Here is a 56,627-nt window from a genome sequence, read left to right as displayed (position 1 = left end):
GCAGTTGCAGCGCCGGGCCGAACTGGGCCATGAAGTGACGCATGCCGGCGTCGCCTCCGGCCAGGGTGTAGGTGAGGAAGGTGCCCATGAACGACCAGCGCAGGCCGGCGCCAAAGCGGATCGCGTCGTCGATTTCCCCGGTGGTCGCCACCCCGTCATTGACCAGGTGCAAGGCTTCGCGCCACAGGGCTTCGAGCAGGCGGTCGGCAATGAAGCCCGGCACTTCCTTGCGCACATGCAGTGGCCGCATCCCCAAGGATTCATAGACCTGTATCGCCGCCTGTATCGCCTCGGGTGCGGTGTGCTGGCCGCCCACCACTTCCACCAGCGGCAGCAGGTACACGGGGTTGAACGGGTGGCCCACCACGCAGCGTTGCGGGTGGGTCGAGCCTTCGTAGAATTCGCTGGGCAGCAGGCCCGAGGTGCTGGAGCCGATCAGGGCGTCGGGCTTGGCCGCGGCGCTGATCTTGCGGTGCAGTTCCAGCTTGAGCTCCAGGCGCTCGGGAGCGCTTTCCTGGATGAAGTCGGCGTCTTTCACACACTCTTCGATGGTGCTGACAAAGCGCAGGCGCTGTGGCGAGGCGCCGGGGGCCAGGCCCTGTTGTTCCAGGGCGCCCCAGGCGTTGGCGACCCGCTGGCGCAGGGCAGCTTCAGCGCCCGGCGCCGGGTCCCAGGCCACCACGTCCAGGCCGTGGGCCAGGGCGCGGGCCACCCAGCCACTGCCGATCACGCCGCTGCCCAGAGCGGCGAAGGTTTTGATGTTGGTGATAAAAGTCATCGCGTCTTCCTGAAAAAAGAGTCTGTAGGCGCTGGCTTGCCAGCGAAGCGCTTGGCGGCTTTGCGCGCACCTGCGTCGGCAAGCTGGCTGCTATGGGGTCTGATGTGACGGCCTCTTCGCGAGCAAGCTCGCTCCTACACAGAGAGGTGGATTGGGGTCAGCCGCGTTGCTTGAGGCCCATTTTCTGGCGGCCCTCGGCCGGGGTCAGGACCCGGGCCCCGAGGCGGCTGAGGATCTCCGTGGCCCGCTCCACCAGTTGGCCGTTGGTGGCGAGCACGCCGCGATCCAGCCACAGGTTGTCTTCCAGGCCGACCCGCACGTTGCCCCCAAGCAGCACCGCTTGCGCGGCCATGGGCATCTGCATGCGCCCGATACCGAAGCCGGCCCAGACCGCATCCGCCGGCAGGTTGTCGACCATGGCCTTCATGGTGGTGGTGTCCGCCGGGGCGCCCCAGGGAATGCCCAGGCACAGTTGGAACAGCGGGTTGTCCAGCAGGCCTTCCTTGATCATCTGCTTGGCGAACCACAGGTGCCCGGTGTCGAAGATCTCCAGCTCGGCTTTCACCCCCAGCTCCTGGATGCGCCTGGCACCGGCCCGCAGTTGGGCCGGGGTGGACACGTAGATGGTGTCGCCATCGCCGAAGTTGAGGGTGCCGCAGTCCAGGGTGCAGATCTCCGGCAGCAGTTCCTCGACATGGGCCAGGCGGGTCAGCGGCCCGACCAGATCGGTGTTGGGCCCGAACTCCATGGGATGCTCGCCGGCGCCGATCTCCAGGTCGCCGCCCATGCCGGCGGTGAGGTTGACGATGATGTCGACGTCGGCCTCGCGAATGCGCTCCATGACTTCGCGGTACAGCGCGACATCACGGCTGAACTTGCCGCTCGCAGGGTCCCGGACGTGGCAGTGGACCACCGTGGCGCCGGCCTTGGCGGCTTCGACCGCGGCGGCGGCTATCTGCTTCGGGGTGACCGGCACATGGGGGCTCTTGGCGGTCGTGTCGCCAGCACCGGTGAGTGCGCAGGTGATGATGACGTCGTGGTTCATGGTGCGGTTCCTTACAGGCGTGTTTGCTGGGGGCATGAGGTGGCCATGCGCAGCCCGGTGCGGGCTGCGGGGCGGTAGTGGCGGTTGCTTACTTGCTGGTCAGTTGCAGGTGTTCGGCGGCCGGCTTGCCATCGAAGGTGGTCACCCCTTCCAGCCAGCGCTGCTGGTCCTGCGGGTGGTCCTTGAGCCACTGCCGGGCGGACTCCAGGGCGTCCTTGTGCTCCAGCAGCGGCTGCATCATCCGGCTCTCGTCCTCGGCGCTGAAGGTCAGGTTGGTCAGCAGCCGGTGCACGTTCGGGCACTGCTCGGCATAGTTCGGCGCGGTGACGGTCCAGACCGTGGCCTGGCCCTCGTTCGGGCCCAGGGCGTCCTGGCTGCCACTGAGGTAGGTCATCTTGAAGTTGACGTTCATCGGGTGCGGCGCCCAGCCGAAGAACACGATGGCTTCATTGCGTTTCACCGCCCGGGCCACCGCCGACAACATGCCGGCCTCGCTGGACTCCACCAGCTGGAACTTGCCCAGGCCGAACTGGTTCTTGGCGATCATGTCCTTGATCTGGGTATTGGCTCCCGAGCCGGGCTCGATGCCGTAGATCTTGCCCCCCAGCTCCTTCTGGAACCTGGCGATGTCGGCGAAGGTCTTCAGGCCCTTGTCGGCCAGGTAGGAGGGGACGGCCAGGGTAGCGCGGGCGTCCTTGAGGCTGGGCTCGGCCAGGACCTTGACCTGGTTGGCGTCGACGAACGGGGTGATGGTCTGGGTCATCAGCGGGTTCCAGTAGCCGAGGAACAGGTCCAGGCGCTGGTCGCGGATGCCGGCGAAGATGATCTGCTGCGAGGCGCTGGTCTGCTTGGTCTTGTAGCCGAGGCCGTCGAGCAGGACCTGGGTCATGGCGCTGGTGGCGATCACGTCGGTCCAGTTGACCACGCCCAGGCGTACGTTCTGGCAACTGGGGGCGTCGGCGGCCATGGCTCCCGACGTCAGAAAAACGCTACCACTAAGCGCAAGCACACAGCGGCTGATCAGTCGTTTCATGTGGGTTCCCTCGGCAGGTTGTTATTGTCGATCCCGGCGTCTTGGTGCGTCGGTGAGCTCAAGGTACGCAGGCGTCGCCGGCGGTAAACGCACAGCGGCGACCGACTCTTGCACTGCAGCGACCTGGCCTCTTGTGGCAGGGGGGCATTTGGCGTATCACAGGGCCCACGCTGGCCGTCACCGGAGTGCGTTGCATGTCCCAGGACTTCTACTTCCTGCTGATGCCGGGGTTCTCCGCCATCGGTTTCATTTCCGCCATCGAGCCACTGCGGGTGGCCAACCGTTTTCGTGGCGAGCTGTATCGCTGGCATGTGCTCAGCGCCGACGGCGGCGCGGTGCTGGCCAGCAACGGCATGTCGGTCAATGTTGACGCGGCCCTGGAGCCGCTGAAGAAGGGCGCAACCTTGTGGGTGGTGGCCGGCTTCGAGCCGTTGAAGTGCCTGAGTCCCGCCCTGGAACACTGGTTGCGACGCCTGGACCTGGAGGGCGTGACCCTCGGCGGTATCGACACCGGCAGCGTGATTCTCGCGGAATCCGGGCTGCTGGAGGGGCACCGGGTGACCCTGCACTGGGAAGCCATCGAGGCCTTCAAGGAGTCTTATCCACAGTTGAGCGTGACCCAGGAGTTGTTCGAGATCGATCGTCGGCGCATCACCTGTGCCGGTGGCACCGCGTCCATCGACATGATGCTCGACCTGATCGCCCAGGCCCACGGCCCGCGACTGGCGATCCAGGTCAGCGAACAGTTCGTGCTCGGGCGCATCCGCCCGCGCAAGGATCACCAGCGCATGGAAGTCGCCAGCCGCTACGGCATCAGCAACAAGAAACTGGTGCAGGTGATCGGCGAGATGGAGCAGCACAGCGAGCCGCCCCTGAGCACCCTGGCCCTGGCGGAATCGATCAAGGTCACCCGGCGTCAGCTGGAGCGGCTGTTCCGCCTGCACTTGAACGACACCCCGAGCAACTTCTATCTGGGCCTGCGCCTGGAGAAGGCCCGGCAACTGCTGCGCCAGACCGACATGAGCGTGCTGGAGGTGAGCATCGCCTGCGGGTTTGAGTCGCCGTCCTACTTCACCCGCAGTTACCGCGCGCGTTTTGTGCACTGTCCCCGTGAAGACCGACGCCTGCTGGGGAGCGGCCAGGAGTCGGTTTGACAGGGGTTTATAGTCAATTATACTCGCGGCTATAAATTATAGCCCTGGAAATAATTGAGTATAAAACCATGTCGAAAAACACCGGTTTCGTGTTTCGTCGTCCTGCTCTGGCGCTCAATATTGCCGATGGCCTGGTGGGTTCGGGGATTCAGGATTACAGCTCGGGGCTGTTCCTGGCGGCGCCGCGGCGCACCGGGAAAAGTACCTTCCTGCGCGAGGACCTGCTGCCCGAATGCCAGAGCCGTGGCTGGCTGGCGGTTTATGTCGACCTCTGGGCCAATCGCGAAAAAGACCCCGCCGAGCTGATCGCCGCGGCCATTGCCGGGGCGCTGGTGCCTTTCGAGAAAGGCATTCGCAAACTGGCCAAGTCCCTCGGGGTGGAGAAGCTCAGCTTTCTGCGCACCCTGTCCTGGGATTTCAGCAAGTCCCAGTTGCCCGAAGGCGCGACCCTGACCCAGGCCCTGGAATTGCTCCACAGCGCCGCGGGCAAGACGGTGGTCCTGATAATCGACGAGGCCCAGCATGCCTTGAGCTCGGAGGCCGGGTTGAATGCCATGTTCGCGCTCAAGGCGGCCCGGGATCAGCTCAATCAGGGGCGGGACATGGATACCAGCGGCCTGCGCCTGGTGTTCACCGGGTCCAATCGCGACAAGCTGGCCCATCTGGTGCTCAACCGTAACCAGCCGTTCTTTGGTTCGAGCATCACCCCGTTCCCGCTGTTGGGACGGGATTTCACCAAGGCCTACACCGCCCATCTGAACGCTCATCTGGCGCCCACCAACCAGTTCAATGCCGATGATCTGGACCAGGCCTTCGAATGGGTTGGCCGGCGTCCGGAAATGCTCCGCAGCATCATTGGCCAGGTGGCCCTGGAGCTGGGGGAGGCGAGCCAGCTCAACGAGTTGTTGCGCAGCAGCGCCGAGATTCTCCGCGCCGGTGTCTGGAGCGAATTCGAAAGCGCCTGGAACGGTCTGACCCTGTCCCAGCGGGCGGTGCTGGAAGTGATGGTGGAGCGCTCGCGCAACAACCTGCCGTTCGCGCCCTTTACCGACGACACCCTGGCGGCGGTGGCCAAGGCGTTGCAGGCCATGGGCAGCGATACGCAACCGGGCACCCAGACGGTGCAAGCCTGTATCGATGCCCTGCGGGAAAAGGAGTTGGTGTGGAAGTCCAGCCGGGGCGCCTATGCCCTGGAAGACAATTCATTCGCCGACTGGCTGCAGCATTATCGGCGCCAAATGTAGCCGCTGCCGCAGGCTGCGAACGGCCCGCAGGGACGCGAGGATCTCAGGCGCGCTGGATGTTTGGCGTTAGACCGCTAAGCAGGGCCTCAGGATCATTTCTTCAGCAAGGCGGCGCAGGCGGTCTTGTAGGCTTCGTGCTGGTATTTGTTGAGGCTCGCCCCCAGCTCGAAGCTGTGCTTCTTGTGCTGGGCGTTGATGGTTTGCGGCGACAGCAGGGTCACTTCGCAATTATCCAGCAACTGAAACACGCCTTCGATCTTGAAGGTGGTAGGGCCGCCGGCAAATTCGCCTTTCTTGCTGCGTTTCTTGATGGCGATGCGGGTAATCCCGTGTTCGCGGACAAAGGCGTCGATCCGGGCGGCGAAGTCGCGAACGTTGCCCGCATCATCGTCGTCTTCCAGGGCGATCTTCTTGATGGCCAGCGCCTGGTGGTGCGGTGCGCCGTCTTGCAGGGAGGCGAGGGCGAAGATGGCTTCGCTGCCCTTGATCTCGATACCGCAGATGCTCATGAGTAACCCTTTCAATCGTTGAGTGGGGAGCAGCTTACAGCTCCAGCTGGTCGGCGCGTATACCGAAGACGGCGGCAATTTTTTCCCGGGTGCTCTTGCGGGGTCGGGCCACGCTCTCTTGTTGGGCGAAGGCCGGCTGAGAGATCCCCAGCCGCTTGGCAACCTCATCCTGGGTCAGGTGCAGGTGCTCGCGCCAGGCCCGGATCGGCGTGGCGCCATCGACCATGCGACTGACCACGCCATGGGGGATCAGATCAGGCTCATTCTGCTGCGCAACGTACTGCGCGTAGGGAATCACCACGAACGCAGGCTTGCCGTCCGGGCCGTGGATGATCTGGATGTCAGTAGGTGCGTTCATCACGTTTTTTGACCTCTTGAACACTGACGATATGGATAACCCCGTCCCAATCAAACAGCACGCGGTACTGGCCAACCCGCAGGCGATAGGCATAGGTGTGGCCGGACAGGGCTTTGACGTTGCCACTGGCGGGCATGTCGGCCAGCAGGGCGATCGCATCACGAACCTGGACCTGATGCTCGTGGTGCAGTCGCATCAACTGCTTGACCGCTTTTCGACTCCAGAGGATTTCGTTCATGGCGGACTATATAAGCATTTTATAAGGATTGCGAATCCTTGCTTATATTTACTGCCCGGCCAAGCTCAGAACCTTGTCCCTTTGTTGCCCGCGCCAGCGTTACCAGGTCGTGGACTGTCCGCGCCGATCCACTTCGTACACCTTGTGCCGCAGCAGGCGTTCCTTGAGCCAGCGTTCGGCCTTGCCCATCACCCGTTGCCGAGCCCAGAGCAGGTCCACGCCCACCAGCCAGTCGGTGTAGGGATAGGCCCCCAGTTGCAGCTCCACCAGCTCGCCCTTGGCCAGTTCACGCTGGATCAGTTGCCGGGGCAGGGTGGCCCAGCCCAGGCCGGCGCGGACCATTTCCAGCAGCGCCAGGTAGTTTTCCGCCTGCCACAGTTGGCTGCAGCGCAGGTACTCGCTGCTGGGCAGCTTGTCGGCGTGGGCGCTAAAGGCCAGGCGTCGATGCCCATGCAGGTCGTCGAAGGTCACGTTGTCCAGCCGGGCCAGGGGATGATCCGGGTGGCAGACGTGCAACATGATCAGCTTGCCCATCTGCTGGAACTCCAGCTCCTGGGGATAGCCCGGTTGCGAAAAGGCGATCCCCAGCACCGCATCGCCACGGGCCACCAGCTCACTGGCATCTCCGGACAGCGGATGACGGATCAGCAGGTCGACATAGGGGAAGGCCTGCTCGAACTCGCGCAAGACCGGCATCAGCGGGCCGTAAGGGGTTTCGATCACGATGGACAACTGCGGTTCCAGCGCCTCCGACAGGCAGTCGGCATTGGCCTGCAGGGTCAGGCAGCGCTCCAGTACCGCCTCGGCCTGCAGCAGCATCTTCTTTCCGCTGGCGGTCAGCACCGGGCTGCGGCTGCTACGGTCGAACAGCTCCACCCCCAGGTCGGCCTCCAGGTTGGCAATGGCCACGCTGACCGTGGACTGGGTCTTGCCCAGCTTGCGGGCAGCGGCCGAGAACGAGCCGGTTTGTGCGGCCTGAACGAACATCTGCAGTTGTTCCAGTGAAAAGCGCATCGCGTCTCCCGACCCCAGGACAGGCTTGTCCAATCCATCGTTAAAAACGATGGCTGCTCATTTGTTGCATCGTATTCAAGCACAGATCATGGGCGCCGACGTTCGTACATCCTGCCGGGGCATTGCCCCCGGATGCCTGCCAGAACAACAACAAGAGCTGCACTTTCAGGAGATCTGCGACATGAACATTCCCCGGGTTCACCCAGTGGACGAGGTCCTGCCCGTTCGCCAGTTGTTCACCTTCGGCCTGCAGCATGTGCTGGTGATGTATGCCGGTGCGGTGGCGGTGCCGTTGATTCTAGGCAATGCCCTGGGCTTGACTGCGGCCCAGGTGGTTTTACTGATCAACGCCAACCTGCTGACGTCCGGCGTTGCCACCCTGATCCAGACCCTGGGCTTCTGGCGCTTCGGCGCACGCTTGCCGTTGATCCAGGGCTGCTCCTTCATTGCCCTGGCGCCAATGATCATGATCGGCAAGCAGTTCGGCCTGGCCGAGGTGTTCGGCGCGGTAATCGCCGCCGGGGTCCTGACCATTGCCATGGCTCCGCTGTTCAGCCGTCTGCTGAGGTTCTTTCCACCGGTGGTGATCGGCAGTCTGATCACCATCATCGGCATTTCCCTGATGCCGGCGGCGGCCGTCTGGCTGGGGGGCGGCAACCCCGCCGCCGAGGATTTCGGCGCACCGGCCAACCTGTTGCTGGGGCTGGCCACCGTGGCGGTGACCCTGGTGATCTACGGCAAGTTCTCCGGCTTTATCGGCAACCTCAGTGTGCTGATCGGGCTGCTGGTGGGCAGCCTGATCGCTGCGGCCTGCGGCATGACCCACTTTGCCCAGGTGGGCGAAGCGGCCTGGTTCGAGCTGAGCCCGCCCATGGCCTTCGGGGTTCCGCAATTCTCCCTGATGCCGATCCTGATCATGACCCTGGCGATGCTGGTGATCATGGCCGAGACCACCGGCAACTGTCTGGCCATTGGCAAACTCACCGGCAAGCCGACCACCCAGCGCACCCTGGGGGACGCCTTTCGCGCCGACGGCCTGTCCACCCTGCTCGGCGGCCTGTTCAACAGCTTCCCCTACAACGCCTTTACCCAGAACACCGGACTGATCGCGCTCTCCAAGATCAAGAGCCGCTTCGTGGTGGCGGCAGCCGGCGCGATCATGGTGCTCATGGGGCTGTTTCCCAAGCTCGGGGCGCTGGTGGCTGCGGTGCCGACCCCGGTACTGGGGGGCTGCGCCATCGTCATGTTCGGCATGACCACCGTGGCCGGCATCCAGGAGCTGTCACGGGTGAGGTTCGAGGGCACTGGCAACGGCATCATCGTCGCCGTGTCGGTCAGTGTCGGCGTGCTACCGATGTCCTTTCCGGCGTTGTTCGCCCAGGCCCACGGCCCCCTCAAGCTGCTGCTGGAAAGCGGCATCTTCCTCGGCGCCCTCACCGCCATCGTGCTCAACCTGCTGCTCAATCCCCGCATGTCTGCGGCCCAAGAACTGGCCGCCCAGGCCGGGCTTGGTGACTGAAGACGGCTATCAGGCCCGCTTTTTTCCGGCGGGCCCCTGTCCATGAAAAGGAGGTCAAGATGACCCAGATTCTTTCCCCAATCCCTGTCGGCGTCAGCCAGCTGGACCTGCAACTGCTGCGCCAGAGCATTGAGCTGGCCGAAGAGGCCAAGGCCCGCGGTCGCCACCCGTTCGCCGCCCTGGTGGCGGACCGCAACGGCAAGATCATTGCCAGTGCCGGCAACAACTCCATGCCCCCCGAAGGCGACCCGACCCAGCACGCCGAACTCGCCGCTGCCGCCAAGGCCGCAAGGCTCCTGGGCCCCGAGGAGCTGGCCCAGTGCACCCTGTACACCAGCGCCGAGCCCTGCTGCATGTGCGCCGGGGCCATCTACTGGACCGGTATTGGCCGGGTGGTCTACGCCTTGTCCGAGCATGCCTTGCTGGCACTGACCGGCGATCACCCGGAAAACCCGACCTTTTCCCTGCCATGCCGTGAAGTCTTTGCCCGGGGGCAGCGGCAGATCCCGGTGCTGGGGCCGATGCTGGAACACGAAGCGGCCCAGGCTCATGTGGGGTTCTGGAAATGAACGGCGGAGTGTCCATCCATGTGGTGGATGTCGCCAGCGGCAAGGTGGCCGCAGGCATGCAGGTTCGGGTACGCCGCCTGGGCGAGGAGTGGCTCTGCGAAGGGCAGATTGCCGACAACGGCCTGCTGGCCCCGCTGAGCGAGCTGGCGGCCCGCTTCGACCGGGGCGTCTACGAGGTGGAGCTGGACGTGGCGGCGTTCTATCGAGCCCAGGGCCAGGCGTCACCGCAAGTGCCGTTTCTCGATGTGCTGGTGTATCGCTTCGGACTGGATGATCCGCGCCAGCACTACCATTTGCCGTTCAAGCTGACGGCCTGGGGTGTCTCGTGCTTTCGCGGCGGCGCCTGACTCCGTGACCTGCGTAGGAGCGAGCTTGCTCGCGAAGCTTTTCCCGCCGCGACATGGGGCGGGGTCGGGCATGTTTCGCGGGCAAGCCCGCTCCTACCGGTGACGGGTCATTCCTGGGCGATGGACTCGATGAACTCCGAGCGCTCGTCGCTCATCCGCGCCAGGCAATCATTGGTGGCGATGGTGTAGGCCTTGGTTCCGGGCTTGGCCGGGAAGGATTCCACCGCGCAGTCGGCATCGCGCTGCTTCTGCCACAGCTGCTGGGCGTTCTTGACCTTGGCGCTGATGTCGGCCAGTTGCGCCTTGTCGTTGCCGTACAGGGTGCCCAGGCGTTCCAGCAGGCTTTGCACGTTGTCGCTCAGCAACTGCTCGGCGGTGGTGCGGTTGTAGGTCGCGCATTCCAGGGTCTGCACGTCGTTTTCCACGCCGTCGCAGGGCGTGCTGTCGGCCTCTTCGGCCGCCTGTACGCCGGTGGCTATCAATATCAAGGCCAGGAAGATCGGTTTCATTGCAGCACTGCCCCTCATCCAGTGAAGCTTTCGTTGAAGCGGCGAATTCTGGCGCAAGCCCCAGGCAAAGAACAGAGGGCGCCATGCCCCCACATCCGGCCCTTTGTCGGGTCTTGACGCTTTCGGCAATTCCCCTGTCGTTTTTGCACCGGGGCGCCCCGGCCCTCAAGCATATGCTGACCCCAAAGCGCCGGCAGACGATTCGGCGCAGGAATCGCCAATAAGGGGACAGCCTGATGAGCCCAGCCGAATTACACGCCGACAGCATCGTTATCGACGGGCTGATCATTGCCAAGTGGAACCGCGAGCTGTTCGAGGACATGCGCAAGGGCGGCCTGACCGCAGCCAACTGCACGGTGTCGGTTTGGGAAGGGTTTCAGGCCACGGTCAACAACATTGCCGCCAGCCAGAAACTGATTCGCGAAAACAGCGACCTGGTGATGCCGGTGCGCACCACCGCGGACATCCGCAAGGCCAAGGAAGTGGGCAAGACCGGCATCCTCTTCGGCTTCCAGAATGCCCACGCTTTCGAAGACCAGATCGGCTACGTCGAGGTGTTCAAGCAGCTGGGCGTGGGCATTGTGCAGATGTGCTACAACACCCAGAACCTGGTGGGCACCGGCTGCTACGAGCGTGATGGCGGGCTCTCGGGGTTCGGCCGCGAGATCGTCGCCGAGATGAACCGCGTCGGGGTCATGTGCGACCTGTCCCACGTCGGCTCCAAGACCAGCGAGGAAGTGATCCTCGAATCCAAGAAACCGGTCTGCTACTCCCACTGCCTGCCGTCCGGGCTCAAGGAGCACCCGCGCAACAAGTCCGACGCCGAGTTGAAATTTATCGCCGACCACGGCGGCTTCGTCGGCGTGACCATGTTCGCGCCGTTCCTGGCCAAGGGCATCGATTCGACCATCGACGATTACGCCGAAGCCATCGAATACACCATGAACATTGTCGGTGAGGATTCCATCGGCATCGGCACCGACTTCACCCAGGGCCACGGCCAGGACTTCTTCGAATACCTGACCCACGACAAGGGCTACGCCCGGCGCCTGACCAACTTCGGCAAGATCATCAACCCCCTGGGCATCCGCACCGTGGGCGAGTTCCCCAACCTCACCGAGACCCTGCTCAAGCGCGGCCACAGCGAGCGCGTGGTGCGCAAGATCATGGGCGAGAACTGGGTCAGCGTCCTGAAGGACGTCTGGGGCGAATAAGGCCACCCCCCACAGCACATTCCTGTAGCCGCTGCCGCAGGCTGCGATCGGCTCCGAAGGAGACGCGCTCTTGCGGCCCTCGGAAGGCTCTTGGAGCCTTTTCGCAGCCTGCGGCAGCGGCTACAGACGTACTTATCCACAGAATTCCGGAGTTTTGAAACATGGCCAAAATCGCCCCGCAACTGCCTATCGAAGTCGACAGCGAAACCGGTGTCTGGACCTCCGACGCCCTGCCGATGCTCTACGTGCCACGGCATTTCTTCGTCAACAACCACATGGGCATCGAGGAAGTGTTGGGCGCCGATGCCTACGCCGAGATCCTCTACAAGGCCGGCTACAAGTCCGCCTGGCACTGGTGCGAAAAAGAAGCCGAATGCCACGGCCTGGAAGGCGTCGCGGTGTTCGAGCACTACATGAAGCGTCTGTCCCAGCGCGGCTGGGGCCTGTTCAAGATCCAGGACATCGACCTGGATAAAGGCACCGCCAGCGTCAAGCTCGAACACTCGGCGTTCGTCTACGTGTACGGCAAGGTCGGGCGCAAGGTCGACTACATGTTCACCGGCTGGTTCGCCGGTGCCATGGACCAGATCCTGGAAGCCCGTGGCAGCAAGATCCGCACCGTGGCAGAGCAGGTTTACGGTGGTTCCGAAGAAGGCCACGACGATGGCCTGTTCGTCGTCAAACCGTTGTAAGCGGAGTTAAGAAAAATGGCTTTCGAAGCGATGTTCCAGCCGATCCAGATCGGCAAACTGACCATCCGCAACCGTGTGCTGAGCACCGCCCACGCTGAGGTCTATGCCACCGACGGCGGCATGACGACTGAACGGTATGTGAAGTACTACGAAGAAAAGGCCAAGGGCGGCATCGGCCTGGCCATCTGCGGTGGTTCCTCGGTGGTGGCCATCGACAGCCCCCAGGAATGGTGGAGCTCGGTGAACCTGTCCACCGACCGCATCATCCCGCACTTCCAGAACCTGGCCGACGCCATGCACAAGCATGGCGCCAAGATCATGATCCAGATTACCCACATGGGCCGGCGCTCGCGTTGGGACGGCTTCAACTGGCCGACCCTGATGTCGCCGTCCGGGGTGCGTGAGCCGGTGCACCGCGCCACTTGCAAGACCATCGAGCCGGAAGAGATCTGGCGGGTGATCGGCAACTACGCCCAGGCTGCGCGTCGGGCCAAGGCCGGCGGCCTGGACGGCGTCGAGCTGTCGGCGGTGCACCAGCACATGATCGACCAGTTCTGGAGCCCGCGGGTCAACAAGCGCACCGACGAATGGGGCGGCACCTTCGAGAAACGCATGCGCTTCGGCCTGGAAGTACTCAAGGCGGTGCGCGCTGAAGTGGGCGACGACTTCTGTGTCGGCATGCGCCTGTGCGGCGACGAATTCCACCCGGACGGCCTGTCCCACGAGGACATGAAGCAGATCGCCAAGTATTACGACGACACCGGCATGCTGGACTTCATCGGCGTGGTCGGCTCGGGCTGCGACACCCACAACACCCTGGCCAACGTGATCCCCAACATGAGCTTCCCGCCGGAGCCGTTCCTGCACCTGGCGGCGGGCATCAAGGAAGTGGTCAAGGTCCCGGTGCTGCACGCACAGAACATCAAGGACCCGAACCAGGCCACGCGGATTCTCGAAGGCGGTTATGTCGACATGGTTGGCATGACCCGCGCCCACATGGCCGACCCGCACCTGATCGCCAAGATCAAGATGGGCCAGATCGACCAGATCAAGCAGTGCGTCGGCGCCAACTATTGCATCGACCGCCAGTACCAGGGCCTGGACGTGCTGTGCATCCAGAACGCTGCCACCTCCCGTGAATACATGGGCGTGCCGCACATCATCGAGAAGACCACCGGCATCAAGCGCAAGGTGGTGGTGGTCGGCGCCGGCCCTGCCGGTATGGAAGCCGCTCGCGTGGCGGCCGAACGTGGCCACGACGTGACCCTGTTCGAGAAAAAAGACGCCATTGGCGGGCAGATCACCACCGCCTCCAAGGCCCCGCAACGGGATCAGATCGCCGGCATTACCCGCTGGTATCAGCTGGAACTGGCGCGCTTGAAAGTCGACCTGCGCCTGGGCACCGCGGCGGACACCGCGACCATCCTCGACCTGCGCCCCGACGTGGTGGTGCTGGCCGTGGGCGGCCATCCGTTCATCGAGCAGAACGAGCACTGGGGCGCCGCCGAAGGGTTGGTGGTCAGCAGCTGGGACATCCTCGACGGCAAGGTGGCGCCGGGCAAGAACGTGCTGGTGTACGACACCATCTGCGAGTTCACCGGCATGTCGGTCACCGACTTCATCGCCGACAAGGGCTCGCAAGTGGAGATCGTCACCGACGACATCAAACCGGGCATCGCCGTGGGCGGCACCTCGTTCCCTACCTACTACCGCAGCCTGTACCCCAAGGAAGTGATCATGACCGGGGACCTGACCCTGGAGAAGGTCTACCGCGAGGGCGACAAGCTGGTGGCGGTGCTGGAGAACGAATACACCGGCGCCCGCGAAGAGCGGGTGGTGGACCAGGTGGTGGTGGAAAACGGCGTGCGTCCTGACGAAGAGCTCTACTACGGGCTCAAGGAAGGTTCGCGCAACAAGGGCCAGATGGACGTCGAGGCGCTGTTCGCGATCAAGCCGCAGCCGTGCCTGAGCGAGACGGGGGAGGGCTACCTGTTGTTCCGCATCGGCGACTGCGTATCCCAGCGCAACACCCATGCTGCGATCTACGACGCACTGCGCCTGTGCAAGGATTTCTAAGCCACCTGTAGCCGCTGCCGCAGGCTGCGATAAGGCCCGAAGGGCCTTCCGAGGCCCTCAAGAGCATCTGTCCTGTGACGCAGTGCCGCCCGGGCGCAGCCTGCGGCAGCGGCTACAACGACCGACCCGGTCTTTGGGAGCTCCACCATGTTGAACACCCTTCTTCCCATTCTGTTGTTCGCCGCCGTCGGCCTCGCGGTCCTCGGCGCGCTGCGGCGCGTGGCCATGTGGCGCCAGGGGCGAGCCTCCAAGGTCGATCTGATCGGCGGGCTACTGGCCATGCCCAAGCGCTACATGGTGGATCTGCACCATGTGGTGGCCCGGGACAAATACATGGCCAACACCCACGTGGCCACGGCGGGCGGCTTTGTCCTGGCGGCGGTGCTGGCGATCCTGGTGCATGGTTTTGGTCTGCATAACCGCATCCTCGGCTACGCCTTGCTGCTGGCCACCACGCTGATGTTCGTCGGCGCGCTGTTCGTCGCCAAGCGTCGGCGCAACCCACCGGCACGCCTGTCCAAGGGCCCGTGGATGCGCCTGCCGAAAAGCCTGCTGGCGTTCTCGGTGAGTTTCTTTGTGGTGACCTTGCCGGTGGCGGGCATCCTTCCCGAACACTTCGGTGGCTGGCTGCTGGCGACGATTTTGGCGGTCGGTGTGCTGTGGGGCGTGTCCGAGCTGTTCTTCGGCATGACCTGGGGCGGGCCGATGAAGCACGCCTTCGCTGGCGCCTTGCACCTGGCCTGGCACCGTCGCGCCGAGCGCTTTGGTGGTGGCCGTTCCACGGGCCTTAAGCCCCTGGACCTGGAAGACCCAAGCGCGCCTTTGGGGGTGGAAAAGCCCAAGGATTTCACCTGGAACCAGCTGCTGGGCTTCGACGCCTGCGTGCAGTGCGGCAAGTGCGAGGCGGCGTGCCCGGCCTTCGCCGCCGGCCAGCCGCTGAACCCGAAGAAGCTGATTCAGGACATGGTGGTCGGCCTGGCTGGTGGCACCGACGCGCAGTTCGCTGGTAGCCCTTACCCAGGAAAGCCCATCGGCGAACATGGCGGCCATCCGCACCAGCCCATCGTCAACGGCCTGGTGGACGCCGAGACCCTGTGGTCCTGCACCACCTGCCGGGCCTGCGTCGAGGAATGCCCGATGATGATCGAGCATGTTGATGCCATCGTCGACATGCGCCGCCACCTGACCCTGGAGAAGGGCGCGACGCCGAACAAGGGCGCCGAGGTCCTGGAAAACCTCATCGCCACCGACAACCCCGGCGGCTTCAACCCGGGCGGGCGGATGAACTGGGCGGCGGACCTGAACCTGTCCCTGCTTAGCGACAAGCAGAGTACCGATGTGCTGTTCTGGGTCGGCGACGGCGCCTTCGACATGCGCAACCAGCGCACCCTGCGCGCCTTCGTCAAAGTGCTGAAAGCGGCCAAGGTGGACTTCGCCGTGCTCGGCCTGGAAGAGCGCGACAGCGGCGACGTGGCCCGACGCCTGGGCGACGAGGCAACCTTCCAGCTGTTGGCCAAGCGCAATATCCAGACCCTGGCCAAGTACCGCTTCAAGCGCATCGTCACCTGCGATCCCCACAGTTTCCATGTGCTGAAAAACGAGTACGGCGCCTTCAACGGCCACTATCTGGTGCAGCACCACAGCACTTACCTGGCCGAACTGATCGGCGCCGGTGCGCTGAACCTGGGCCAGCACAAAGGCAGCAGCGTGACCTATCACGATCCTTGCTACCTGGGCCGCTACAACGGCGAGTACCAAGCCCCTCGGGACGTACTGCGGGCCCTGGGCATCGAGATCAAGGAAATGCAGCGCTCGGGCTTCCGTTCCCGTTGCTGCGGCGGTGGCGGCGGGGCGCCGATCACCGACATTCCGGGCAAGCAACGGATTCCCGACATGCGCATGGAAGACATCCGCGAGACTGGCGCCGAGCTGGTGGCCGTGGGTTGTCCACAGTGCACGGCCATGCTCGAAGGGGTGGTGGAGCCGCGGCCGATGATCAAGGACATCGCCGAACTGGTGGCCGATGCCTTGCTCGAAGACGCCGCCCCGGGCAAAGCGCCGGCGTCGGTGAAACCTGAACCTGCGGAGGTGCACTGATGAGCGACATTATCCGCCGCGATCCCCGGGCCGAATGGATTGCTCGCAACCGCTTGCACCCGCTGCACGCGGCCATGCAGCCGGCGCAACACAGCTGGATGGGACCCAATGGCCTGATCCGCAAGAATCCCCATGGCATCGGTTTTATCGGCCCCAACGGCCTCAAGCGCATCGACCGCAGTGGCGCCCAGCAGGGCGGCAGCGCCAAGCGCACGGCCGCGGCCGAGGTGCAGTTGCCGCTGCATCAAGTGGCGCAGCCGGCGTTCTACATCAGCGTGGTGCCGGACATGGTCGGCGGCCGCCTGAGCAGCCACGACCGCGACTTGCTGGGGCTGGCCCGCCAGTTGGCAGGCCAGGACGGCGCAGTGCTGGCGGTGGTGTTTGGTGAGCACAAGGAATCGGCCTTTGCCACGGCCGGCGTCGACCGCCTGCTGGTGCTGCAAGGCAGCGAGTTTGACGGTTATGCACCGGAACAACGGGTGCAGGGCCTGCGGGCTGTGGATAACCAGTTCGGCCCGCGTCACTGGCTGCTGCCCGACAGCCGCAGCGGTGGTGGCGAACTGGGCCGGCGTTTGGCCGCGGCCCTGGGCGAACGCCCGGCGACCCGGGTCTGGCAGGTCAAGGACGGGCAGTGCATCGGCCGTGCCGGTGCCGGGCTGCAGGACCTGGCGCGGCCAGCGCCACGCTTGATCCTGGCCGCCGCCGAATGCGCCGAGCCGGTCAGCGAAACCCGCCACGAAGCCTTGCCGGTGGAGTTATCCACAACGGTGGCCCGCAGTCTGGCGCGGATCGAGGATCTGGGCGCGGTGGCGGTGGACCCGGCGGCGATTCCCATGGCCGAGGCCGAATTCATCTTTTCCGGGGGCAACGGGGTCAAGGACTGGCCACTGTTTCACCAGACCGCCGCGGCCCTGGGTGCCACCGAAGGCGCCTCGCGGGTGGCGGTGGACGACGGCTTCATGGCCCGGGATCGGCAAGTGGGGGCCAGCGGCATCTGGGTCACCGCGCGGGTCTACGTGGCGGTGGGGATTTCCGGGGCGATCCAGCACCTGCAGGGCATCGGCGCCTGCGACAAGGTGGTGGCCATCAACCTCGACCCGGGCTGCGACATGATCAAACGCGCCGACTTGTCGGTGATTGGCGACAGCGCGGAAATTCTCAAGGCCTTGATCGCGGCGGTAGCGGCTTACCGCAACGATGCCAAGCGCGATGCGGCTTAAGGGGACGTTATGAACAGCACTGTGATCAGCCTGGTATCGATAGGCGCTCACCCGACCTCCGGCCGTCCACGGCGTGCCGAGCAAGACGCCCGTGCGGTGGAACTGGGCCTGCAACTGGCGGGGGACAAACTGCAGGTGCTGCATGCCGGCGACGTCGCCGAACCGGCCCTGCGTGCTTACCTGGGCATGGGCCTGGAACAGCTGCACGTGCTGGAACAGCCAGCGGGCGCTGATGCCCTGCCGATCCTGACCCAGTACCTGCGCGACGCGGGCGCTCAGATGGTACTCACCGGCAGCCAGGCAGAAACCGGCGAAGGCTCCGGCATGCTGCCGTTTTTGCTGGCGGAAAACCTCGGCTGGCCGCTGGTGGTGGGGCTGGCGCAAGTCGAATCCCTGGCCGATGGCGTGGCCCATGTCCTGCAAGCCTTGCCCCGTGGCCAGCGGCGGCGGCTCAAGGTGCGCCTGCCGTTTCTCGCCACTGTGGATAACGCCGCGCCGAAACCGCGTCAGAGCGCCTATGGCCCGGCGCGCCGTGGTCTGTTGCAGGCCGATCAGGTCGTGGTGGTGGAAGACGAGTTACTCACAGCCTTCAGCCTGCAACCGGCCAAACCGCGGCCCAAGCGCCTGAAAGTGATCAAGGCCAAGAGCGGCGCGGATCGCATGAAGGCCGCCACCGCCAAGGCCAGCGGCGGCACCGGCCAAGTGCTCAAGGGCGTGAGCCCCGAGGCCGGCGCCGAGGCCATTCTCAAGTTGCTCATCGAAGAAGGCGTGGTCCGCTGAGCTCAGGCTTATGCACAGCCCTCGGGCCGTGCACTCACCTCTGGGCACCGCCATTCGCTGGCAAGCCAGCTCCGACAAGAGTAGCGATGGGTTACTCACAATCCCTGTGTGCGTACCTGTGGATAAGGTGTTCGCGCCTTGCTCAAGCCCTTGTGGAACAAGCCCTGTAGCCGTCTGTTCGAATTTTGATCAGTCTAAGCTGGCGATTCTCATGGCTTTTTTTCCAGGGCAGGGAAGTAGCCGAAGAGACTTTTGCACAGCACTTGCCCCCAAAGTCTGTTGGCGCTTCTGTGGATAAGATGTTCGCTTAGCGCTGCAGGCCCCGTAGAACCTGAGCTTGAATGGTTTGATCAAAAAACATCCAAATACGCTGTTCAGGCTCGATTATTCGGGTAAAGCCTCGATATTTCGCGGCCTCCAGGGGTTTTCCACAGTTGCTGATGCTTCTGACCCCAGTTGCCCCCAAAGTCTGTTGGCCGTTCTGTGGATAAGGTGTTCGCCTTCCTCTACAGGCCTCTGAATACGTGCCTTTCAGAGCTTTGTTCAATAATTGATCAATTGCCGGCAAAACCGCTGTTTTCCCATAAGTCACGGATTTTCTTGGCATTGCCTGCTGAAATATCCCCAACCCTCGCTCATTTGCCCACAGTTGCTGTGGGCCAAGGTGTGGATAACATGTTCGCGGAAGGCTGCACCCCCTGTAATCCATAGCGTGTACGGCAATAGATCAAATTTCGTACAGTTCTAATGGCTTTCTTGACAGTGATAGGTGGCCTGTCTTCACTGATGCCACAAGGACTTAGCGGCAACTTATCCACATCCGGCTCAGGGAGTGCAGGCAATGGATTGTCGTTTATCGCAGGTTTATCCGACCGGGGCCCCCCTCCCTAGACGTACCCGTCGCCGTGCCGCCAACCAGCGCGCACGTCTGTAGCCCTGCCCTTCGTTTTGTCCCTTCACTGCTTGTGTTTCAGGCGCCAAGGCCTGCCTGTTCGGCTGCCTGCGCGCTGACGGATGCACCCATTAGAGGCGACCACAGAGTTGCCCCATCAGCCTGAGAGGAACCCCGCCATGACTCGGATCGCGACCCCCATCAGCGAGATCCAGGAACACTACGACGTTGTTGTCATCGGTTCCGGCTACGGAGGTGGCATCGCCGCTTCCCGATTGTCCCGGGCCGGTCGGCGTGTCTGCCTGCTGGAGCGAGGGCGGGAGATCCAGCCGGGCGAGTACCCCAACACCCTGGCCACCGCCACCGAAGAGCTGCAGGTGCATGACCCCGACGGCCACATCGGCTCACGCACCGGGCTCTTCGATCTGCACGTCAACGCCCAGCAGAACGTGGTGGTCGGTTGCGGCCTGGGAGGCACGTCGCTGATCAATGCCAACGTCGCCCTGGAGCCCGAACCCGGGGTCTTCGACGACCCGCGCTGGCCCCGGGCGGTGCGCGAGCATCGCGATACCCTGCTCAAGGAGGGATATGCCCGGGCCCGGGAGATGCTCAAGCCCAATCCCTATCCCGACTCGGCGCCGACCTTGCCCAAGCTCCAGGCCAACCAGAAGTCCGCGGAGTTTCTCAAGCAGGGTGCGCACTTCTACAAGCCGCCGATCAACGTGACCTTCGCCAAGCTGCCCAACAACCTCAACCATGTCGGAGTCGAGCAACTGCCGTGCAACCACTGTGGCGACTGTGTCTCGGGCTGTAACAACAAGGCCAAGAACACCACCTTGATGAATTACCTGCCGGACGCCAGCAATCATGGCGCCGAGATTTTCTGCCAGGCCGAAGTGCGCTACCTGGAGCGGGAGGGCGATGGCTGGATCGTGCATTTCCAATACCTGGACAGCGGTCGCGAGAAGTTCTCGGCGCCGACCCTGTTCGTCAAGGCCGACATCGTGGTGCTCAGTGCCGGCACCCTGGGTTCCACGGAAATTCTCCTGCGCTCCAGGGCCAAGGGCCTGTCCACCTCGGACCAGCTGGGTGAGCACATGAGCGGTAACGGCGACATCCTCGGGTTCGGCCATAACTGTGAGCAGACCATCAACGGCATCGGCTTCGGCACCCATTCGGCCAGTGAGCTCAAACCCGTGGGGCCGTGCATCACCTCCATCATCGACATGCGCACCGAAGGCGACTGGCGCAGCCGCATGGTCATCGAGGAGGGGTCGATTCCCGGTGCCCTGGGCCGGGCCATGGTGCCCAGCATGGCGCTGTTTGCCGCGACCCTGGGCAAGGCCACCGACAACAGCCTCAGCGCTCAGTTGGGCTACAAGGAGCGCGAGGCCGAAAGCTTTCTGCGGGGGCCTTATTACGGTGCGCTGCACAACATGCAGACCTACCTGATCATGAGCCATGACGATGGCCGCGGCCGCATGCTGCTGGACGCCAAGGATCAACTGCGCATCGACTGGCCGGGCGTTGGCCAGCAGCCCAACGTGATTCTTGGCAACGAGCGCCTGTACCAGAGCACCAAGGCGCTGGGCGGAGTCTGGGTGGAGAACCCGATCTGGACCAAGCTGCTCAAGCACAGCATCGTTTCGGTGCACCCGCTGGGCGGCTGCGTCATGGGCGAAGACGCCGCTCAGGGGGTGGTCAACCACAAGGGCCAGGTGTTTTGCGGCGCCAGCGGCACTGAGGTCTATCCCGGGCTGTATGTGGCGGACGGCGCGGTGATTCCCACCTCGCTGGCGGTCAATCCGTTGTTGACCATTTCGGCGGTCAGCGAGCGCAACATGCGCCTGCTGGCTGAGGATCGCGGCTGGAAGATTGACTACAGCCTGCCCTCGGCCCCGAGCAAGGCGGTGCCGGCGCCGACCCTGGGCGTGCAGTTCACCGAGACCATGAAGGGTTATTTTTCCACGGCCTTCACCCAGCCCCAGGGCACCGATCTGGCGCTCTATCAGGAGGCGGCCAAGCGCGGCGAGGCGCAGAACTCTCCCATCGAGTTCACCCTGACCATCACGGCCAACGACCTCAACCGGATGATCAAGGAGCCCGAGCACGCTGCCACCCTGGTGGGCACCCTGGAGGCTCCGGCGCTGTCGGCTCAGCCCCTGGTGGCCAGCCACGGGGTGTTCAACCTGTTCGAGGAGTTCCAGCAGCAGGTGGGCGTGCGCCACATGAACTACGACATGCGCCTGACCGCCGAGGACGGCAACCAGTACTACTTCAGTGCGTTCAAGACCGTGCCCGAGGATCACGGCGTGCTGAACATCTGGCCTGACACCAGCACCCTGTACGTGACCCTGTACCGCGGCCAGGACAAGAGCGGCCCGGTGCTGGGCTCTGGGGTGATGCACATCCTGCCGGCGGACTTCGCCAGGCAGATGACCACCATGAAGGTGCTCAATGCGCGCAACGAGCGTGAGCGCATCGAGGCCCTGGCGCGCTTCGGCAAGTTCTTCGCCGGGATTCTCTGGGAGAGCTACGGCGGCGTTTTCGCCGGAGACATCTACTTCAACCCCGACGCGCCGCCGCGGAACAAGCGGCCCCTGGATGCACCGGTGCCCACGGTGCAGTTCTTCGAGACCGAAGACCGGGTGCAGCTGCGCCTGACCCGCTACCAGGCCGGCAGCAAAGGCCCGGTGATGCTGGTGCACGGGCTTGGCGTGGGCTCCAACATCTTCTCCACCGACACCATCCAGACCAACCTGCTGGAGTACCTGTGCAAGCACGACTATGACGTCTGGCTCCTGGATTTCCGGGTCAGCATCCTGTTGCCGGCGAGCAAGCGGGAATGCAATGGCGACCAGATCGCGGCCTATGATTTCAAGGCCGCCATCGGCCAGATCAAGCAGGCGACCGGGGCCCGTGACGTGCAATGCGTGGTGCATTGCTACGGCGCCACGACCTTCTTCATGTCGCTGCTGGCGGGCCTGCAGGACGTGCGCTCGGTGGTCTGCTCGCAGATTGCCGCCGATACCGTGGTGGCCACCGCCACCGGGATCAAGGCCGGATTGCACCTGCCGGGCATGCTCGACGCCATCGGCATCAAGTCCCTGACGGCCTACGCCGACAGCAAGGAAAGCCTGTTCAACCGCCTCTACGACACGGCGCTCAACGGCTACGCGCGGATCGAGGCCCAGGGTTACTGCACCAATCCGGTGTGCCACCGCATCACCTTCATGTACGCCTCGCTGTACCGCCACGACACCCTCAACCAGACCCTGCACGACAACCTGCACGAGCTGTTCGGCGCCTCCAACATCGAGACCTTCGAGCATCTGGCACTGATCTGTCGCAAGGGGCACCTGGTGGACTTCAAGGGGCGTGACGTCTACATGCCGCATTTCGATCGGCTGAAGTTGCCCATCTGCTTTATCAGCGGCGCCGACAACCAGTGCTACCTGCCGCTAAGCACGCAGAAGACCTATGAACGCCTGTGCCAACTCCATGGCCCCGAGTTGTTCAGCCGCCACGTGGTGCCGGGTTACGGACACATCGACTGCATCTTCGGCAAGAACGCGGTGGTCGATGTGTACCCGCTGATGCTGGCGCACCTGGAAAAGACCGCCCGGGGCTGACCCAGGCCAGCCCGCGGCAAGATCGCCGCGGGCCCGCTCCAGATCAGGCAACAGGCACCGCAGCAAGCGCGCTTGGAGGCCAAGTGCAGGCTGCGGCGGCCGCTACACATGGATGCAGGGAAGGTTGATATGAACGCTTATATCCGCTGGTTCCAACGCTTCATCTGGCTGGGCATCGCCATGAACATGGTGTTCGCCCTGCCGGCGCTGTTTGCCCCGGCGCTGCTGACCGCGGTGGTCGGCTTGCCGCCGGTGCTGTCGGACCCCTGGCTGGAAAACACCGGCATGCTGCTGGTGGGCATCAGCCTGTTCTACATGCCTTCGGGCTGTAACGCGCCGCGCTTCGTGGTGCATTCCTGGCTGTGCGTGCTGTCGCGGCTGATCGCCGTGGCGTTCTGGATCTACCTGATCAATACCAGCAACCAGGCCCAGGTGTTCGTGCCCATGCTGATGGGCGACCTCAGCATGTTCCTGATCCTCGGCATCCTGCTGTACCTGGGCAGTGCCCCGGCCAACCGGCCCTGGGCCCTGCTCTGTGCCGGGCTGCACGACTGGCGCCAGTACTGGGCCGCCTGCTGGAAGCGCCACAGCTTTCGCGTGGGCAGCCTGGTCCTGCTGCTGGTCCTGGGGGTGGTCGGTTATGCCACGTGGGTCAACATGATTCGCGAAGTGCCCCAGCCGCCGGAAGCCTCGGACGAGGATCACTTCAAGTACGCCGCCATCGGCCTGGGGATCGAAGCGCGGATTCCTTACTACCTGTTTGCCGTGCTGCCGCAACTGTGCCCGGAAAAACTCCCGCGCCCCGGCGGTTACGAGGTCTTCGGCTTCCTCTACGAGAACGGCCGGGACCTGCCGGTGGGCATGGCCAAGCGGCAGCTCGGCTACCCCACGGTGGAGCCCAACTGCGCCCTGTGCCACACCGGTGCCTACCGGGCCAGCGCCAGCGATGTGTCCCAGGTGGTGCCCACCGCACCGGCCAACCTGATGCAGCTCCAGGCCTTCCAGTGGTTCGCCTACGATTGCGCCAGCGATCCGAAATTCACCGTGGATGCGCTGATGAACGCGATCAACGCCAAGTTCCAGCTGGGCTTTGTCGAACGCCTGTACAACCGCTACCTGATCATGCCCATGGCCAAGAGCGCGCTGCTCAAGCAGAAGCAGGCCTATGCCTGGCAGAAGTTGCGGCCGCAGCAAGGGCCAGGGCGCACCGACACCTTCAACCCGACCAAGATGGTGGTGTTCGGCTTCCCCGACGACTCCACCATCGGCACCGTGGACCTGCCGCAGATCTGGAACCAGAAGCCGCGGGAATCGATGTACCTGCACTGGGACGGCAACAACAACCAGATCCGCGAGCGCAACTACGCGGCGGCGATGGCGGTGGGCGCGACCCCGGAATCGGTGCTGCCTGAGAGCTTCAACCGGGTCACCAACTGGCTGCTGGGGCACAAACCGCCGGCCTGGCCGTTCGCCCTCGATCAGGCCAAGGTGGCCCAGGGCAAGCCGCTGTGGGAGGCCAACTGTGCCGGGTGCCATGACTTCGGCAAGGCCGACACCGGCCAGGTCACGACCAATATCCAGACGCTAGGCACCGATCCCCACCGCCTGGACTCCTTCACCACCGGCCTGGTGCAAGCCTTCCATGGGTTCAAGAAGCCGCCTTTCGACTTCGGTGCCTATCGCAAGACCCAGAGCTACAGCAACACCCCCACCGACGGTGTCTGGCTGCGGGCGCCTTATCTGCACAACGGCTCGGTGCCGAGCCTCTGGGACCTGTTGCAGGCTCCGGAATTGCGGCCCCAGGTGTTCTACACCGGCTCGGATGTGTATGACCCGCAGAAGGTCGGTTTCATCACCAGTGGCGCGGCGGTGCAGGGGCCGGGCTCCTTCAAGTACGACACCCACCTGGAGGGCAACAGCAACAGCGGCCATCTGTACGGCACGCAGCTTTCCGCAGAGCAGAAGTGGCAGTTGATCGAATACATGAAGACCCTGTGACGCCCGTTCGGCGTTTGGGCAAAGGGACCATCAAGAGGGATGCCGGCATGTCATTTGTGAGCAATCTGGAACATGAATACGAACAGGTCAAAGCCCGGGTCGACGGGCTGCTGGCCAGGCTCGAGCTGGCCTGGAAAAAACTCCGTAGCGAGCTTGAACCGAAGGAGCTGCAGGCGATCGTGCAACTGCTGCAGCGCGCCCATGACCAGGCGCAGTACGCCCTGATTCACGGCGACTTGCCCCCCGGTCAGGCGCCGGTGCCCTGGGAGCTGGCCCACGGCCTGTCGGTCCTGCACCTGGGGAACGCCAAGCCCTTGCCGCAAACGGTGGCCGAGCTGCAGACCCAGGTGATGAAGGACGGCACCCTGCTGGGTTGTCGCCAATGGGAGCTGCTGGACCTGCGCTGGAGCGAGGCCTTGCTCAACTGGATCGAGAACCTGCGCAAGCACGCGACCTTCGGCACCACCCCGGCGCTGATCGAGATGGCCGACAACGTGCTGCTGGACATGGCCGGGGATTGGGGCACCGGTTACTTCCAGCCCAATTCGGCGGCGCAGCGCGTGGCGGACCTGATCAAGCAGGACCAGCCGGATTTCACCGTCCACCTGGGAGATGTGTATTACGCCGGTACCGGCAGCGAAGAGAACGCCGACCTTGCCGACTGGCCCATGGGCCGCCAGGCGTCATTCAGCCTCAACTCCAACCATGAAATGTACAGCGGTGCCCATGGCTACTTTGCCGAGATCGCCGCGCTGTTTCCCAAGCAGCAAGGCACCAGCTACTTCGCCCTGTTCAACAGCCACTGGCTGATCGTCGGCCTGGACAGCGCCTATGCCGCCGATGAAATGAACCTGTACATGGACGGCAACCTCAATCCACCGCAGCAGCAATGGCTCAAGGACCTGGTGGCCAGCAAGGGGCAGGGGCGCAAGATCATGGTCCTCAGTCATCACCAGGGGCTGGATATCAGTGGTCAGCAGCAGACCGCGCTGTACAAACAGGTGGTCGCGGCCCTGGGCCGGGTGCCGGACTACTGGTACTGGGGGCACCTGCACAACGGCATCTGCTATGCGCCCAAGGACGGTATGTACGGGCGCTGCATCGGCCACGGGGCGATTCCCTATGGCGTCACCCGCGAATTGAAAGGCAACCCTCAGGTGCTGTGGTCGGAAACCCTGTCGGCGGGTGATCCGAACTACCCGCTGCGGGTGCGCAATGGCTATGTGAGAGTGAAGTTGAGCGGCTCGCAGATCAGCGAAGACTTCATTGGCGAGACCGGCGCGGTCAGTTGGTCACAGCCCTGAAGGCCCTGAAGGCCCTGTAGCCGCTGCCGAGCCTGCGAGGCTGCGACAAGGTCCGCAGGACCTTGCTTGACGGTTTTCCGCCGGACCTCAAGCGCTCTCAAACTCGCCGCGTCGCAATGCCGCCCAAGCCGTTCGCAGCCTGCGGCAGCGGCTACATAATCCTGTAGCCGCTGCCGAACTCCTGCGGTATCAGCCAGTGACCGGCACGCCCTTGAGATAAGGCGCCGGTTCTGCGCCGAGGTTGCTCAGCATGCGCTCGCTGTACCAGTCGACGAAGTTGACCACGCCGAATTCATAGGTCTTGGAGTACGGACCCGGCTGGTAGGCGGTGGAGTTGATGCCACGCTGGTTTTCTTCCGCCAGGCGCCGGTCCTGGGCGTTGGTGGCGTCCCACACCTGGCGCATGCGCTCGACGTCGTAGTCCACGCCTTCCACCGCGTCCTTGTGCACGATCCACTTGGTGGTGACGATGGTTTCCTGAGCGCTGATGGGCCACACGGTGAACACGATGATGTGGTCGCCCATGCAGTGGTTCCATGAGTGCGGCAGGTGCAGGATGCGCATCGAGCCCAGGTCCGGGTTCTTGATCCGTCCCATCAGCTTGGCGCAGCCCTGCTTGCCGTCCAGGGTCATGGACACGGTGCCCTTGAGCAGGGGCATGCGCACGATGCGATTGCGCAGGCCGAAGCTGGCGTGAGCGTAGGGGATCTTCTCGGCTTCCCAGGCGGCGGCGGAAGCGGCCACATGGTCCTTGAACGCCTGGTCGGCCCGCGGGTCGGTGACGTCGTCCCATTCCAGCAGGGTTTTCAGCAACTCGGGGTGCGAGCCGACGCAGTGGTAGCACTCGCGGTTGTTCTCCAGTACCAGCTTCCAGTTGGCCTTTTCGTGCAAGGTGGTCTGCACCGCCACCTTGGTGTTCTCCATGTCGTAGGGCTCCATGTAATGGGCCAGCGTGGAGAGGAAGTCGTCGATGGCCGGCGGATTCTCGGCCAGGGAAATGAAGATGTAGCCGCCGGCGGTTTTCACGTTCACCGGTTTCAGGCCGTATTGCTTCATGTCGAAGTCGGCGCCCATCTCGGTGCCGGCGAACAGCAGGCGGCCGTCCAGTTCGTAGGTCCACTGGTGGTAGTGGCAGACCAGCTTGGCCACCTTGCCCTTGTCGCTGGTGCACAGCCGCGAGCCGCGATGGCGGCAGACGTTGTGGAAGGCGTGGACCACACCGTCGGCGCCGCGGATGACAATGATCGGGTTCTTGCCGATCTGCAGGGTGATGTAGTTGCCCTTGGTGGGGATCTCGCAGGTCATGCCGGCGATCAGCCATTCCTTCTGGAAAATCTCCTGCATGTCGATATCGAACAGCCTGTCGTCGCAGTAGAAAGGCTGCGGCAGGGAGAAGGTCCGCTCGCGCTCCTGCAGCATCTGTGCAGTGGCCTTGCGTGCAGGTTCCAGTGGATCGCCCAAGCTCAGGGTTGCGGTGACGTCCATCGTTCAAGTCCTCATGGCCGTTCGGTGCGGCCGGCGAATTAAATAGTGGCTACGGTGGGTGCTACGCAAGTCACGAAAAATCGGTTGTCGTGTTTGAGGCGAGTGTGGGTCCGCGGGCGCCTTGAACCTTATCCATGGGCGACATGGCCCAATCTGTTCCCGACGGGGGAGCCCCTGTAACTGGGGGCTGGTCGCGATAAGCATGTGAATGTCGCAGATAGGTAAATGGGCGCGAGAAGCCTTACGCAGAATCGCTGACAAGACGCCGACAGTCGGCCGTGGAGAACAGCATGTCCAACACCTTCCTCAACCCGGTAACCACCCAGACCTGGGCCAATGGCCGTCACATCGTCCGTTGCGTCAAAGTCATCCAGGAAACCTGGGATGTGCGGACCTTCTGCTTCATGGCCGACCAGCCGATCATGTTCTTCTTCAAACCGGGGCAGTTCGTCACCCTGGAACTGGAGATCGAAGGCCAGCCGGTGATGCGTTCCTACACCATCTCCAGCTCGCCATCGGTGCCCTACAGCTTCTCGGTGACCATCAAGCGCGTGCCGGGCGGCAAGGTCTCCAACTGGTTGCACGACACTTTGCATGAAGGCCAGGAACTGGCGGTGCACGGGCCGGTGGGGCTGTTCAACGCCATCGATTTCCCCAGCCCGAAAGTGCTTTACCTCAGCGGCGGCGTCGGCATCACCCCGGTGATGTCCATGGCGCGCTGGTTCTACGACACCAACGGCAACGTCGACATGGTGTTCATCCACAGCGCCCGCTCACCCAAGGACATCATTTACCACCGCGAGCTGGAACACATGGCGTCGCGGATCGACAACTTCAGCCTGCACCTGATCTGCGAGAAACACGGCCTGGGCGAGCCCTGGGCCGGCTATCGCGGCTACCTGAACCACAAGATGCTGGAACTGATGGCCCCGGACTTCCTGGAGCGGGAAGTGTTCTGCTGCGGGCCGACGCCCTACATGAATGCCGTCAAGCGCCTGCTGGAAGCTGCCGGCTTCGACATGGCGCGCTACCACGAGGAATCCTTCGGCGCGACCCCGCCCGAAGCCCGGGCCGACGCGGTGGAGCATGCCGAGCAAGCCGCCGAAGCGCCGGAAGTGGATGTCGCCGACCTGCATCAGGTGGAGTTCACCGCCTCCGGCAAGAGCATCCGCGTGGCCCCGGGGGAAACCGTGCACGCGGCCGCAGCCAAGCTCGGCCTGATGATCCCCAAGGCCTGCGGCATGGGCATCTGCGGCACCTGCAAGGTACTCAAGCTGGGCGGCGAAGTGGTGATGGAACACAACGGCGGAATCACCGAGGAAGACGAAGCCGAAGGCTACATCCTGTCCTGCTGCAGCGTGCCCAAGGGCGACGTGCGGGTTGAGTTCTGATTTGGAGTGGGGGCAAGGGAACTGGCTCTCATTCCGATACAGGTTCTCCTCACCCGCCTACCTAATCGGGTCCTGCGTGGTAAACCGCCCCATCGCCGGATCGTAGTACCTGAAGGTGTCGTAGTACAGCCCGCTTTCCCGGTCGTGATACTGCCCCTGAAAGCGCAGATTCTGTTCCACCGTATTCGGTGATAACGCCTCCAATCCGCCCCAGGCTTTGTAGTACGCGCGCCACACCACGTGCCCTTCGGCATCGGTCATTTCCTGCGGTGTGCCGATCTGGTCGGTGTGGAAGTAGTAGAGCCTGGCTTCTCGCTCTTGCAGTCCGGGATCAGTGTCGATTCGGGCCAATGGTGCGTAACTGTCCGGCTCATAAACATAGGTGCTGTGGCGCTGCGGTTGTTGTTCTTGCAGCAGGCGCAGGCTTTGCCAGAGGAAGGTCGTTTCTTGGGTCTGGCCATCTTGCGTGACCTGTTTACCGATCCGGCGCCCTAGGGGCGTCGTTGTGGTAGCGGGCCTCGCTGTACAGGGGTGCGCTATGCTAGGTCTGGGCTTGGATCAAGCGGTTTTCGTAGTATAAAAATCCCTCAAGGCACAAAGCTTAAAACCTCTTTTGAATATTTCTTCCAGTCAGGAATACGGGAGGATTTAAAATATTGCTCAAGTTCCTTTACACCCCGTTTAGCTACTATTAACTCCACAAGGTTAATTAAGAGAAAACCTTTTGAATACCCATGCGACTTGACAAGTGCGCTGGGCTCAAACCCTTCCTGCTCTACATCCTTGCCTTTTTTTGTTAGTTTATTTATGGAGAATTTAAATAAGTCATCTTCATTATTTAATGCCTTATGTATTTCTTTATACGATACACCAGATAGGACAAGCCTTCTGGAGTCTATTGCGGCCATGGCATCTTCATACTCTTCAAAAATTTTAATTCCTGTAGTGGATTTAATGGAGTCCATTATGGTTTTATATTTTTCACTAAATACAACCGACTTTATTTCTTGGATGTGGTCTACCATACATCAACTCCTTTTATTATCCGTATTAAATCCGATCCCACATGCCTGAATGAGTCTACGGCTTCATGCTCCCAAGGAGTCAAAATATCGAGGTTGGAAGTGTTATGTACTCCTGTTCCCCCGATTCGTTGAGGAATCGTTGCATGATGAAGCTCCAGTGAATAGACTCTTTCTGTTATTTCTAATGTTTTTCTGTTTTGAACCATTACGCTTATTTTTGGTGCTCGTCCTTTAGCCATTTCAGCCAAATTAGCGGGTGAGTATGTGCGACTGGGGTTAATTGCCTCCCGTTTCCAGAAGTTCTTCCTTGCGGTGTTCCAACACTCCAATCCCCACGGATCAACCCACCCCAACGCATTCGGCGCATACCGATACAGGTTGTTCCCACCCGCCAACCCAATCGGGTCCTGCGTGGTAAACCGCCCCACCGCCGGATCGTAGTACCTGAAGGTGTTGTAGTACAGCCCGCTTTCCCGGTCGTGATACTGCCCCTGAAAGCGCAGATTCTGTTCCACCGTATTCGGTGATAACGCCTCCAATCCGCCCCAGGCTTTGTAGTACGCGCGCCACACCACGTGCCCTTCGGCATCGGTCATTTCCTGCGGTGTGCCGATCTGGTCGGTGTGGAAGTAGTAGAGCCTGGCTTCTCGCTCTTGCAGTCCGGGATCAGTGTCGATTCGGGCCAATGGTGCGTAACTGTCCGGCTCATAAACATAGGTGCTGTGGCGCTGCGGTTGTTGTTCTTGCAGCAGGCGCAGGCCTTGCCAGAGGAACGTCGTTTCTTGGGTCTGGCCGCTTTGCATGACTGCTTTAGCGATGCGTCGCCCGAGGGCGTCGTAGTGGTAACGCGCTTCGCTGTGCAGGGTTGCGCCGTGCCAGGTCTGGGCGTGGATCAGGCGGTTTTCGCAATCGTAGGTGAAGCGTTGCATTGCGCCATTGGCGCTGCTCTTTTCGCTGAGGTTGCCCCAGTCGTCGTAGGTAAAACGCAGGTCTTTGAAGGCGACCAGACGGTTGTTCTGGATCCTATCGAATTGCCAACTGCCGCTGCCGCAAAGGTTGCCGGCCGGGTCGTAGGAGAAATCTTCGGTGTGCAGTTGTGGGTGGTTTGGTTGGCGGCTGCGTAGTTGGCCATTGGCGTCGTAATGGAAGTCGGTGATACCGCGCTGTTTGTCGACGATCCGCTGTACTTCACCGCCCGGGCTGTAGTGATAGCGGCGGTGCAGGGCGGTGGCGGGATGTTGCGGGAGGCCGAGCAGGCTGTCGGTCTTTTCCTGCAGTTGGCTCAGTTGTTCGTGGGGCAGGCGGATTGCGGCTTGCCACATTTTGCGCCCCTGGCTGTCGTAGCCGTAGCGACTGGTGAGGGTGCCTTGGGTGCGCAGGGTTTCGCGGTGCAGGGCGTCGCGCTCGAAGTCGCTGATCAAGTGGCCGTCGAGGTTGATCTGGTGCAGGTGGCCGCTGCCGTAATAGAGCTGGTTCAGTTGGCGGCCGTCGGGTAGGGCCAGCCCGCTGAGGTTGCCCAGGGCGTCGTAGTGGTAGGCAAGACTGCCGGTGCTGCTGCTTTCGCTCAGCAGTTGGTCGGCGGCGTCGTAGCTGAAGGCCAGGCGATCCGGGCGGATGCCCTGGGCTTCGCCCACCTTACTCGGCTGGCGCTCGACGGCGATCAGACGGTCGGCATCGTCGTAGTGATAGTCCAGGCGGGCGTCGCTGGTCACCCTGCTGAGTAGGCGCCCCGCAGCGTCGTGTTCGAACTGTTGCAGGCGAGTGACCTGGACCAGCGTCGGGCTGGTGGCGATTTCTTCCAACTGGCTCAGTTGGCCGTTGACGCTGTAGCTGAAGCGGCGGCGCAGGCCATCGAGGCGTACTTCTTCCTGCAGGCGATCGCTGGCGTCGTAGCTGAAGCGGTAGGCGGCCTTGTTTTCGTTGAGCAGGGCTATCAGGCGCTGGGCTTTGTCGTATTGATAATGAACCTGCTGGCCACGGGCGTCCCTGCGCTGGCTGGGTAGGCCCCGTGGCGTGCGGGTCAGGCTGGTGGTGTGACCGTCGGCATTGGTGTGGCTGAGCAACTGGCCAAGGGCGTTGTAACGGTACTGGTCATGGCTACCGCCTGGGTGCTCGACGCGCAGCACTTCGCCATCGGCTTTGCGGGTCAGGCGCGTAGTGCTCTTCATGGAATCGGTGATGCTCGCCAGGTGCAGGTGGCTGTCGTAGCCATAGCGCGTCAGCTGTCCGGAACAGTCCTGGTATTGCTCGATCTGCCCCAGTTCGTTCCACCACAGCCGAGTACGGTTGCCAAGCGGGTCGATGCGGGTGTGGGGCAGGCCGGCGTCAGTGTTGAAGAATTGGGTCACCTGACCCAAAGGGTCGGTGCTGTCGAGCAGGTTGCCGTGACGGTCATAGCTCCAGCGCTGACAACTGCCATCGGCACGCTCGATGGCGGTGATCAGGTCGGTGTCCTGGTGATAGCTGTAGCGGATGGAGCGGCCCAGGGGATCGGTTTCCTCCTCCAGTCGCGAGAGCTTGTCGTAGATGAAGCTCAGGGTGCTGCCGTCGGGTAGCTCCAGGCCGGTCATGTTGCCGGATTCATCGAGCTGGAAGCGGTACTGCTCGCCGCCAAAGTCGCGGCTGGCGATGACCCGCCTGCCTTCGTTGTAGTCGATCCGCGCGGTGCGTCCGAGCACGTCTTTGATATGAGTCTGACGTTGTGCCAGGTCATAGCTGAACAAGTAGCGCTCACCGTCACTGGTCCAGTGCTCGGTGACCCTGGGCTGACCGTCGTTCAGGGTTGCCCAGCGGTAGTGACAGCGCAGGCCCAGGGCATTTTCGTGGGCGATCATCAGCCCCTGGTCGTAGGCAAAACCTCGCACCCGTTCGCCGTTGCGGTTGATGACTTGGCGCAGTTGGCCGTTGGCGTCGTACTGGTAATGCACCAGGGTTTCGACAGGCTGGTTATCGACGACCCGTTCGACTCGGCTCAGGCGCCGTTCGTGCTGCTCGTAACACAGGTGCAGGCGAATGCCGCCCGTGGCGCACAAGTCGCTCAGACGCTGCTGACTGTCATAGCTGAAATTAAGGAAATGGCCGAGGGCGTTTTCGATACGCCGCAGGGGAGATGGCTGACCGTCATCGGCCAGTTCACCGAAATAGAAGAAGGTGTTGTCCAGGCTTTGCAGCAGGTAGTGACCGCCTTCGGAACGCACCACGAACAGTTGCTCGTCCGTCAGGTAGGCGCGCTCGCCGGGTTCCAGTGGTGGCAAGGGTAGGTCACGCCCCTGGTTGTCGCGCAGATACAGCTGTTGGTCTTCCAGGCGCAGGCTTTGCTCCCAGGGCAGCACCCAGCCGCGACCGAGCAAGCCCTCGTGGGTAATGTCGCTGGCATAGAAACGCGCCCAGGTGATGGGCATCAATCCCGGCAGGCTGAAGTCGGTTTCGCTTTCTTCCAGCAGCAGTTTGCGCCCGCTGATGGCGTCTACCGGATTGCCGATCAGGCCGCCGGCCACACGGCCAATGGCCGGACCAATGACGAAGCGTCCCGCCAGTTCACCCGCGACAAACCCGGCAGCAAATTTCAATGCACAAGGGGCGACGGCCTTCAGGCCAATCTTGCCAGCGGTCAACGCCAGTTTCAGTAGGCCGCCGGCGGCGCCGGCCACGGCCATGAGGATATCGACGGTGGTGCGCAGCCATTCTGGAATCTCGTCTTCGATCTCCAGGTACTGCTCTTTTTCGGCGCCGATAAAAACGCTGTCCGAGCCGCTGTCGATGACGCTGCCGCAGGTCAGCTTGTCGCCCTTGCGCGCCGCCGGTAAGCCGTTGATAAACACCTTGGCCGAGCCCTCCGCCACCATCGGAGGAGCCGGATGCTTGGTGCAGATACCCAGGCTGTCCTGAACTTGTGCAGCATTCAGGCCATTGATGAGGACGTCCGGTGAACCACTGGTAATGCCCCCGGCGGGAGCCTTGGACATTCGTCCGATGGCTTCGCCCGCTGAGGTCAGTGCTATACCTCCCACACCCGCAAGCACCCCGGCCAGCAAGGCGGTGCCAAATCCGCAGGTGGCAACGGTAATTATGGCCACAGCCGCAATCAAGGCGATCCCCAACGCCGCTCCCACTAGAAACCCCACCAGCGCGTTGCTGTGGGCCAGTTCGTCGTTTAACCGTGCCGCTTCAAACATGCTTGGCCTCCCAGGCCTCTCGTTCCTTGAGTCCGCAGGCGCCTTATGGCTTGGATGAGGGCGTAGGATGGGCCTCGAAGCTCGCCAGGACGTCCGTCCACAGCTGATTCAACGAATCATCAAAGGGCTGCTGGCTAGTGGCCGAAAACACCAGCACGCGCTGAGGCGAAACGATAAAGCCGGCCTGACGCTGGTACACCGGGCGTCCGTCGCTCTGGTAATGGGCGTCGACTTGCAGACCCGGCACCGGGGATTGCATCGAAAGCCAGACCTCTTGCAGGTCCTGACGTTTGTATTTGCGCAACTTGGCGGCGATCAGGCTGACTTGGCGCTCGACATACTCCGCCAGGCTTTCCCCAGGGAGCGTGATGTCCCGGGACAGGGTCAGGCTGAAAGGCGCGGGCAGGGTTACCCCCGGGATGAACATATTGACGCTGCGATCTTGAAAACCACTGGGCAGCGTGAGTTTTCCTTCCTGGATCAGGTAGTCCATAGGTGCTTGCTCTTAAGAGGTGAACATCAGGAAGCGGGGGCCGGTGCTGGCGCGAAGGCGGCCTCCACTTCGGCCTCGATGCTGCCTTTGACGCCATCCGCTTCGGGGCTTGTGGCGGCGGCGCCGCCGGGCATATTCATGTCGAGCTGGCCGCCGGTGTTGATTTGCGCGTCGCCGGTCACCGAGAAGTTGAAGGCGCTGCCGTAGAGATTAATTTCCCCCGTGGCCAGCATTTCGATCACGCTCTGGCCGCAGACCAGGCGTATTTTTTCCCCGGCTTCGATCAGGTACTGGGTGCCAATGCTGTCCTTCTTGGTGGCGCCTACTTGCAGGGTGTCGTCGACCTTGACCGTTCTCAGGCTGTTCTGGCCGATGGTGATGGTTTCGTTCTGGCCGACCGAGTGCATGCGATTGACGCCCACCCAATGGCTTTCATTGTTCCTGACGGTGCAGTCCTGATCGCGCTGGGCATGGATGTAGATTTGCTCCTGGCCGGCGCGATCCTCGATGCGCAACTCGTTGGAGCCATTGCCGCCCAGGCTGCTGCGGGTCTTGAACACGCTGCGGGTCTTGTTCGCCGGCAACGGATAAGGCACGGGCGTGTGCTGGTTCGGTACGCAGCCGGTCACCAAGGGCTGTTCGGGATCACCGCCGATAAAGCTGACCAGCACTTCCATGCCGATCCGCGGGATGATCACGTGGCCAAAGCCTTCACCGGCCCAACTGGTGGCCACCCGTACCCAGCAGCTGGAGAACTCGTTGCGCTCGCCTTCGCGGTCCCAATGAAATTGAATCTTTATCCGTGAGAATTCGTCACACCAGATTTCCTCACCGGCAGGACCGGTCACCAGCGCGGTCTGGCTGCTCAGGCGGGGCTTGGGGGCGGGCTCTTGCGGCCGAAAGAAGGTGTCCCAGGGGATGGCGCTGAAGCGGTTACGGTAACCCTGGGTAAAGCCGCCGTGGCGGTCGTCGCTGGTGACCGACTCTTCCAGCACCTGCGGTTGTCGACCTTCATGCTCAACGCTGACCAGCAGCCACATCTGGTTGTATTCGCCGCGCGGATGCTCGCTGAGGGTGACCAGATGGCCGCAGCGAAAGCTCGACAGATCGCTCTGCCCCTTGGCCAACTGGTAATCGGCGCGATGGCCTTCAAGGGCGATCTGGCTCAGTTGCTGGCCCACCGCGCCGGTGCTGTAGCGGCCCGGGTAGCGATAGTCCTCAAGGATTGGTAGCGCCTCGCTCTGTGCGCAGCTGTGCAGGGTGCTGGGCACCGGATCGAGCGGGGCGCCGCTGGAGGCGCTGCGCGGGTCGGGCTTTTTCAGGTTGTAGTCGCGGCGCACCACCTGGCTGGTGCGGGTGCTGAAACGCACCGCGAAATGGCTGACCACCGGGTCTTCGGCGGCCAGGCCACTGCCTTGCTGATAGCGCGCGGTGGCGAGGATCGGGTAGTCGGTCTGGTTGTCGGAAAATACCAGCAGGTGCTGGTCGAGGCTGTGTTCGTGGTGCCAGTGAATGCCGTCTTCAAAGCACAGGCGTTGCACAAACTGGAAATCCGTCTCCCCGTATTGCACGCAATACACCCTGGGTACTGAAGGCTTGGGAGCAATGTTGAAGCGGTATTGGTCGGCGAGGATGCCGTGTTCCTTGAGCACCTTGGCAATGATCTGCGGCACCGTCAGGTTCTGATAGACCCGTTGGTTGTGGCGGTGCTGCAACTGATAAAGGTGAGGACGCAGGATCAGGTGATAGCGGGTCATGCGCTTGCCGCTGTCGCCGATTTCGATGTCGTCGATCAGGCCGTGGATGCCTTCACCCTTGAGGCCGAACTGCAGGAACGCCGGCTGGTTGAGCAGGCTTTCCAGATCGACGTTGGGGTTGTCCGAAACTAGCTCGATGTGGATCGCATACAGCTCGCTGATGGCTTCGCGGCCCTTGAAGGCCAGCACCTTGAAGTCGTGGCGAACGGCAGGGATGGACAGCACGAAATGCGCAGTGTCGGCCGGCGCGAACATAGGCTCATCCTTAAGCGTGAGAGAGGCCAGACCCGCGCCGTACCTGGCCCGGGTGCAAAGTGGCGCTCAACCTAGCAAAGGGTGCGCAAAAACAAATATGGGATGAGTCTGGAAAGTTGCTTGAAGTTTCTGAGCATTAAAAATGCTGCCTCCAATCAAGAACAGTGGTGTTTAAGCTTCGTGCCCCGCCCAACGTTTAAATGCCATGACCGAAAAACACGTCAAGACTATCGAGGGTATGCAACAACTGGCCCTGGCCCGAGGAGGCGTGTGCCTGTCGGAGACCTATAACAACCTGGCTGCTCGGCTGTCCTGGCGCTGCGCAGTGGGCCATGAGTGGCTGGCTGATCCTTATCGAATCATTCGGGGAAGTTGGTGCCCGGTGTGTGCTCGCCTGCAACGTCGTGACACCTTGGAAACTGCGCAGCAGGTCGCTGCGGAGCGGGGTGGGCGATGTCTTTCAACGCACTACGAATCACGTCGGGTACCCATGGAGTGGCAATGCCACTTGGGGCATCGTTGGCTGGCGACATTCGGCAGCATTAAGCAACGCAGTTGGTGCCCGAGCTGTTTTCGCATGAGAAAGCGCGACACCTTGGAAGAGATGCAGGAAATCGCTACTCAGCGTGGGGGACGCTGTTTATCCGATTCCTATATCGATAGCGCCCATGCCTTGCTCTGGGAGTGTGAGCAAGGGCATCGCTGGAAAGCGGTGCCCGCCAGTGTCAAACACCGTAGTTGGTGCCCTGTGTGCGTTGTAAAAAAGAGGTGTCGCACCTTGGAAGACGTTCAGGCCGCCGCCCGAGCGCGTGGGGGGGAATGCTTGTCCACTGAATACGTCAATGGCACCACCCCGTTAACTTGGCGTTGCGCCAAAGGCCATGCTTGGGAGGCCCCCGCTGCCGGAGTTCTGCAAGGTGCTTGGTGCCGTCAATGCTATTACGACAGCATGCGCAGCAACATTAAAGCCATGAAAAATATGGCCCGGGCTCGTGGCGGCGACTGCCTCTCGAAAGAGTACGTTGACTCAGCAACCAAATTGCAATGGCAGTGCAGTATCGGACATACCTGGTATGCGATCCCACACTCCATTACCCAAGGTCGCTGGTGCCCGGAGTGCTCTTTCCTGGCCAAGTGCCGCAATGAGCAGAAGCGGCGCCGGTACCTGTAGATTCGTTACGTCAGATCGAGGCATCAGGTGACGACTGCGGCACAGCCGAGCGCGAACAAGCTTTCTCGCCACAGAGGCCTCAACTTGCGCTCAATACAACGCCGGTCGCCGATCCAGGTGCACATGGTTATGTTCACTGATGGACTTGTGCCAGGCCTGGGCCAGGTCCAGCTCCGCCAGCAGCAACTGCTGCCCGTTTTCCCGATTCTTGCCCGCCAACGGATAGCCATCGGCATCGACGATGGTCGAGCCGCCCACCCAGTTCACCCCGCGCTCTTCGCCGCAGCGGTCGCAGGCGGCGATGAACATCCGGTTGACCGCCGCGTTGGCCTGGACCCGGACCATCTCCGCCGGCCGCTCGCTGGGCGGGCGCGGGCCGTCCGGCCAGTTCACCGGCGCGCACAAAAGCGCGGCCCCGGCCAGGGCCGGCAGGCGCACCCATTCGGGGAACTCCAGGTCGTAGCAGATCATCATGGCGATCGGCCCGAAGCGGGTGGGCACCACGGGGGGCGGCTCGTCGCCCGGGGTGAAGATCAGGTTCTCCCGGTCCCACAGGTGCGCCTTGCGATACACCGTCAGCGTTCCTTCAGGCTCGATCAGGGCGGCGCTGTTGGCCACTCGCTGATCGTCCAGGCGCTCGCAGAAGCCGCCGACAATCACCACCTGCAGTTCTTCGGCCAGGGTTTTCCACAGGCTCAAGGTCGGCCCGTCGAGGCTTTCCGAAAGCGCCAGGGCTTCTTGCAGGTCGCGGAACACGTAGCCGCTCTGCACCAGCTCCGGCAGCACCACCACTTGGGCGCCGTGGGCGGCGGCCTGGCGGATGGCCTCGGTGCTGAGGGTGCGGTTGTAGTCCAGGTCGCCGATTCGTGGTGCCAGTTGCTGGCAGGCCACTTTCAGGGATGTCTGGGGGATCATTGCGCGCCTCCTTCCAGTTGCTGTTCGCTGGCCTGGATAGCCAGGCGTTCGGCTTCCAGGTCCAGGTTGCGGGTCAGCGCCCAGTAGACCAGCCCGGCCACCGCCAGGCCAATCACGAAGGCGACGTCGGCGCCGCCCAGGGCCTGGGACAGTGGGCCCTGGTAGAAGCTCAGGGACATGAACGGCACCATCGCCAGCAAACCGAGGAAGTAGGCCAGCAACCCGGCGCTGGACCAGCGGCCATAAATGCCGGCGGGATTGAAGATGTGGCTGATGGCGTAGCGGCCTTTGCGCACCAGGTAGAAGTCCGCGAGGTTGACCGCGGTCCAGGGCACCAGGAAGTACAGCATCAGCAGGACAAAGGTGTTGAAGCTGCCCAGGTAGCTTTCGGGAATGTTCATGGCGATCAGGAAGATCACCACCGCCACCAGCAGGATGCCGGTTACCCGGCTCTTGAGGTTGGGTTTGATCGACTTGAAACCGTCGATGGCACTGATGCCGGTGAGCATGGCGCCGTAGCAGTTGACCGCCATGATGCCCACCAGCGCCGGCACCGCGATCAGCACGGTGAAGGTGCCGAAGCCGGGAATCAGGGTGTTGCCCACTTCGCGCACGCTGGCAATGGCATCTGGTGAGGGCAGGGCGGACGCCAGGAAGGCCCCCAGGGACATCAGCCACAGGGCCGAGCCGGCGGCGCCCAGGTAGGTCCAGAAAATCACCTGGCGCGACGGCGTCTGGTGCGGCAGGTAGCGCGAATAGTCGGAGACGTACACCGAATAGCTGATCTGGTAACCGGCGGCGGCCGACAGCTGGATCAGGAACGCCGACCAGGAAAACTGCGGGTCGGCCAGGGCCGAGTCGGCCTGCAAGGTCAGCAGGGCGCTGACGGTGAGCACCGCGAACACGCTGATCATCACGTAGGTCAGCCAGCGCTGCACGGTGTGCAACAGGTCATGGCCAACCACTGCGATCAGCACCGCGATGGCGATCATCAGGGTGTACCAGGGCGCCCGGGCCCCGGGGATCACCGTGTTGATGGCGTCGGTGGCGAGGATCACGTTGAACACGTTGAAGCCGATGTAGACGAACACCACCGCGGTGAACGGCACGATGGCCCCGCGCAGGCCGAACTGGGCGCGGGACTGGATCATCTGCGGCAGGCCCATGCGCGGGCCCTGGTTGGCGTGGAAGGCCATGCAGAAGGTGCCCAGGCACACACCGATGACGATCGCCAGGATGGCATAGGGCAGACCCAGGCCCAGGGCCGCGCCGGTGAAGCCGGTGACCATGGTGGTGAGCACGAAGTTGCCGGTGAACCAGAAGGGGCCCTGGTGCCAGACCTTGCCGTGGCGCTCGTTGCGCGGCACGTAGTCGATGGAACGGGTTTCGATCGCAAGGCCAGGAGACTGGGCCTTTTCGGTGACGCAAGACTGAGTCGTCATGGGTGGAGCCTTTGTTTTTATAGGTCGACCCCGGAGTCTCGGATAAAGGTGGCGGATGTTGAATCAGCAGGGGCAAATAATCAGTTCAGGAATTTGTGAACTGATGCTTTCGCTGGCCAGCCAGCTCCCGTGGAGGAGGGTGTGTCGTTGTAGGAGCCGGCTTGCCGGCGAAGGCGCCCGTGAGAGCGGCGCCCGGGTTGCGGGCCTGTTCGCTGGCCAGCCAGCTCCTACATGCGCAGGGGATGGGTCAGGCGCTCATGACGGTGCGGATGTCCGCTGCCAGTTCGCGCACGCGTTCTTCTTCGGTGTCCCAGGAGCACATGAAGCGCGCGCCGCCCTTGCCGATGAAGGTGTAGAAGCGCCAGCCCTTGGCCGTCAGGGCGGCAATCGCCGGTTCCGAAAGTTGCAGGAACACGCCGTTGGCCTGCACCGGGAACATCAGCTCCACGCCAGGGATGTCGGCCACCAGTTGGGCCAGCAACTGCGCGCAGTGGTTGGCGTGGCGGGCGTGCTTGAGCCAGGCGTCGTTTTCCAGCAGGCCGACCCACGGCGCCGAGAGAAAGCGCATTTTCGAGGCCAGCTGGCCGGCCTGCTTGCAGCGGTAGTCGAAGTCTTCCGCCAGCTTGTGGTTGAAGAACAGGATCGCTTCACCCACCGCCATGCCGTTTTTCGTGCCGCCAAAGCACAGCACGTCGACGCCGGCCTTCCAGGTCAGCTCCGCTGGGGTGCAGCCGAGGAAGGCACAGGCGTTGGAGAAGCGCGCGCCGTCCATGTGCAGGTTCAGCCCCAGTTCCTTGCAGGTGGCGCTGATGGCGCGCACTTCTTCAGGGGTGTAGACGCTGCCCACTTCGGTGGCCTGGGTCAGGGTCACCACCCGCGGCTTGGGATAGTGGATGTCCTGGCGCTTGAGGGCGATCTCGCGGATCGATTCCGGACTCAGCTTGCCGTTCTGGGTGCCGGCGATCAGCAGTTTGGAACCGTTGGAGAAGAACTCCGGAGCGCCGCATTCGTCGGTTTCGACGTGGGCGGTTTCCGAGCAGATCACGCTGTGGTAACTCTGGCACAGCGACGACAGGGCCAGGGAGTTGGCGGCGGTGCCGTTGAAGGCGAAGAACACTTCGCAGTCGGTTTCAAAGAGCTTGCGGAAATGATCGGCGGCGCGAGCGGTCCACTGATCGTCGCCGTAAGCGCGCTCGTGGCCGTGGTTGGCCTGCTCCATGGCGGCCCAGGCTTCAGGGCAGATGCCGGAGTAGTTGTCGCTGGCGAACTGTTGGCTTTTGTCGGTCATGGCCGGCTTCCGTGTAAGAGAGTTCCGTGGTCGATGATGGTGCGCACTTTACCCAAGAACAATGGCCGAGCACACGCTCTGTTTATGCCGGAATAATGCAGGGCCCATAAGGATTTATGCGTGATGCGATGCTGAAAACCGACAACCGCCGGCGCGATGAGGCGCTGGATGCGCTGAAGTGGCTGGCGCTGCTGAGCATGGTGCTGGATCACCTGCGGTATGTGGGCTTGAGCCTGGACTGGCTGTACGTGCCGGGGCGCCTGGCGTTTCCCTGGTTCTGCCTGGCGATGGCGGTGAATCTGACCCGGGCCAGGGTTGAAACCGACCGTCGGCCCGGACCATGGCGTTACCTGGGCTGGCTGCTGCTATTCAGCCTGCTGAGCGAGATTCCCTATCGCCTGTTCGTGCCTGATCCCGACACCTTGAATGTGTTGCCGACCCTGGCCCTGGGCCTGCTGGTGGCCCGGGGCTGGCAGCAGCGTCGGGGACTGGCCTTGGCGCTTGGCCTGGTGGCCCTGTTGCTGGCGCTGGGTTTTTCCCGCTGGCTGATGTTTGGCGCCTTCGGGGTGTTGCTGCCACTGGCCTTGCTGCTGGTGCTGCGTCGCCCCTGGTATTTCAGCCTGTTGCCCGCGGCCTTGTGCCTGGCGGCCAACCAGTGGGAAACGTTGTTCCCGGCGGCGCGCCTGGGCAATCCGGTGGCAACCTGCGGTATTGCCGTTTGTCTGCTGGCGCCGTGGCTGGGAGTGATGCTGCTGCGGGGGCTGCGTGGCGGGTCGGTGCCGGCCATGCGCCGCTGGGCCTACCTGCTGTACCCGGCGCACTTTCTCCTGCTGCTGGCCCTGCGCCAACTCCTGTAGCCGCTGCCGCAGGCTGCGAACGGCCTGGGCGGCATTGCGATGCAGCAGACGCGGAGATCCTGAAGGCGTCGATCCAGAGCCTTCACTGGGCAGCGGTCCGAGGCATTTGTCCGTGGGCGCCAAGGCATGTCGTAAACGCACCTTTGCGTGGCGTCCATAGGCATTTGAGTTCCCCTTGCCGGTCATACCATCGCATCCAAAGGGCGCAGCTTTAAGGCTGGCCTCACCGAGACGAAAGGCGCAGCGCCGCCGCTGGGAGAGACGTGATGTTCAGCAAGCAAGACCAGATCCAGGGTTACGACGATGCACTGCTGGCGGCGATCAATGCCGAGGAACAACGCCAGGAAGATCACATCGAGCTGATTGCGTCGGAGAACTACACCAGCAAGCGGGTGATGCAGGCGCAAGGCAGCGGGCTGACCAACAAGTACGCCGAGGGCTACCCGGGCAAGCGCTACTACGGTGGCTGCGAGCATGTGGACAAGGTCGAGGCCCTGGCCATCGAGCGTGCCAAGCAGCTGTTCGGCGCCGATTACGCCAACGTCCAGCCGCACTCCGGTTCTTCCGCCAACAGCGCGGTGTACCTGGCCCTGCTGCAGGCCGGCGACACCATCCTCGGCATGAGCCTGGCCCATGGCGGTCACTTGACCCACGGCGCCAAGGTGTCGTCCTCGGGCAAGCTGTACAACGCCGTGCAGTACGGCATCGATACCCGCACCGGGCTGATCGACTACGACGAGGTCGAGCGTCTGGCCGTGGAACATAAGCCGAAGATGATCGTCGCCGGCTTCTCGGCCTACTCCAAGACCCTGGACTTCCCGCGCTTCCGGCAGATTGCCGACAAGGTCGGGGCGCTGCTGTTCGTCGACATGGCCCACGTCGCCGGGCTGGTGGCCGCCGGTCTGTATCCCAACCCGCTGCCTTATGCCGACGTGGTCACCACCACCACCCACAAGACCCTGCGCGGTCCCCGTGGCGGCCTGATCCTGGCCAAGGCCAACGAAGAGATCGAGAAGAAGCTCAACGCTGCGGTGTTCCCGGGTGCCCAGGGCGGTCCGTTGATGCACGTGATCGCCGCCAAGGCGGTGTGCTTCAAGGAAGCGCTGGAGCCCGGGTTCAAGGCCTACCAGCAACAGGTAATCGACAACGCCCAGGCCATGGCCGGCGTATTTATCAAACGCGGCTACGATGTAGTGTCCGGTGGCACCGACAACCATCTGTTCCTGGTCAGCCTGATCCGTCAGGGCCTGACCGGCAAGGATGCCGACGCCGCCCTGGGCCGCGCCCACATCACCGTGAACAAGAACGCCGTGCCCAACGACCCGCAGTCGCCGTTTGTCACCTCCGGCCTGCGCATCGGCACCCCGGCGGTCACCACCCGCGGATTCAAGGTCACCCAGTGCACTGAACTGGCCGGTTGGATCTGCGACATCCTCGACCACCTCGGCGATGCCGACGTCGAGGCCAATGTCGCTCGCCAGGTGGCAGCCCTGTGCGCTGATTTCCCGGTTTACCGCTGAGAGCCGCAACTGGAGCAATGACTATGCAACGCTATTCGGGCTTCGGCCTCTTCAAGCACTCTCTCAGCCACCATGAAAACTGGCAGCGCATGTGGCGCACGCCGACCCCGAAGAAGGTCTACGACGTGGTCATCGTCGGCGGTGGCGGGCATGGCCTGGCCACGGCCTACTACCTGGCCAAGGAACACGGCATCACCAATGTCGCGGTGGTGGAAAAGGGCTGGCTGGGTGGCGGCAACACTGCGCGCAACACCACCATCGTGCGTTCCAACTACCTGTGGGACGAGTCGGCGCAGCTCTACGAGCATGCGATGAAGCTGTGGGAAGGCCTGTCCCAGGACCTCAACTACAACGTGATGTTCTCCCAGCGCGGGGTCTACAACCTGTGCCACACCCTGCAGGACATCCGTGATTCCGAGCGCCGGGTCAGCGCCAACCGCCTCAACGGCATCGATGGCGAGTTGCTCAACACCCAGCAGGTGGCGGACGAAATTCCCTACCTGGATTGCTCGAAAAACACCCGTTATCCGATCCTCGGCGCCACAGTCCAGCGCCGTGGCGGCGTGGCCCGTCACGACGCCGTGGCCTGGGGCTTTGCCCGGGCCGCCGACGCCCTGGGCGTGGACCTGATCCAGCAGACCGAAGTCATCGGTTTTCGCAAGGAAAACGGCGTGTGCATCGGCGTCGAGACCAACAAGGGCTTTATCGGCGCCAAGCGCGTCGGTGTGGTCACCGCCGGTAACTCCGGGCACATGGCCAAGCTCGCCGGTTTCCGCCTGCCGATCGAATCCCACCCGCTGCAAGCGCTGGTGTCGGAGCCGATCAAGCCGATCATCGACAGCGTGATCATGTCCAACGCGGTGCACGGCTATATCAGCCAGTCGGACAAGGGCGATCTGGTGATCGGTGCCGGTATCGACGGCTGGGTCGGCTACGGCCAGCGCGGCTCCTACCCGGTGATCGAACACACCATCCAGGCCATCGTCGAGATGTTCCCGGTCCTCTCCCGAGTGCGCATGAACCGCCAGTGGGGCGGCATCGTCGACACCAGCCCGGACGCCTGCCCGATCATTTCCAAGACTCCGGTGCCGAACATGTTCTTCAACTGCGGTTGGGGCACCGGTGGCTTCAAGGCCACCCCGGGCTCGGGCAACGTGTTTGCCGCGAGCCTGGCCAAGGGCGAGATGCATCCATTGGCCGCCCCTTTCTCCATCGACCGTTTCCACAACGGCGCGCTGATCGACGAACACGGCGCTGCTGCGGTCGCCCACTAAAAGGACAACTCCCTATGTTGCATATCTTCTGTCCTCACTGCGGCGAGCTGCGCTCCGAAGAGGAATTCCATTCGTCCGGCCAGGCGCACATTCCCCGGCCGCTGGACCCCAACGCCTGCACCGACGAGGAGTGGGGCGACTACATGTTCTTCCGCGATAACCCTCGCGGCCTGCACCACGAGCTGTGGATCCACGCCGCCGGTTGCCGCCAGTACTTCAACGCCACCCGCGACACCGTGACCTACGAAATTCTTGAAACCTACAAGATAGGCACCAAACCGCAGTTCACCGCCAAGGCTGCTGGAGAGAAGGTATGAGCCAGACCAATCGCCTGTCCAACGGCGGACGCATCGACCGCAACAAAGTCCTGACCTTCACCTTCAATGGCCAGACCTACAAAGGCTTCGAGGGCGACACCCTGGCCTCGGCCCTGTTGGCCAACGGCGTGGACATCATCGGTCGCAGCTTCAAGTATTCCCGGCCCCGGGGCATCTTCGCCGCGGGCTGCGAAGAGCCCAACGCGGTGCTGCAGATCGGCGCCACCGAAGCCACCCAGATCCCCAACGTGCGCGCCACCCAACAGGCGCTGTACCAGGGCCTGGTGGCCACCAGCACCAACGGCTGGCCTAGCGTCAACAACGACATGATGGGGATTCTCGGCAAGGTCGGCGGCAAGCTGATGCCGCCGGGCTTCTACTACAAAACCTTCATGTACCCGCAATCGTTTTGGATGACCTACGAGAAGTACATCCGCAAGGCGGCGGGCCTTGGCCGTTCGCCCACCGAGAACGATCCGGACACCTACGACAACATGAACCAGCACTGCGACGTGCTGATTGTCGGTGGCGGCCCGGCCGGTCTTGCCGCTGCGCTGGCCGCTGCCCGTAGCGGCGCCCGAGTGATCCTGGCCGATGAGCAGGAAGAATTCGGCGGCAGCCTGCTGGACAGCCGCGAAAGCCTGGACGGCAAGCCGGCGGTGGAGTGGGTGGCCAGTGTGGTCGCCGAGCTCAAGTCGCTGCCGGATGTGTTGCTGCTGCCACGGGCCACGGTCAACGGCTACCACGACCATAACTTCCTGACCATTCACGAGCGTCTCACCGATCACCTCGGCGACCGCGCGCCGATCGGCCAGGTGCGCCAGCGTATCCACCGGGTCCGCGCCAAGCGCGTGGTGCTGGCCACCGGCGCCCACGAGCGGCCGCTGGTCTACGGCAACAACGACGTGCCGGGCAACATGCTGGCCGGTGCCGTCTCCACCTACGTGCGCCGCTACGGCGTGGCCCCGGGCAAGAAACTGCTGCTGTCTACCAACAACGACCACGCCTACCGCGTGGCCCTGGACTGGCTCGACGCCAGCCTGCAAGTGGTGGCCATCGCCGATGCGCGGCACAACCCCCGCGGTGCCCTGGTGGAAGAAGCCCGGGCCAAGGGTATTCGCATCCTCACTTCCAGTGCGGTGATCGAAGCCCGTGGCAGCAAGCACGTGACTGGCGCGCGCGTAGCGGCCATCGACGTCAAGGCGCACAAGGTCACCAGCCCCGGCGAATGGCTCGATTGCGACCTGATCGCCAGCTCCGGCGGCTACAGCCCGGTGGTGCACCTGGCTTCGCACCTGGGCGGCAAGCCGGTGTGGCGTGAAGACATCCTCGGTTTCGTGCCCGGTGAAGCGCCGCAGAAACGCGTGTGTGTCGGCGGTATCAACGGCGTCTACAGCCTCGGCGACACCCTGGCCGATGGTTTCGAAGGCGGTGTGCGCGCCGCCAGCGAAGCCGGGTTCCAGAGCGTCGAGGGCGTGTTGCCCAAGGCCCTGACCCGCCTGGAAGAGCCGACCCTGGCGCTGTTCCAGGTGCCCCATGAAAAAGGCACGGCGCGTGCGCCCAAGCAATTTGTCGACCTGCAGAACGACGTCACCGCCGCCGCCATCGAACTGGCGACCCGCGAGGGCTTCGAGTCGGTGGAGCACGTCAAGCGCTACACCGCGCTGGGCTTCGGCACCGACCAGGGCAAGCTGGGCAACGTCAACGGCCTGGCCATTGCCGCCCGTTCGCTGAACGTCAGCATCCCGCAGATGGGCACCACCATGTTCCGCCCGAACTACACGCCGATCACCTTCGGCGCCGTGGCCGGCCGGCACTGCGGGCACATCTTCGAGCCGGTGCGTTTCACCGCGCTGCATGCCTGGCATGTGAAGAATGGCGCCGAGTTCGAAGACGTCGGCCAGTGGAAGCGTCCCTGGTACTTCCCGAAAAACGGCGAAGACCTGCATGCCGCGGTCAAGCGTGAATGCCTGGCGGTGCGCGACAGCGTCGGCCTGCTGGACGCCTCGACCCTGGGCAAGATCGACATCCAGGGCCCGGACGCCCGGGAATTCCTCAACCGCATCTACACCAACGCCTGGACCAAGCTCGACGTGGGCAAGGCCCGCTACGGCCTGATGTGCAAGGAAGACGGCATGGTCTTCGACGACGGTGTCACCGCCTGTCTGGCCGACAACCACTTCCTGATGACCACCACCACCGGCGGCGCGGCCCGCGTGCTGCAGTGGCTGGAGATCTACCAGCAGACCGAATGGCCGGACCTCAAGGTGTACTTCACCTCGGTCACCGACCACTGGGCCACCATGACCCTGTCGGGCCCCAACAGCCGCAAGCTGCTGAGCGAAGTCACCGACATCGACCTGGACAAGGACGGCTTCCCGTTCATGACCTGGAAGGAAGGCCTGGTGGGCGGCGTGCCGGCGCGGGTGTTCCGTATCTCGTTCACTGGCGAGCTGTCCTACGAGGTCAACGTCCAGGCCGACTACGCCATGGGTGTGCTGGAGCAGATCGTCGAGGCTGGCAAGAAGTACAACCTGACCCCTTACGGCACCGAAACCATGCACGTGCTGCGGGCCGAGAAGGGTTTCATCATCGTCGGCCAGGACACCGACGGCTCGATGACCCCGGACGACCTGAACATGGGTTGGTGCGTGGGCCGGACCAAGCCGTTCTCGTGGATCGGCTGGCGTGGGATGAACCGTGAAGACTGCGTGCGCGAGCAGCGCAAGCAACTGGTGGGCCTCAAGCCGATCGACCCGACCCAGTGGCTGCCGGAAGGCGCGCAACTGGTGTTCAACCCCAAGCAGGCGATTCCCATGAGCATGGTCGGTCACGTGACCTCCAGCTATGCCCACAACTCCCTGGGTTATTCCTTTGCCCTGGGTGTGGTCAAGGGCGGCCTCAAGCGCCTGGGCGAGCGGGTCTTCGCGCCCCTGGCCGATGGCCGGGTGATCGAGGCGGAAATCGTTTCCTCGGTGTTCTTCGACCCCAAGGGCGACCGCCAGAACATATGACATGAACCCGGGCACGCACCCTGTAGCCGCTGCCGCAGGCTGCGCCAAGGTCCGCAGGACCTGCCCGGGATGCAAAACCTTGCGCCCGGTTCCCAAGCGACCGCAGCCCCTGGCAGCGACAACCGGAACCGGACCACAGAATAAAGGACAGGTGCTCCATGACCGCAGTCAACGTTTACCAACAGCGCCCCACCACCGGGGCCAAGGCCGAGTCGTCCTTGCACCACGCCGACCTGCCGAGCCTGGTGGGCAAGGGCCGCAAGAACGCCGGTGTGATCCTGCGCGAGAAAAAACTCCTCGGTCACCTGACGATCCGTGGCGACGGCCACGACCCGGCCTTCGCCGCCGGCGTGCACAAGGCCCTGGGCATCGAATTGCCGGGTGCCTTAAGCGTGGTGGTCAAGGGTGAAACCAGCCTGCAATGGCTGGGCCCGGATGAGTGGCTGCTGATCGTGCCCAGCGGCGAAGAATTCGCCGCCGAGCAGAACCTGCGCGCCGCCCTGGGCGACCTGCATATCCAGATCGTCAACGTCAGCGGCGGCCAGCAGATCCTCGAACTGTCCGGCCCCAACGTGCGCCAGGTGCTGATGAAGTCCACCAGCTACGACGTGCACCCCAACAACTTCCCGGTGGGCAAGGCGGTGGGCACGGTGTTCGCTAAGTCGCAACTGGTGATCCGCCGTACCGGCGAAGACACCTGGGAGTTGCTGGTGCGCCGCAGCTTCTCCGATTACTGGTGGATGTGGCTGCAGGATGCCGCCGCCGAATATGGCCTCAGCGTCCAGGCCTGAACCCTAACCCTGTGGCCGCTGCCGCGGGCTGCGACAAGGCTCGAAGAGCCGCCCCCTGCGGGGCCGAGCGCAGCCTTCGGCAGCGGCTACAGTGCTTTCGTCAACAGGAGCCCATCTGATGAGCCGCGCCCCCGATACATGGATTCTCACCGCCGACTGCCCCAGCGTGCTCGGCACGGTGGACGCGGTGACCCGCTTTCTGTTCGAGCAGGGTTGCTACGTCACCGAGCACCACTCCTTCGATGACCGACTCTCGGGCCGCTTCTTCATTCGCGTGGAATTTCGCCAGCCCGACGGCCTCGACGAACAGGGCTTTCGTCAGGGGCTGGCCGAGCGCGCCAAAGCCTTCGAGATGAACTTCGAGCTGACCGCGCCGCACTACCGGCCGAAGGTGGTGATCATGGTCTCCAAGGCCGACCACTGCCTCAACGACCTGCTCTACCGCCAGCGCATCGGCCAGTTGCCCATGGACGTGGTGGCGGTGGTGTCCAACCACCCGGACCTCAAGCCCCTGGCCGACTGGCACCAGATTCCCTACCACCACTTCCCCCTCGACCCCAACGACAAGCCGTCCCAGGAGCGTCAGGTGTGGCAGGTGATCGAGGAGTCCGGCGCCGAACTGGTGATCCTTGCCCGCTACATGCAAGTGCTGTCGCCGGAGCTGTGCCGCAAACTCGATGGCAAGGCGATCAATATCCATCACTCGCTGCTGCCGGGCTTCAAGGGCGCCAAGCCTTATCACCAGGCTTACAACAAGGGCGTGAAACTGGTGGGGGCCACGGCGCACTACATCAACAACGACCTGGACGAAGGCCCGATCATCGCCCAGGGCGTGGAAGTGGTGGACCACAGTTACTACCCCGAAGACCTGATCGCCAAGGGGCGTGACATCGAGGGCCTGACCCTGGCCCGGGCGGTGGGCTACCACATCGAACGGCGGGTGTTCTTGAACGGCAACCGCACGGTGGTGCTCTGATGATTCTTGGGGCTGCTGCGCAGCCCTTCGCGAGCAAGCTCGCTCCTACAGGCGTTGCGCCTGTTTGCGTGAAAGCGATTTTGAGAACGAAACAGCATCCGTACCCGAGCAATCCACGTGTTTCCCCCTTTGGGTAACGCGGTTCCATAACAACAACAGCGAGGTGAAAGCATGTCTGGTAATCGTGGTGTCGTGTATCTGGGCAGCGGCAAGGTCGAGGTACAGAAAATCGACTATCCAAAAATGCAGGACCCGCGCGGCAGGAAGATCGAGCACGGCGTCATCCTGCGCGTAGTCTCCACCAACATCTGCGGTTCGGACCAACACATGGTCCGTGGCCGTACCACCGCCCAGGTCGGCCTGGTCCTGGGTCATGAAATCACTGGCGAAGTGATCGAGAAGGGCAGCGACGTCGAGAACCTGAAGATCGGTGATCTGGTGTCGGTGCCGTTCAACGTGGCGTGCGGGCGCTGCCGTTCCTGCAAGGAGCAACACACCGGGGTCTGCCTGACCGTCAACCCGGCCCGCGCCGGTGGCGCCTACGGCTACGTCGACATGGGCGACTGGACCGGCGGCCAGGCCGAGTACGTGCTGGTGCCTTACGCCGACTTCAACCTGCTGAAACTGCCGGATCGCGACAAGGCCATGGAGAAGATCCGCGACCTGACCTGCCTCTCCGACATCCTGCCCACCGGTTATCACGGCGCGGTGACTGCCGGCGTTGGCCCGGGCAGCAGCGTTTATGTGGCCGGGGCCGGCCCGGTCGGCCTGGCCGCCGCTGCGTCTGCGCGCCTGCTGGGGGCGGCGGTGGTGATCGTCGGCGACGTCAACCCGGTGCGCCTGGCCCACGCCAAGGCCCAGGGGTTTGAAATTGCCGACCTGTCCAAGGACACCCCGCTGCACGAACAGATCGCCGCCCTGCTGGGCGAGCCGGAAGTCGACTGCGCGGTGGACGCCGTGGGCTTCGAAGCCCGGGGCCACGGCCATGCCGGTGCCCAGCACGAAGCCCCGGCCACCGTGCTCAACTCGCTGATGGGCGTGGTACGCGTAGCGGGCAAGATCGGCATTCCCGGCCTGTACGTCACCGAAGACCCGGGCGCGGTGGACGCCGCGGCGAAGATGGGCAGCCTGAGCATCCGCTTCGGCCTGGGCTGGGCCAAGTCCCACAGCTTCCACACCGGCCAGACCCCGGTGATGAAATACAACCGCCAACTGATGCAGGCCATCATGTGGGACCGCATCAACATCGCCGAAGTAGTGGGCGTGCAAGTCATCAGCCTCGACGACGCCCCGCGCGGCTATGGCGAGTTCGATGCCGGCGTGCCGAAGAAATTCGTCATCGACCCGCACAAGCTGTTCAGCGCTGCCTGAGGACCGTCAGCCTTTGGGTTGAAGCCTGTCAGTCACTTAAAACGCCGCCTTCTCTTACCGAGAACGCGGCGTTTTTTTCTTCTGGGGTGAGGGCACTTTCAATCAGGCGATCAGCGTGGCGCGCAAGCGCCGTCCCAGCACATCCATCAGGTCGCAGCCATCGCGCAGGGGAATGGCGCAGAGCTGGGCCAGCTCCTGGGCCAGTACCGGGTCCTTGCCCAGCGCATCGCTCAAGGCCAGTTGCTCCAGCACCTGGGTCACGGCGCGGATACGGAAGGCGGCGGCTTCATGGAGCACATCCAGCGGCGCCTGAGTGTCGATCAGTAGGGAGGGGATATTGCAGTCGTGGCCGGTGATCGGCATGTAACGGTTCATTCGATAACACTCCTGTGTCGTCTTCCTGAATGCCGCCACTCATCTGTCGCCAAGCATTGGGTGGCAGCTGTACGCAGGTTGGCGAACCGGAGACACAAGAACCCGGCAGACCCTGAGGTCTCCCGCGCACAGCTGCCATAAAGCAACGGATGCGCATGCATGCACGTTCTCCACTGTCTGCGGAAATCGCGTATGCCATTGTGTCTGTCGGGTCGCCAAACCCGATCGCCCTCTGGGCGACCGGCGGACTATAAGCCGCCGGTGCGTGAGGCAGCAAGGCGCTGGGGGGTGGATGTCTTGCAGAAGGTTTCGTCCGCTGTGGCGTCGCTGAACGTGCATGAGGTCCTGTTTACGAGTCCGGTCCACTGAAATCGGTTGACCGCAAAGAGTCGACCTCGCAGAATGGAAAAACGTAGCCACAATGTAGCTACAAATAACTAATAGAGGTGATACCTTGGCTGCATTACTGAAAACCACTGACGTGCGTTGCCGCATAGACGAGGATTTGAAGGTCAGTGCCACCGCTGTGCTCAATGCCTGTGGGCTGAGCCTGAGCGAGGCCATGCGTCTTTTCCTGCGTCAGGTTGTGGCCGTGCAGGGACTGCCTTTCGAAGTGCGTGTCCCATCGGAGAAAACCGCTCGTGCCATGGCGCAGGCGCGTGAGATTCGTCGTCAGTACGACTCGATTGACGACATGTTGAGGGATGCTGATGGCGAAGCCGGAGAGGAACCCAAAGCGCGCTGACCTGCCCAGGCAATGCGCACAAACGCCGGAGTTTAAAAAGTCCTGGGAGCGCTATCGGCGTGCAGGGCGTCGTGACATGCACGAAGTGCGCAAGGTCATGGTGCTGCTGTTCCTGGGAGAGCCGCTACCGGCGCAGTATCTCGATCATGCGCTGAAGGGGGAGTGGGACGGTTTCAGGGAGTGTCATATCGGTGGCGATTTTCTGCTGATTTATGACGTGGCCCGAGCCGGTCTTGTGACCTTTGTCGACCTGGGCAGCCATGCCGAATTGTTCAGATAGCCTCATGCAGATTGCACAAACCCGCCTATTGGCGGGTTTGTGTTGCCTGCCAATCAAGCCTGATCAATAGCCTCTACCCGGGTAGTCGAACCAGTGTTCGCCACTCAGGATTTCCTTTATGTCGGTCTCGGCCAGGATGCCTGGCGCATCCCGCTGGAAGCGCGAGCGCCACTGGGGCAGCCACCAGTAGTTCAGCGCCGTGCCTCGTGGTATCAGCACCAGGGTCAGGACGGGGCGGTCCATGGCCCCGCGCTGATACAACTGGTGGCTGCGGTCCATGAGGTCCAGGTAGTAGTCGAGGGGCAGGGACAGCATCAGGGCCGTGGTATGCACCTTTTCCGTCTGGGTTCGCCGTGGGTCCTGCAGCAGGTTCAGGGCCTCGCAGTAGTAACGCTCGGGTTGGCGGGCGAACGCCTGGGCCTCGGCAACGCCAAGAATGCCCAAGGCACTGCCGTCGTCGCGCCAGTCGGCTCCCTGGCGATCGCTGAAGTGCTGGCGGATGAAGCCGGTCAGGGGGCCCGGGGCTGTGTCGGCGCATTGGCTGCTATCAACCGGGGTGCCGATTCGCCAGAGCAAGACGGCGATTGCCAGGGCCAGCAGAAGACCGCTGTAGAGTGCAGCTTTCATAAGAGTCCGTTCGATGGATGGCGCCAGGCGAGGCGGGGGCTTGCATGGCAGGCAAGGGCCTGCCTGCAAGGATGCGACGGGGGGCCTGGGCGCGGAGTTTACCCTGACGACGTTCGCGGGCAAGCCCGTTCCTGCGGCAGCAGGTGCCTGTTACAGCGCCGCCAATTGCCCCTGGTACAACACCGGCCCGGTGGGTTGCCCAGTAGGTGAGCCGCCGTGGGGTTCCAGGCTCACGGCCAGGGCGATCGGGGTGCCCAGCAGTTCGCGTTGGGCCGGGCTCAGGTTGATCTTGCCTTGGCCGCCTACCGGCACCACGCCGAGGGAAATCGGTTTGCCGTCGGCAGGGATCGCCCAGAGTTCCAGGCTGCGGTCCAGGCCAACAGCCGCCAGGGTCAGGGGTTCCACTTGCAGGTACTGGGCATGGGCCTTGATCCGCAGGGCCGGTTGCTGGTCGGCGCTGAGCAGGGTGGCGCTGTAGCGCACCTGATCGCTCTGCTGGATAAAGCCGATGTACAGGGTCGCCAGCACGGCGCAGGCGGCGAGCGCCAGACGCAGGCGCATCCACAGCGGGTTCTTCTGCGGTACGTGCAGCACTTGCGGTTCGATGCGTGCCTGGATGCCCGCCCAGACCCGTTCCGGCACCGCGGCTTCAGGCAGGGCTTCGGTCAGGCTGGCGAGGCTTTCCTGCCACTGCGCCAGTTCTTCGCGCAGCGCCGGGTCGTCCAGCAGGAGCATTTCGAAGCGCCGGCGGGCGGCGCCCTGCATCAGGCCGATGGCGTAGTCGGCGGCCAGGGCGCGGCGGCGTTCTGGGGTTCGATAGTTCATGATTCAAGGCACCGGCGCAGGCGTTCCATGCCCCGACGAATCCAGGATTTGACCGAGCCCAGGGGCGCGGCCAGGTGTTCGGCCAGCTCCGAGCAGGACAGGCCCTGGAAGTAGGCCACGGTGATGGACTGACGCTGCATGCCGTCGAGGCTTTCCAGGCAGCGGTTCAGGGCCCGGGCGGCGCGGGCGCTGTCCAGTTGGTCGTGGGCCGAAGGGCTTTGATCCTCCAGCTGTTGTTCTTCGAGTTCGCCCAGGGGCCGTTCGCGGTGTTTGCGCAACTGGTCGATGGCCTGGTTGCGGGTGATGTTGACCATCCAGGTCAGGGGCGCGGACAGGTGCGGCTGGTAGCGTACGGCGTTGTTCCAGATGCGCACGAAGCTTTCCTGCAGCACCTCTTCGGCCTGATCGCGGCGGCCCATGAAGCGCAGGGCGACGCCGTGCAGGCGTGGCGCAACACTGCGATAGAGGGTTTCGAAGGCCCGGCGGTCGCCCAGTGAACACTGGGCCAGCAGGTGTCGCAGTTGATCGGTGTCGAGGCTCGAGATGGCGGTTCTCCTGGCAGGAACTGGGGCAAGGGGCAACGACAGGCGCCGACTGACGCAGCCAAAGATTAGTCCAGGGGGGGCGGTTGTTCCATTCACGTCTTGCTGCCTCGCGCCGGGGGGCTGGGGTTGGCGCTTGTGGACGATATACGCAGCAGCAACGGGCCTGGATGCAGCCGCCGGACGGCAGGGCGGGCGTCGGAACATTCAGTGTCGGGCTCAGTCAAAACACTGCTTTCCCGCCGCCCGAATCCGGGTGGTTTCTCGCCCCATGAGGTTGTTTCGATGAATATTCCACGCGGTTTCGCCCTGGCTACCCTGATGACCCTGGCAGCCGGTTCGGCTCTGGCCGGCGGTTTCAGCCTGAACGATGCGGCCAACGCCATTGCCGGCATGCAAGGCGGCGACAAGGCTGCCGCCGCCGCGCCGACTTCCCAGACCGCCGGCCTGCTGGGCACGCTTGCGCAACTCAATGTCACCCCTGAGCAAGCCATCGGCGGCACTGGCGCCATGCTCGGCCTGGCGAAAAATCAACTAAGCAGTTCGGACTACTCGCAACTGAGCCAAAGCGTGCCGGGCCTGGATCAACTGTCGGGCAGCAACGCACTGGGCAGCCTGGGCGCCTTGGGTGGCCTGCTTGGCCAGTCTTCCGGCAAGAGCGCCGGTCTGGACAGCGCCCTGGGCAACGTCAAGGACACCCATGACCTGAACAACGCCTTTGGCGCCCTGGGCATGGACAGCGGCATGATCGGCCAGTTTGCTCCGCTGATCCTGCAGTACCTGGGCCAGCAGGGCGTTGGTGGTTCCCTGCTGCAAAGCCTGAGCGGCATCTGGGGCGTGCCCAAGTAACCTCCTGTGGCCCCGGCGCCGAGTGCGTCGGGGCTTGCCTTGAGGGTTGAAACAGTCGTCTTTACCTTTCCTGGAGTTTTCGCCGAATCGGGCCTGTGCTATATCTCGCGCCCCGTTTTCCAAGGAAGCTTGAACGCGATGTTCATGGATGCACTGAAGATGTCTTTGCCCGCCGATGCGGTGCTCGGTTTCATGCTCTACATGCTGGGCGCTGCCCTGGTGTTTGCCCTCTACGCGTTCATCTACACGCGCCTGACCCCCTATAACGAATTCGCCCTGATCCGCCAGGGCAACAGTGCCGCTTCCATCGCTCTTTCCGGCGCCTTGCTGGGCTTTGCCATTCCGGTGGCCAGCGCGATTTCCCATTCCATTTCGATCATCGACTTCCTGCTCTGGGCCGGCATCGCCGCGGTGGTGCAATTGCTCACGTTCCTGGTGGTCAGCCTGACCCTCAAGGGCCTGTCCCAGCGCATCGCCAACCAGGAACATTCCGCGGCGATCCTGGTGGCTTCGGTGTCTGTCGGTGTCGGCCTGCTGAATGCGGCCTGCATGACTCCATCGGTCTGAGGGCGCCGGCATGAAACGCAGTAAAAGCGTGCGCCTGGTGCTGCTGGGCAGTGTGCCGTTCGCCCTGGTTGCGTGTGA

Annotated in this window: 49 protein-coding genes (2 of these 49 running past the window's edge); 28 read left to right on the top strand and 21 right to left on the bottom strand. The window is 63.2% G+C overall.

The genetic code is table 11. The features are described 5' to 3' along the window. From PQT43_RS17275 to PQT43_RS17265, 3 genes are all read right to left on the bottom strand, one after another. Nucleotides 1-778, bottom strand: the 5' portion of a protein-coding gene (locus PQT43_RS17275) for an L-carnitine dehydrogenase (RefSeq protein ID WP_267269038.1). Its footprint begins 188 nt before the window's first position; only the first 778 of its 966 coding nucleotides appear in the window; it begins with the start codon at nt 776-778; its stop codon lies off the left edge, out of view. 157 nt (nt 779-935) lie between these two features. Beyond that, nucleotides 936-1,823 carry a 3-keto-5-aminohexanoate cleavage protein gene (locus PQT43_RS17270; protein ID WP_253084013.1) on the bottom strand — a complete coding sequence of 296 codons (888 nt, stop codon included), beginning with the start codon at nt 1,821-1,823 and terminating at the stop codon, nt 936-938. 88 nt (nt 1,824-1,911) lie between these two features. Next, a complete protein-coding gene (locus PQT43_RS17265) occupies nt 1,912-2,856 on the bottom strand; it encodes a choline ABC transporter substrate-binding protein (protein WP_102881109.1) in 945 nt (314 codons plus the stop codon). Nucleotides 2,857-3,050: 194 nt separating this feature from the next. On the opposite strand from PQT43_RS17265, the gene PQT43_RS17260 reads away from it, so the two are divergent. After that, on the top strand, nt 3,051-4,010 hold the full coding sequence (locus tag PQT43_RS17260) for a GlxA family transcriptional regulator (RefSeq protein ID WP_272754352.1): 960 nt from the start codon (nt 3,051-3,053) through the stop codon (nt 4,008-4,010). Between the two features lie 68 nt (nt 4,011-4,078). Then, nucleotides 4,079-5,254 carry an AAA family ATPase gene (locus PQT43_RS17255; protein WP_267269037.1) on the top strand — a complete coding sequence of 392 codons (1,176 nt, stop codon included), beginning with the start codon at nt 4,079-4,081 and terminating at the stop codon, nt 5,252-5,254. Nucleotides 5,255-5,346: 92 nt separating this feature from the next. Here PQT43_RS17255 and PQT43_RS17250 read toward each other — a convergent pair whose 3' ends face one another. The 4 genes from PQT43_RS17250 to PQT43_RS17235 all read right to left on the bottom strand — a co-directional run bounded on the left by PQT43_RS17250 (nt 5,347) and on the right by PQT43_RS17235 (nt 7,373). Beyond that, a complete protein-coding gene (locus tag PQT43_RS17250) occupies nt 5,347-5,763 on the bottom strand; it encodes a DUF3010 family protein (RefSeq protein ID WP_102881106.1) in 417 nt (138 codons plus the stop codon). 34 nt (nt 5,764-5,797) lie between these two features. Beyond that, on the bottom strand, nt 5,798-6,121 hold the full coding sequence (locus PQT43_RS17245; RefSeq protein WP_102881105.1) for a helix-turn-helix domain-containing protein: 324 nt from the start codon (nt 6,119-6,121) through the stop codon (nt 5,798-5,800). Continuing rightward, nucleotides 6,105-6,359, bottom strand: coding sequence for a type II toxin-antitoxin system RelE family toxin (locus PQT43_RS17240; RefSeq protein ID WP_102881104.1), 255 nt, complete (start codon nt 6,357-6,359; stop codon nt 6,105-6,107). Before PQT43_RS17240 ends, PQT43_RS17245 begins: the two co-directional genes overlap by 17 nt. 99 nt (nt 6,360-6,458) lie before the next feature. Then, on the bottom strand, nt 6,459-7,373 hold the full coding sequence (locus PQT43_RS17235; RefSeq protein ID WP_102862004.1) for a LysR family transcriptional regulator: 915 nt from the start codon (nt 7,371-7,373) through the stop codon (nt 6,459-6,461). A 181-nt stretch (nt 7,374-7,554) separates the two neighbouring features. Here PQT43_RS17235 and PQT43_RS17230 point away from each other — a divergent pair, with 181 nt between their 5' ends. From PQT43_RS17230 to PQT43_RS17220, 3 genes are read left to right on the top strand one after another with little or no spacing between them, the layout of a single operon-like run. After that, nucleotides 7,555-8,892 (top strand): nucleobase:cation symporter-2 family protein, encoded by a 1,338-nt coding sequence (locus PQT43_RS17230; protein ID WP_102881102.1) that lies wholly within the window; start codon nt 7,555-7,557, stop codon nt 8,890-8,892. Between the two features lie 59 nt (nt 8,893-8,951). Beyond that, the gene (locus PQT43_RS17225; RefSeq protein ID WP_110652398.1) at nt 8,952-9,461 is read left to right on the top strand and encodes a nucleoside deaminase; all 510 of its coding nucleotides are present in this window, start codon (nt 8,952-8,954) and stop codon (nt 9,459-9,461) included. Nucleotides 9,462-9,469: 8 nt separating this feature from the next. Then, a complete protein-coding gene (locus tag PQT43_RS17220; protein WP_185021127.1) occupies nt 9,470-9,808 on the top strand; it encodes a hydroxyisourate hydrolase in 339 nt (112 codons plus the stop codon). Between the two features lie 107 nt (nt 9,809-9,915). Here PQT43_RS17220 and PQT43_RS17215 read toward each other — a convergent pair whose 3' ends face one another. Next, nucleotides 9,916-10,317, bottom strand: coding sequence for a lysozyme inhibitor LprI family protein (locus tag PQT43_RS17215; RefSeq protein ID WP_110594409.1), 402 nt, complete (start codon nt 10,315-10,317; stop codon nt 9,916-9,918). 236 nt (nt 10,318-10,553) lie between these two features. On the opposite strand from PQT43_RS17215, the gene PQT43_RS17210 reads away from it, so the two are divergent. The 9 genes from PQT43_RS17210 to PQT43_RS17170 all read left to right on the top strand — a co-directional run bounded on the left by PQT43_RS17210 (nt 10,554) and on the right by PQT43_RS17170 (nt 26,222). Beyond that, entirely contained in the window at nt 10,554-11,531 is a 978-nt protein-coding gene (locus PQT43_RS17210; RefSeq protein WP_102861999.1) for a dipeptidase, read from the top strand. A gap of 161 nt (nt 11,532-11,692) precedes the next feature. Next, a complete protein-coding gene (locus PQT43_RS17205) occupies nt 11,693-12,223 on the top strand; it encodes a 4-vinyl reductase (RefSeq protein WP_102881098.1) in 531 nt (176 codons plus the stop codon). Between the two features lie 15 nt (nt 12,224-12,238). Next, nucleotides 12,239-14,299 (top strand): dimethylglycine demethylation protein DgcA, encoded by a 2,061-nt coding sequence (dgcA, locus tag PQT43_RS17200; RefSeq protein WP_102881097.1) that lies wholly within the window; start codon nt 12,239-12,241, stop codon nt 14,297-14,299. Between the two features lie 147 nt (nt 14,300-14,446). Then, a complete protein-coding gene (gene dgcB, locus PQT43_RS17195; protein WP_110594414.1) occupies nt 14,447-16,396 on the top strand; it encodes a dimethylglycine demethylation protein DgcB in 1,950 nt (649 codons plus the stop codon). Further along, nucleotides 16,396-17,616 carry an electron transfer flavoprotein subunit alpha gene (gene etfA / locus PQT43_RS17190; protein WP_213665188.1) on the top strand — a complete coding sequence of 407 codons (1,221 nt, stop codon included), beginning with the start codon at nt 16,396-16,398 and terminating at the stop codon, nt 17,614-17,616. Before dgcB ends, etfA begins: the two co-directional genes overlap by 1 nt. Nucleotides 17,617-17,625: 9 nt before the next feature. Beyond that, a complete protein-coding gene (gene etfB, locus PQT43_RS17185) occupies nt 17,626-18,396 on the top strand; it encodes an electron transfer flavoprotein subunit beta (protein ID WP_267269035.1) in 771 nt (256 codons plus the stop codon). A gap of 1,071 nt (nt 18,397-19,467) precedes the next feature. Further along, a complete protein-coding gene (locus PQT43_RS17180) occupies nt 19,468-22,920 on the top strand; it encodes an alpha/beta fold hydrolase (protein ID WP_272754351.1) in 3,453 nt (1,150 codons plus the stop codon). A gap of 129 nt (nt 22,921-23,049) precedes the next feature. Beyond that, complete coding sequence (locus tag PQT43_RS17175) at nt 23,050-24,918, top strand: hypothetical protein (protein WP_102881092.1); 1,869 nt, start codon at nt 23,050-23,052, stop codon at nt 24,916-24,918. Between the two features lie 47 nt (nt 24,919-24,965). Then, nucleotides 24,966-26,222: a metallophosphoesterase family protein gene (locus PQT43_RS17170; protein WP_102881091.1), complete on the top strand. Its 1,257-nt coding sequence runs from the start codon at nt 24,966-24,968 to the stop codon at nt 26,220-26,222. Nucleotides 26,223-26,411: 189 nt separating this feature from the next. Here the strand turns inward: PQT43_RS17170 and gbcA are convergent, their stop codons facing one another. After that, nucleotides 26,412-27,707 (bottom strand): glycine-betaine demethylase subunit GbcA, encoded by a 1,296-nt coding sequence (gene gbcA, locus PQT43_RS17165; protein ID WP_102881090.1) that lies wholly within the window; start codon nt 27,705-27,707, stop codon nt 26,412-26,414. Between the two features lie 290 nt (nt 27,708-27,997). Between gbcA and gbcB the strand changes: the two genes are divergently transcribed. Beyond that, entirely contained in the window at nt 27,998-29,098 is a 1,101-nt protein-coding gene (gbcB, locus tag PQT43_RS17160; protein WP_102881089.1) for a glycine-betaine demethylase subunit GbcB, read from the top strand. Nucleotides 29,099-29,155: 57 nt separating this feature from the next. On the opposite strand, the gene PQT43_RS17155 is transcribed toward gbcB, so the two are convergent. The 8 genes from PQT43_RS17155 to PQT43_RS17120 all read right to left on the bottom strand — a co-directional run bounded on the left by PQT43_RS17155 (nt 29,156) and on the right by PQT43_RS17120 (nt 41,619). Next, a complete protein-coding gene (locus PQT43_RS17155) occupies nt 29,156-29,449 on the bottom strand; it encodes an RHS repeat-associated core domain-containing protein (RefSeq protein ID WP_272754349.1) in 294 nt (97 codons plus the stop codon). 236 nt (nt 29,450-29,685) lie between these two features. After that, entirely contained in the window at nt 29,686-30,123 is a 438-nt protein-coding gene (locus PQT43_RS17150; RefSeq protein ID WP_267269031.1) for a hypothetical protein, read from the bottom strand. After that, nucleotides 30,117-34,298 (bottom strand): RHS repeat-associated core domain-containing protein, encoded by a 4,182-nt coding sequence (locus PQT43_RS17145; RefSeq protein WP_267269030.1) that lies wholly within the window; start codon nt 34,296-34,298, stop codon nt 30,117-30,119. Before PQT43_RS17145 ends, PQT43_RS17150 begins: the two co-directional genes overlap by 7 nt. Before the next feature lie 43 nt (nt 34,299-34,341). After that, complete coding sequence (locus PQT43_RS17140; protein WP_110594426.1) at nt 34,342-34,791, bottom strand: DcrB-related protein; 450 nt, start codon at nt 34,789-34,791, stop codon at nt 34,342-34,344. 26 nt (nt 34,792-34,817) lie between these two features. After that, nucleotides 34,818-36,803, bottom strand: coding sequence for a type VI secretion system Vgr family protein (locus tag PQT43_RS17135; protein ID WP_272754346.1), 1,986 nt, complete (start codon nt 36,801-36,803; stop codon nt 34,818-34,820). A 1,261-nt stretch (nt 36,804-38,064) separates the two neighbouring features. Then, nucleotides 38,065-38,889: a nitrilase-related carbon-nitrogen hydrolase gene (locus PQT43_RS17130; protein ID WP_110594429.1), complete on the bottom strand. Its 825-nt coding sequence runs from the start codon at nt 38,887-38,889 to the stop codon at nt 38,065-38,067. Further along, nucleotides 38,886-40,331, bottom strand: a complete 1,446-nt coding sequence (locus tag PQT43_RS17125) for a purine-cytosine permease family protein (protein WP_267269028.1) — start codon at nt 40,329-40,331, stop codon at nt 38,886-38,888. The genes PQT43_RS17130 and PQT43_RS17125 overlap by 4 nt, the downstream gene beginning before the upstream one ends. A 247-nt stretch (nt 40,332-40,578) precedes the next feature. Then, nucleotides 40,579-41,619 (bottom strand): threonine aldolase family protein, encoded by a 1,041-nt coding sequence (locus PQT43_RS17120; protein WP_267269027.1) that lies wholly within the window; start codon nt 41,617-41,619, stop codon nt 40,579-40,581. A 116-nt stretch (nt 41,620-41,735) separates the two neighbouring features. Between PQT43_RS17120 and PQT43_RS17115 the strand changes: the two genes are divergently transcribed. The 8 genes from PQT43_RS17115 (at nt 41,736) to fdhA (ending at nt 51,739) form a co-directional block, all read left to right on the top strand. Next, complete coding sequence (locus PQT43_RS17115) at nt 41,736-42,476, top strand: TraX family protein (RefSeq protein ID WP_267269026.1); 741 nt, start codon at nt 41,736-41,738, stop codon at nt 42,474-42,476. Nucleotides 42,477-42,742: 266 nt separating this feature from the next. After that, nucleotides 42,743-43,996 carry a serine hydroxymethyltransferase gene (locus tag PQT43_RS17110; RefSeq protein ID WP_047289636.1) on the top strand — a complete coding sequence of 418 codons (1,254 nt, stop codon included), beginning with the start codon at nt 42,743-42,745 and terminating at the stop codon, nt 43,994-43,996. Nucleotides 43,997-44,019: 23 nt separating this feature from the next. Beyond that, complete coding sequence (locus tag PQT43_RS17105) at nt 44,020-45,270, top strand: sarcosine oxidase subunit beta family protein (protein ID WP_016964291.1); 1,251 nt, start codon at nt 44,020-44,022, stop codon at nt 45,268-45,270. Between the two features lie 14 nt (nt 45,271-45,284). Next, nucleotides 45,285-45,587 carry a sarcosine oxidase subunit delta gene (locus PQT43_RS17100; protein WP_011063902.1) on the top strand — a complete coding sequence of 101 codons (303 nt, stop codon included), beginning with the start codon at nt 45,285-45,287 and terminating at the stop codon, nt 45,585-45,587. Next, nucleotides 45,584-48,601: a sarcosine oxidase subunit alpha gene (locus PQT43_RS17095; RefSeq protein WP_110594433.1), complete on the top strand. Its 3,018-nt coding sequence runs from the start codon at nt 45,584-45,586 to the stop codon at nt 48,599-48,601. The genes PQT43_RS17100 and PQT43_RS17095 overlap by 4 nt, the downstream gene beginning before the upstream one ends. 158 nt (nt 48,602-48,759) lie before the next feature. Then, nucleotides 48,760-49,392, top strand: a complete 633-nt coding sequence (locus PQT43_RS17090; protein WP_047306416.1) for a sarcosine oxidase subunit gamma — start codon at nt 48,760-48,762, stop codon at nt 49,390-49,392. Between the two features lie 118 nt (nt 49,393-49,510). Next, nucleotides 49,511-50,368 (top strand): formyltetrahydrofolate deformylase, encoded by an 858-nt coding sequence (gene purU / locus PQT43_RS17085; RefSeq protein ID WP_060841437.1) that lies wholly within the window; start codon nt 49,511-49,513, stop codon nt 50,366-50,368. Nucleotides 50,369-50,539: 171 nt separating this feature from the next. Continuing rightward, nucleotides 50,540-51,739, top strand: a complete 1,200-nt coding sequence (fdhA, locus tag PQT43_RS17080) for a formaldehyde dehydrogenase, glutathione-independent (protein WP_047306414.1) — start codon at nt 50,540-50,542, stop codon at nt 51,737-51,739. A gap of 102 nt (nt 51,740-51,841) precedes the next feature. Here fdhA and PQT43_RS17075 read toward each other — a convergent pair whose 3' ends face one another. Further along, nucleotides 51,842-52,114 carry a hypothetical protein gene (locus tag PQT43_RS17075; protein WP_047306413.1) on the bottom strand — a complete coding sequence of 91 codons (273 nt, stop codon included), beginning with the start codon at nt 52,112-52,114 and terminating at the stop codon, nt 51,842-51,844. Nucleotides 52,115-52,568: 454 nt separating this feature from the next. Here PQT43_RS17075 and PQT43_RS17070 point away from each other — a divergent pair, with 454 nt between their 5' ends. Then, a complete protein-coding gene (locus tag PQT43_RS17070) occupies nt 52,569-52,859 on the top strand; it encodes a type II toxin-antitoxin system RelB/DinJ family antitoxin (RefSeq protein ID WP_015637294.1) in 291 nt (96 codons plus the stop codon). Further along, complete coding sequence (locus tag PQT43_RS17065; RefSeq protein WP_306766516.1) at nt 52,819-53,139, top strand: type II toxin-antitoxin system YafQ family toxin; 321 nt, start codon at nt 52,819-52,821, stop codon at nt 53,137-53,139. Before PQT43_RS17070 ends, PQT43_RS17065 begins: the two co-directional genes overlap by 41 nt. 63 nt (nt 53,140-53,202) lie before the next feature. Here the strand turns inward: PQT43_RS17065 and PQT43_RS17060 are convergent, their stop codons facing one another. The 3 genes from PQT43_RS17060 to PQT43_RS17050 form a co-directional block, all read right to left on the bottom strand. Beyond that, the gene (locus PQT43_RS17060) at nt 53,203-53,766 is read right to left on the bottom strand and encodes a hypothetical protein (RefSeq protein WP_123389837.1); all 564 of its coding nucleotides are present in this window, start codon (nt 53,764-53,766) and stop codon (nt 53,203-53,205) included. Nucleotides 53,767-53,916: 150 nt separating this feature from the next. Next, nucleotides 53,917-54,591 (bottom strand): anti-sigma factor, encoded by a 675-nt coding sequence (locus PQT43_RS17055; protein WP_110652386.1) that lies wholly within the window; start codon nt 54,589-54,591, stop codon nt 53,917-53,919. Further along, a complete protein-coding gene (locus PQT43_RS17050) occupies nt 54,588-55,232 on the bottom strand; it encodes a sigma-70 family RNA polymerase sigma factor (protein WP_442962472.1) in 645 nt (214 codons plus the stop codon). Before PQT43_RS17050 ends, PQT43_RS17055 begins: the two co-directional genes overlap by 4 nt. Nucleotides 55,233-55,418: 186 nt before the next feature. Here PQT43_RS17050 and PQT43_RS17045 point away from each other — a divergent pair, with 186 nt between their 5' ends. The 3 genes from PQT43_RS17045 to PQT43_RS17035 form a co-directional block, all read left to right on the top strand. Then, nucleotides 55,419-55,982, top strand: coding sequence for a DUF2780 domain-containing protein (locus PQT43_RS17045; RefSeq protein WP_253084003.1), 564 nt, complete (start codon nt 55,419-55,421; stop codon nt 55,980-55,982). A gap of 138 nt (nt 55,983-56,120) precedes the next feature. Then, nucleotides 56,121-56,549 (top strand): DUF350 domain-containing protein, encoded by a 429-nt coding sequence (locus PQT43_RS17040; protein ID WP_102881078.1) that lies wholly within the window; start codon nt 56,121-56,123, stop codon nt 56,547-56,549. Nucleotides 56,550-56,559: 10 nt separating this feature from the next. After that, nucleotides 56,560-56,627, top strand: the 5' end (the start) of a protein-coding gene (locus PQT43_RS17035; RefSeq protein WP_267269023.1) for a DUF1190 domain-containing protein. It continues 655 nt past the right edge of the window; only the first 68 of its 723 coding nucleotides appear in the window; its start codon is at nt 56,560-56,562; the stop codon falls past the right edge of the window.

The sequence above is a fragment of the Pseudomonas sp. BLCC-B112 genome, from assembly GCF_028550695.1.
Classification (GTDB): Bacteria; Pseudomonadota; Gammaproteobacteria; order Pseudomonadales; family Pseudomonadaceae; genus Aquipseudomonas; species Aquipseudomonas danubii.
Note: the sequence above shows the minus strand (reverse complement) of the source record. Positions and strands in the feature narration are given on the sequence as shown.

What these genes read in the sequence shown, in the direction of transcription:
- PQT43_RS17270 (WP_253084013.1), bottom strand. Translation starts at nt 1,823, where the DNA reads ATGAACCACGACGTCATCATCACCTGCGCACTCACCGGTGCTGGCGAC.
- PQT43_RS17265 (WP_102881109.1), bottom strand. Translation starts at nt 2,856, where the DNA reads ATGAAACGACTGATCAGCCGCTGTGTGCTTGCGCTTAGTGGTAGCGTT.
- PQT43_RS17260 (WP_272754352.1), top strand. Translation starts at nt 3,051, where the DNA reads ATGTCCCAGGACTTCTACTTCCTGCTGATGCCGGGGTTCTCCGCCATC.
- PQT43_RS17255 (WP_267269037.1), top strand. Translation starts at nt 4,079, where the DNA reads ATGTCGAAAAACACCGGTTTCGTGTTTCGTCGTCCTGCTCTGGCGCTC.
- PQT43_RS17250 (WP_102881106.1), bottom strand. Translation starts at nt 5,763, where the DNA reads ATGAGCATCTGCGGTATCGAGATCAAGGGCAGCGAAGCCATCTTCGCC.
- PQT43_RS17245 (WP_102881105.1), bottom strand. Translation starts at nt 6,121, where the DNA reads ATGAACGCACCTACTGACATCCAGATCATCCACGGCCCGGACGGCAAG.
- PQT43_RS17240 (WP_102881104.1), bottom strand. Translation starts at nt 6,359, where the DNA reads ATGAACGAAATCCTCTGGAGTCGAAAAGCGGTCAAGCAGTTGATGCGA.
- PQT43_RS17235 (WP_102862004.1), bottom strand. Translation starts at nt 7,373, where the DNA reads ATGCGCTTTTCACTGGAACAACTGCAGATGTTCGTTCAGGCCGCACAA.
- PQT43_RS17230 (WP_102881102.1), top strand. Translation starts at nt 7,555, where the DNA reads ATGAACATTCCCCGGGTTCACCCAGTGGACGAGGTCCTGCCCGTTCGC.
- PQT43_RS17225 (WP_110652398.1), top strand. Translation starts at nt 8,952, where the DNA reads ATGACCCAGATTCTTTCCCCAATCCCTGTCGGCGTCAGCCAGCTGGAC.
- PQT43_RS17215 (WP_110594409.1), bottom strand. Translation starts at nt 10,317, where the DNA reads ATGAAACCGATCTTCCTGGCCTTGATATTGATAGCCACCGGCGTACAG.
- PQT43_RS17210 (WP_102861999.1), top strand. Translation starts at nt 10,554, where the DNA reads ATGAGCCCAGCCGAATTACACGCCGACAGCATCGTTATCGACGGGCTG.
- PQT43_RS17205 (WP_102881098.1), top strand. Translation starts at nt 11,693, where the DNA reads ATGGCCAAAATCGCCCCGCAACTGCCTATCGAAGTCGACAGCGAAACC.
- dgcA (WP_102881097.1), top strand. Translation starts at nt 12,239, where the DNA reads ATGGCTTTCGAAGCGATGTTCCAGCCGATCCAGATCGGCAAACTGACC.
- dgcB (WP_110594414.1), top strand. Translation starts at nt 14,447, where the DNA reads ATGTTGAACACCCTTCTTCCCATTCTGTTGTTCGCCGCCGTCGGCCTC.
- etfA (WP_213665188.1), top strand. Translation starts at nt 16,396, where the DNA reads ATGAGCGACATTATCCGCCGCGATCCCCGGGCCGAATGGATTGCTCGC.
- etfB (WP_267269035.1), top strand. Translation starts at nt 17,626, where the DNA reads ATGAACAGCACTGTGATCAGCCTGGTATCGATAGGCGCTCACCCGACC.
- PQT43_RS17180 (WP_272754351.1), top strand. Translation starts at nt 19,468, where the DNA reads ATGACTCGGATCGCGACCCCCATCAGCGAGATCCAGGAACACTACGAC.
- PQT43_RS17175 (WP_102881092.1), top strand. Translation starts at nt 23,050, where the DNA reads ATGAACGCTTATATCCGCTGGTTCCAACGCTTCATCTGGCTGGGCATC.
- PQT43_RS17170 (WP_102881091.1), top strand. Translation starts at nt 24,966, where the DNA reads ATGTCATTTGTGAGCAATCTGGAACATGAATACGAACAGGTCAAAGCC.
- gbcA (WP_102881090.1), bottom strand. Translation starts at nt 27,707, where the DNA reads ATGGACGTCACCGCAACCCTGAGCTTGGGCGATCCACTGGAACCTGCA.
- gbcB (WP_102881089.1), top strand. Translation starts at nt 27,998, where the DNA reads ATGTCCAACACCTTCCTCAACCCGGTAACCACCCAGACCTGGGCCAAT.
- PQT43_RS17150 (WP_267269031.1), bottom strand. Translation starts at nt 30,123, where the DNA reads ATGGTAGACCACATCCAAGAAATAAAGTCGGTTGTATTTAGTGAAAAA.
- PQT43_RS17145 (WP_267269030.1), bottom strand. Translation starts at nt 34,298, where the DNA reads ATGTTTGAAGCGGCACGGTTAAACGACGAACTGGCCCACAGCAACGCG.
- PQT43_RS17140 (WP_110594426.1), bottom strand. Translation starts at nt 34,791, where the DNA reads ATGGACTACCTGATCCAGGAAGGAAAACTCACGCTGCCCAGTGGTTTT.
- PQT43_RS17135 (WP_272754346.1), bottom strand. Translation starts at nt 36,803, where the DNA reads ATGTTCGCGCCGGCCGACACTGCGCATTTCGTGCTGTCCATCCCTGCC.
- PQT43_RS17130 (WP_110594429.1), bottom strand. Translation starts at nt 38,889, where the DNA reads ATGATCCCCCAGACATCCCTGAAAGTGGCCTGCCAGCAACTGGCACCA.
- PQT43_RS17125 (WP_267269028.1), bottom strand. Translation starts at nt 40,331, where the DNA reads ATGACGACTCAGTCTTGCGTCACCGAAAAGGCCCAGTCTCCTGGCCTT.
- PQT43_RS17120 (WP_267269027.1), bottom strand. Translation starts at nt 41,619, where the DNA reads ATGACCGACAAAAGCCAACAGTTCGCCAGCGACAACTACTCCGGCATC.
- PQT43_RS17115 (WP_267269026.1), top strand. Translation starts at nt 41,736, where the DNA reads ATGCGTGATGCGATGCTGAAAACCGACAACCGCCGGCGCGATGAGGCG.
- PQT43_RS17110 (WP_047289636.1), top strand. Translation starts at nt 42,743, where the DNA reads ATGTTCAGCAAGCAAGACCAGATCCAGGGTTACGACGATGCACTGCTG.
- PQT43_RS17105 (WP_016964291.1), top strand. Translation starts at nt 44,020, where the DNA reads ATGCAACGCTATTCGGGCTTCGGCCTCTTCAAGCACTCTCTCAGCCAC.
- PQT43_RS17100 (WP_011063902.1), top strand. Translation starts at nt 45,285, where the DNA reads ATGTTGCATATCTTCTGTCCTCACTGCGGCGAGCTGCGCTCCGAAGAG.
- PQT43_RS17095 (WP_110594433.1), top strand. Translation starts at nt 45,584, where the DNA reads ATGAGCCAGACCAATCGCCTGTCCAACGGCGGACGCATCGACCGCAAC.
- PQT43_RS17090 (WP_047306416.1), top strand. Translation starts at nt 48,760, where the DNA reads ATGACCGCAGTCAACGTTTACCAACAGCGCCCCACCACCGGGGCCAAG.
- purU (WP_060841437.1), top strand. Translation starts at nt 49,511, where the DNA reads ATGAGCCGCGCCCCCGATACATGGATTCTCACCGCCGACTGCCCCAGC.
- fdhA (WP_047306414.1), top strand. Translation starts at nt 50,540, where the DNA reads ATGTCTGGTAATCGTGGTGTCGTGTATCTGGGCAGCGGCAAGGTCGAG.
- PQT43_RS17075 (WP_047306413.1), bottom strand. Translation starts at nt 52,114, where the DNA reads ATGAACCGTTACATGCCGATCACCGGCCACGACTGCAATATCCCCTCC.
- PQT43_RS17065 (WP_306766516.1), top strand. Translation starts at nt 52,819, where the DNA reads ATGCTGATGGCGAAGCCGGAGAGGAACCCAAAGCGCGCTGACCTGCCC.
- PQT43_RS17060 (WP_123389837.1), bottom strand. Translation starts at nt 53,766, where the DNA reads ATGAAAGCTGCACTCTACAGCGGTCTTCTGCTGGCCCTGGCAATCGCC.
- PQT43_RS17055 (WP_110652386.1), bottom strand. Translation starts at nt 54,591, where the DNA reads ATGAACTATCGAACCCCAGAACGCCGCCGCGCCCTGGCCGCCGACTAC.
- PQT43_RS17045 (WP_253084003.1), top strand. Translation starts at nt 55,419, where the DNA reads ATGAATATTCCACGCGGTTTCGCCCTGGCTACCCTGATGACCCTGGCA.
- PQT43_RS17040 (WP_102881078.1), top strand. Translation starts at nt 56,121, where the DNA reads ATGTTCATGGATGCACTGAAGATGTCTTTGCCCGCCGATGCGGTGCTC.